The sequence below is a fragment of the Snuella lapsa genome, assembly GCF_039539345.1.
Taxonomy (GTDB): domain Bacteria; phylum Bacteroidota; class Bacteroidia; order Flavobacteriales; family Flavobacteriaceae; genus Snuella; species Snuella lapsa.
Window position 1 is genome coordinate 1 of record NZ_BAABCY010000012.1, and the last position, 57,671, is coordinate 57,671.

Below are 57,671 nucleotides of genomic sequence, written 5' to 3' on the forward strand. Positions count from 1 at the left end.
AGAAAACTTAGACTTGGGAAAGATAATTATTATCTAAATCAATTCCCTAATTTTTTAAATGAAATTGCCCTGAGCTGCAATGGATATGTTTACATGTTAGCAAAAGTTATCTATTAGATATTATATAAGAAAAATTGAAATTAATATACGTGTTCCTTATGTTTAATTTTTTGCCTCCATATGTGTTTTCTGCTTTTAAAACATCAATAATCGATTGATAAATAGCTAATTCAAGTCTAAAATCGTTAAAAGCATATCCAGTTCCAAAGTTTCCTCCAAAATCAAACGAACTATTCGGTTTCCCTATATCCATTGACTCTGCTTTATATGAAACGAGAAGTCCTAATTGAGGTCCAATAAATAAATAAGGTTTATTAAAAAATTTAAAATTTAATGGAATAGAAATATAGTCTAACTTGTAATCCACTGAGTCAAGAACTAAATAATCAATATCGCTTTTATCCCTATCACCCATTTGATTGAATAGTAGTTTTGGATAAAAAGATATTTTGTCAGATAAAGGAATTTCGGCAAATATTCCGATGCTTAATCCAAGGGAAGAAGTATTAAGATATTCACCTCCTATGGTATTAAATTTATTTGAAAACCTAGAAGAATTAATTCCTAGGTTTGCTCCATAGTCGATTTGTGAAAAGCTTACTAATGTGATTAAAATCATCAAAATTGAAAGTGCGTGTCGTTTTTTCATAATTTTTGCTAACGGGAGACCTCACAAAAAGTCTCATTTTTGAATAAAAGTAAGATAATTAATTCAATTGCTTAGATGTAGGTTAAAATTTATCGACTGTAGTTTTAACTAAGTATGGTATATTTCGAAAAGGTGCTATTCTCTATACAAGGCAATCCCCAGAGTAGGATAATCGACCAAACCCTGTTCAGTCAACCCTTCGATTGCGCCTGTATCGAGCTTGTCGAGATGTTCAGGACAGGCTCGGTACTCATATTTGGCCGTATCTATCACACGGCTTAGTTATTGTGGCTAGTTATTTTTTTCACGCAACACCTTTTTTAGTTCCAATATATCTTCTCTTACTGCTGGTTCTTTTACTATGCCCAATGCTTTATTACAAAAATCCATTGAGGTTTTATAATCCTTTTTTTTATAATACGAATTGGCTAAATTGTAATAAAAATACCCCCTAATTTCTCTATCATTTTCATATTCCAATCCTTTTAATAGCACTTCGATTGATTTATCAAATTTTAAAAGCTTGTTATAGGCCGTTCCTAAATTTATATATGTTGCAGAATTAGTACTATCGATTTTAAGCGATTTTTCGAAGTACTCTATACTTGCGTTTGATTCGTTTAAATTAGCAGAAACATAACCTAAAGCGTTTAGAATAATTATATTGTTCGGTTCAATTTGGTTTGCTTTTTCATATAGCTTTTTTGCTTTTTGATAGTTTCCTTTTGAATTTTGGTCAGATGCAAGGTCAAAGGTCACAGATGCAATAGAATCTTTCATCCAGCCTCTTTTAAAATGGTTTCTATAAATAATCTCTGCATCTTTTGATGTTTTGGAAATAACTCTGTCAGAATCATTTTTACAATTCGGAAATGTCAGAATTAATATTGTCAAGAGTACTTTTCTCATAATGCAACACAACAGAAGACCTCGCAAAAAGCCTCTTTTTTAAATAAAAGTAAGATAATTAATTCAATTGCTTAAATATAGCCTTTAAAATTTATGGCCTACAATCTTAAAGAGCACCTGAAATTCATAGAAAAACACAGTAAAAGTGGGGCGGCAAGCTTGTCCAATGTTCGTTTTGCTCTTAAAGCTATCCCACAATACGTTTTACGTCTTTTTAAGCCTTATAATTTTAGGGTGCAAGCAATTTACACGGTAAAATAAAAGCCCTTAAAAGGGCTTATTTGTGTCTTGTTTTTAGAAAATTAAGGGCTTGCGCAACGGTTACCGGTGTTAGCAAACGTTTTTAATTGGGGTTTACTATTCCGTCGTAATGTCCTATTACAGTCCTGTCATCCCAAACAAATTTATAATCTAAATTGATTTTAGTTATTTGATTTCCGTCGTTTATAATTGAATGAACTGTGACAACACCAGATTTTATTCCATTACCCCCATAAATTGAATAAGCCAGACCCCAATTTTCCAATGTAGTATCGTAAAATTCTACAGGATTATGGTCATATATGCCTTTATTTTCAAATGTATATGTTCCAGGTGTAAGAGGAAGATCTGTTGGTGAAATCAAATCAAATCTTCCAATTTGGCCAATGTCTTGGTTTTCATGGGATGAAAAAATTAAGACATAACGAAAGCAACAGCTAGATGTCGCAAAGTCAGTCCGATAAAATTTCCCATTAACCTTGAATCCGTTATCAGTTATAGTGTCGTCATCATTTGATGAACAGCTGAGAAATATAAAAACGATCAGAAAATAAATGGTTTTTTTCAGAATTTTCATTTTTAGTTTGGTTTAAATATTTGTTAAACAAGGTGTTGGCAAAGTTTTTTATTCATAGTATTCAATATCATATATTACACTATTTCCATTAACATTTGTCGGATAATTTTCACTATCATATATGTAAGAGAATGTTGTTGTTGTTCCAACGCTTACTTCGTTTATTGATATAATATTGTTTTTTAGAAATGGGAAACCGTAACCTTCAAATCCACCAATGTAAATTCCATCAAATTCCCAAAAGAATTCAATAAATCTTTCAATATAAATGGATTCTAATTGTCCATAAAATGGATTTATTTTGTCATCGTATTCTATTGTGAATTCTGACAGCAGATTGTCTGTGTTGTCATATGATTTAGCAGAAACCAAATTTCCATTAGAATCATAACCAAAGTTTGTGTATTGGTTACTTTCGGTAAATTTGATTATTAATCCATTATTGCCAAGTTCCATTTCTGCTTGGGAATTTGCATTTCCCTCAATTTGTCCTGTCAATGTAATGATACTACCATTGTATGTTATTGTTACATCTTCACTATTTGCAGAATAACCTGATAGAAGTCCATTTGAATTATATGTATAAGTATATGTGTCACTATATGATGACGAACCTGTTTCTTGGTAACTCCATTCAGTTAATCTATTTTCTGAATCGTAAGTGAAACCAGAGACATATCCAAAATTGTTGTAGGTTCCATTCAAACTTGAAATCAGGTCTTTACTGTTATAGGTATAATCTACTTTTCTGGTTTCAGAGATTTTTTCGGTTTTCACTAATTTATTCGTTGGTAAAGGTTCTGGGTTGTCAGAAGTGTCATTAGACGAACAAGAAAATAGGATTACGTCAAGTAAAATTAGGGTCAGAATTAATTTTGTTTTTTTCATAAAGTTTGTTTTCAAATGTTTGCTAACGGCAGTCTGTCTCAAAACTACCAATTAAAGTTTAAAGATAGATTAAAAAGAAAAGATCAACAAAGAATAATCGTACAATAAGGTTTTGGGCAAAAAAATAGAATATAACGGCACTATCTCCGTCTTTAATGCCATAATATGCTTTTTTATATGCGGATGCTCGTATCTTCATGATCATTCAAGTCACCCCCAAACTATATATGTGTAATGCATCCTTTGCCCTGATAACTAAAAAGTTCAGTTTCTTCATCTTTCTTCAATATTTGAAGCTCCTTACCCATGGTTACGAAAGTCTTTAGTGTATTGACATCAATAGACTGTAAATCATTTGATTCCTCTTTTTCTCTTTACAGTTCCAAAACCCCATTAAAAAGATCATAAAACAACTCTATGGATTTTAATAATTTGATGTTTTAAACAGCATCACATATATATTAATTCATTTTTATTTCCAATTCATCCGCTTTACTCAAGGAAACGTTTTCTTTGAATGCTACTATAACCTGACCATCCCTAAACACATATCCACTTTTAATCATATTTCCATTAATACTTACATCCAATTTCTTGGGTTTAACATTGGCTGCCAAAGTAAATGTACTAAGTTTAAGTGTTCCAAAATCTAAGGACAAGGAAGAAGCATGTGTATCGCCCTGCTTGGTTTGCGTAAACGTTCCCCAACTATTTCCTGTTATGAAAGCCGACTTAAAATTATTGGGTTCTATTTTGGGAGCAAATCCAATCTGTCCATTTGGTTCGTTTAAAGTAAAACCAGAAGCGGCTATAAATGCACCATAGCTTGACATGGCTCTAGTATAATGATTGCCATATTCGACCTCGTTATACGGGTTTCGCTTTTTGGGCGCATATCTGCCATGTATGGCTTTAATCATTTCCATGCCTTTATCGACCAATCCTTCAGCAATCATATGCGCTGCTGCCTGATAGGTAAAGCCTGTCATACTTTCACTAAAGTATCCTATTACCAGTTTGTCCCAGTCTCCTGATTGACTTCCCGGTGCTTCTTCGGCCCCTCCTTTTGGAAAAGAGCACATAACAGTCCCTGGTTCCCCAGGAAGTGCATAAAACCTAACATTTTTAATAGCGGCGGTATCCAGATAAGGTCCAACATCTTCATAGTAATTATACTTATGGATAGACTTAAGAGCACTTACCGTTTCTTTTTTTGGAATCACCCTGGGTAATCCAACCTGGCTTGCCCATGATTGCCCAAGCACCTGATCGATATGACAACCAATGTATGAATTAGGAGTTTTACGATTTTCAGGGTCTAAAATATTAATGAAATATTCGCCATTGAATAGTTCATCCGTCATGTTCTTTTTTCCCATAGTAGCTATACTCGCACATTTCTTGGCAAATGCTATGTCTTTAATATCTCTGGCCATAGATGCACCTGCCAATAGTGCGGCATTATACATACTACTGGTCCAGGCAATCTTGCCATACCACATTTTGTCCAGTGTATTGTATTGAATACCCTCTAAAACACCATCTGGTTTTCCCGTCTTCTCAGCGTCATGATCAATCATGTATTGAATACTTTTTTTAATCTTCGGCCAATAGGTTTTTAGCATATTCATATTGGGAGCTGTTGTATGTTCACGATACATACGTAAAACCGTGCCGGCATGTCCATCAACGGCATAACCGCGCCCATCATGACTCCCCATGTTGCTAAGCTCTCCTCTATATTTAATAATACCTTCTTCAGCAAAAGATAACCCATAGTCTATCTGTGTTCTAAGCTGGCGTGCCAATGACGGAAAAACACGCCCTAAGGCTTGCTCATAATGAAAAACATGGGTGCAAGTACCATGTCCTAAATAAACCCCTTCCATGGCATAAAACCGTCCTTCATTGTCAACGTCATCGGTCAAATCGTCCAAACGATAACAAGACGTTGTTGCCAGTGTACTCGTATTTATAAATGTGCGATCTAAAAACCAAGTTGGAAGTGAAGCATCGTACCAGGTCTTGTTCCATTGTTTGGTCGTAGCCAAATATTTATCGGCATTACCTAAAATAGTCTCAGCAACATGGGTAGACGATGTGAACTTCTTACTATAGTAATGCCTAAGGTTTTTTTTGTTTTTTAAATGATGAAACCCACTTTCAGGTCGATGAACATTGGGGAAGTACCAAGACAGTACAAATGTTAATGTTTTGCTACCACCAGGTTGCAATGTCACTTCTTTCCCAACTAGACCTGTTATAACCTCACCAACCTCAGCTTCAGCTGATGTACTGTTGGACGGACGCAATTCTTCTGCTAAATTGTAATCAATATTGCGTGGCGCTTTCGGCATAAACCAGCTTTGACCTTCACCAACCAAAGTCAATGTCATATTTCCATAATCGGGTAAATCCTTATGTTCTTCGGTCACTTCTGAAGTACATACAAGCTGTAGTTTATTGTCCGAGGAGATTATGGTGTTTTTATGTTTGCCATCGGCATTATTAGCGGTCTTAAAATTGGACATATTTTGTAGCCAACCTATCAATTCAGCAGATACAGGTTTGTCGGAATCATTAGTCAGTTTATATTCCAATACTACTGCCGGAAAATCTGAGGATTCATGGTCGGTAGGAATAAATGGGGTATAAGCTTGCAGTGCTACGCTAACTGGAAAATCGGAATCAACATAAGTGACTTTAGCCAGGGGATACTCTCCCCTAAACGTAATATCTTTGAAACCTCCTTCACGGAGTAATTTTACACTTGGAGTAATAGTGCTTGGCAACAGTTTTTTCACTCGAACAGCGAACCCTTGTTCAAACTGTTTATCTTGCACCATAGGGTTCAAATAAAATTTATCTCCTGGTCCTCCCGGATTAATGCGTTGTATATTAAAAATGTCCCAATACCACAATTGACCATCTCCTCCCATATATACCTGACCAGAGGTAATGCCTCCAATTGGCATTCCAATATATTTTAATTGATCTTTAGTGTAATATTCTGAATTTTGGCTCAGTATAGGCCCTGAAAAAGTAAGTATGCAAAAAATACTTAGTAGTACTTTAACCATCATTTTTGTTTATTTACTTAATAACTCTTTTATAAATTGAACTTCTTCCGTTTTATAGGGGCTTCCATCTTCTCTGTATATGTCATGAAACCAAAGCTCTGGTTCTTGATTATAGGCTTTGTCCCATGAATCCCATGGATAAATAGTTTGTGATTTCCCAGATACAAACCCCCAGTTATAACTTGCTACATTATACCTCTTAAATACCGGTAATATATCCTGAAATGTTGAACCAACACTCCTAGCCATATACTCGGTACATATTAAAGGACGATTGGATGACGCTAAACGTTCAACCATGCTTCTTGTGGTTTCGGCGTTGGCATAGCAATGAAAATTAATAATATCAGAATTTTTATAGGCATAGGTATCTATGGCACTCATTTGATTTAAAGGTTTATTAATTGAAGTCCATACGCCAACACACAATGGTTGGGATGGATTCACTTCCCTAGCCCATGTAAAAACCTTCTTCATTAAGTTCAAAGAGTGAACTTCTTTATTTTTAGGTTCTAATTCTCCATAACTATTACTGTTAAGGTTACCTGGTTCGTTATACAAATCCCAGATAATAACCCTTTTATCTTCTTTGTAATGTGATATGACACCTTTTACATAGCCCTTTAATCGATTCCATTGTAACGAATCTGTTAACACTTCTTTTCCTGGGCTTTGTACCCATCCCGAATTGTGAACTCCTGGATCAGGTGCTTTCTGTAAACCCATTCTTGGATTAGGATCCCAAACATCGTCCAATAAGACAAACATGGTCTTGATACCGTGGCCATTAGCTATATCGAGATAAGTATCTATTCGCTCCAGATAAGCATTAGCATCTTGCTTCCATACCAGATCATGGAGAAATACACGCATGGTATTGAACCCTAAATCTTTCGCCCATTGGAGTTCTAGATCAATGCGATCTGGGTCGAACGTTTCTTTCTGCCACATTTCAAGTTGATTAATCGCTGAAGCCGGTGCATAATTGGCGCCTACCAACCAACCTTGCGTTGCATACCATTTATTCGCCCTATCTTCCGACCAACGTTGCAGGAGAGTTACCTCACTGGCTTCATCCTTTACTACACCTTCTTTTTTGGAATTCTTGGAATTACAAGAAACGAGTGTAATAAAAACTACTAGAATTATTAAAGTGTTTATTTTCATAATTAAATTGTTTTGTAATATCTGTATTAGCTAACAGAAATCTTTGTTTATTATAGTAGAGCGTTTGCGATAGCTTCCAATGAAACACTGAGCAGTTTCTTTGATATACCATTCAATACCATTTGATTTCCCTTAAAATGATATATCCGTTGGACATGTTCAAAATGCGCACCTGCTTTTAAGAAGAGGGCTGGTGACGAGGATTCCAACTCATAGAACGGTCCTAATTGACCACCATTCTCCAGAGGCCCGTCATTATAGGAATTAAATACATCTCCCGAAAAAGGATCTTCCTGAATCTCCCATGCTGAATTAACATACTTGTCATCAACCTGTGGTTGCGCTATTTCCAAAACTGTTAAAATTCCATTCTCTGCATCGTAACTACCTATGTATTTTGTAGCACGCTTTGGAGAGATGCCTATCTTGCCCCTGCTTTTGCCATCAGCCTTAAAAAACACCGCATCGTTGGTAGTTTTTAAACGCTCTTCGCTTATCTTGCCAAAATAGTTGTCATTAACCCGGGTTCCTAATTTAGACACTTCTCCTCCTCTTATCGGCGCAACTACCGTTACTTTAGGTGATGGATTAAGCATACAGAGCAACCATATCGATACAGTACCCGTGTTTTCAGTCCAATCAAAATTTCCAGTGTTCTTTACCTCATTCAAAGTCTCATAAGCAACTACCGAAAATGCGTTATTATCCAAACCTAAATGAGAAGTAATCGCATCCTTAGAAAGTAGGTTTACTGTCCTTTTGATGTTTATATCGAAGGTAGTTCCCGAATAGTTTGTCAGAGAGGCTTTCTTATTAAAAACAACTGATGTCTTGTTACGGGAAACTGTTTGAAATGGCTCTGAATCTATTGCTGCAGGCACTTTCCAATCTGAAAAATCAAATCCCTTGCCTTTTGGGAAAAACAGGGAAAACTGTCCTCCTTCGGGTCCCAACCAAAAACGCTCTTCGCCTCCAAAAGCATTGAATTGGGAATTAATCTTTCCTGAAACAATCAGATCATGGTTAATCCAACCAAAGCTCATCCCTTCATCGCCATCTAATGTGCTAGTCATAACACGACCTTGCAACTCAGGCACAACCACAATCCCCGATTTTTCTAAGGGGTTTTCCATAACCGTCGCATCTTGATAATACTGTTGCAACAGTTTTCTATCATACCCATAACTTCCTTTGAGGGGTGCTTTTTCTTCACTTTTTATTGTTACCTCAAAACGCCTCAAATAACAATCATTACCATTATGTACCATACTAATCCCCCATTCCAATGCATTCGATTCATTCCCTGTTAAATCCGGTCGATAAGCACCAGGGGCATTGGGCCTATTAATTGCTTTAACCGAATGCGCGTTAGACATAAAGTCGAATCCGGTTTCTGAATAGGCAATTGTAGATGAAATCGATGCTAATGCGGCAACTCCCAAACCTTGCTTCCAGATCATCACTTCATGGCTTTTATCAAGTATTGGATTATTTGGACGCTTCACATAGGGGCCTTCTGGCTGATCTGAAACCGCAACGCCCATTTGTGTGTGAGCGGGTCCAGCCGATCCATGGGACCTACTTCTTCCTTTGTAATACAAAAGGTATTGCCCTTCCCTATAAATCAAAGCGGCATCATCAATGCGATAGCTGTCAAAGTCTTCAGGGGTATCACTAATTTTCAATACTGGGTTGGCATCTACACGGGTAAAAGGTCCTTCAGGTGCATCGGCTATCGCTAATCCCAACGCTGTGATATCTGTGGCTGCATTGTTTTCAAAAACACCATCGTTTCTTTCTGGCGTTGGTTTTACACCTGTATAAAATAGATAATACTTTCCATGAGCCATCATGATATTAGGGGTAAACACGGCGTGGGAATCAAAATGCCCTTGTATACCAACCCCTAAGGCTTCCCCTTGTTCCTGCCAGGTGTATCCCTCATCATTAGAAGTCGCATACCAAATGGTTCCCCAATATCCAGGTGCTTGACCCAAAACTTTCGTATAGTACACATAATAGGTATCATCCACTTTTATGACATCACTAGGATCCCTTCGCGTTATTCCCGCTTCATAGCCTATACCTTTAATGTTTGTATAACCATAAACGACAGGAGCATCAGTATTGTTTTCGGTAACCTGCTCTGGCTTATTATTTTTACAGCTGAAAAAAATAAGTGATCCCAAAAGCAAAATTGCAAATTGTTTTTTCATCTTCTATTCTTTAATATTATGGTTTGTTAATATTTTATGTCAACCATTATCTGATCTCCTAATTTAAGTATTTGTTCCTCAAACTCCACATGGCAGGTATTTCCAAAAGTAGTTTTCTCTGCTTTTACGCGTTTACCATTAAGAAATAGTCTAACTTTCACTACGCTGCTTTTCACTCCAAGTGAAAGCTTATTAAGCTTCAACTGACCATTAAGCATTGTTAAACTATTTATTTGTGCTTTCTGGGTTCTCTTTTGTTCAAAAGTTCCCCACCCTTCTGCGACGGTAAACGGTGCTTTAAAATCCTCTGGATTCAACTTTGGATTGAATGCCAAATGCCCTTTGGGGCCATGATAGTCGAACCCACAAACAGCGAGAAACACCCCATAACTTGCCATGGAACGACTGTAATGATCACTGCATTCAATTTCATTAAAAGGATTTCTGGCTATAGGGTGGTATCTGTCATGTACGGCTCTCATAGTAGCCAAACCCTCAAGTAACAATCCTTCATATACCATGTGCGCCGCCACTTGGTATTCAAAACCATTCATCGCTTCATCGAAATAGCCACCGGGTCCTAACCAAGTCTCTGACTCGTCGGGTCGTTTATCCATTCCTGGAACGGCTTTTTCTACTCCGCCTTTGGGCCAGGTACACATAATGGTTCCTGCTTCGCCTTCGGTAGCATAAATACGTGCTCCTTTAATGGGTTTGTTTTGCTTTTGATATAAAAAAGCATCCGGTGCAAAATTGTATTTCCATATGGATTTTAGGGCAGATCGCGTTTCGGATTCGGGGATAACCCTTTCTGGAAGACCTATTTGCCAACCAAAACTCTGTCCTAAAACCTGATCGATATGACATCCTATATTAGTATTTATAGCATTTGGATGATTCGGGTCGGGCTTATGAATAAAATACTCGCCGTTATATAGTTTCTCTACAATATTCTTCTGTCCTCGCTTTAATAGTGTATCGCAAGCACTTGCAAAATCGTAATCTCCAACTTCCAATGCCATTTCCTTTCCTACCGCCAACGCCCCTAAATACAGTGAACTGATCCAACCCATCGGACCGTACCATGATGCATCTAATGTATTATGTTGACCTCCTTCCAATAAACCATCTTGGTCTTTGTCTTCACTGATAATGAAAGCCACAGACTTCTTTATTTTTGAATAATTTCTTTTTAAAAAGGCATCATCTTTACTCATTTTATGTTCCCTGTACGCTCTCATGATGGTGCCACAATGGCCATCGTGGGCTACTTGTGAACCGTATCTTCCAGCCGTCTCATCCCGATGGCCTAAAGAGCCATCTTCATTGAACATGCGTCCATAATCGGTTTCTTCACGTAGTTTACGCTCCAATTTTGGAAACACATGCGCCATCCCTTGAGCATATTGCCAAACGTGTTGGCAAGTTCCCGGACAACATTCAACACCTTCCCACCCCCAAAAACGGCCATTATCAAACCATAATACGGTGTTGGTAGCCAAACAATCAAGGGAAATAAAACTTCTATCCAACAACCAATAAGGTAACGTAGAATCGTACCATGTTTTATTCCATAGGTGCGTTGTTTCTGTTAATCTTTTGAAATGATCTCCTATGTACTCCGATACTGCACTGGCTGATTTAAACTTATTATAATAATGGCGTTTTAAGTTTTTGACACCCTCTAATGCCAACAATTGTCCGGTCTCATGTTCCTGTTGATTTAAATGGGGAAAACACCATGAGATTACAAAAGAAATCTCTTTGGTTTCTCCGGGTTCCAAACTTAATATCTTTCCTAAAAGACCTATGGCTTTCTTGCTTAAACTACTTGTTTTAGCTCCACTAGGTGCCTCATCTTTCATGTTACCAAAAAGGTTTTCAATATCACTTACAGAATCTGTTGCTAAGTTTAGAATTGTTTTATTGGTATCTTTTAAAACAGACAATGCCATCGATCCATATCCGTGCTTTTCTTTAAGGCTATCTGAAACGGTATAGTTTAAACTTTCTAAATTATTAGATCCGATATATGTACTTTTCCTTTCACCTTTTTCATCCGAATCCTCGAAAGGACAAACCGCATTCTCCAACCAGGAAATCAGTTCCAATTCAACCATAGAATTACTGTTGTTGGACACTTTATAATTCATTATTGTGGCCGGTAGAGCTGAATCTTCTTCATTCAAAGGTATGAACGGGGAAAACGCTTCCAATCTAATATCTACAGGCAAATCTTCGTCATGGTAAGTTACTTTGCCAATAGGATATTCACCCCTAAAGGATACTTCTGGAAAGCCTTTAGCATCTAAGGCCCTTATTAAGTGACCTTCATCCGTTTTTATTCTTATAGCGGCACCTTGTTCCAATGGTCTTTTTTCCCTTGCAAACACTTTATCAGGATCTTTGTAGTGCCCCCCTAAGGTCATGGCATCAAATCGCTGTCCGTGATCCTTTTCCCTACTGTATTCTGTTTTAAAAATATTCCATAGCCATAGTTTCCCATCACCTCCAAGATACAATTGACCACAAGCGATACCGCCAATAGGCATTCCCACATACTTTAATTGTTCCTTTGTATAAATTTCTGGTTGTCCACGTTCAAACAAAGATTTTACCCACGCCGGGGATAGTTTCTTATCCTCTGGAATAAGATGCGATTCTTGGTCGAAATTAAATGGTCCTGCAAAAATTGAGGGGTTTGGAAAGGCTAAGAAACCAAACCCCAAAGCGCTTTGTTTTATAAAATTCCTGCGAGCCAAGTGGTGCTCATCGGTATTGGGACTACAACATCCGGTGTTGGGATTGCAACATGATGTTTTATTTTTTTTCATAATCTATGTAATTGACTTGTACGTATTTTTAAGACAGTATTGAAAGTCCTTTACTTATTAGTAATTTATAACGGCCACTAAGTCCTGATCTTCAATAATTGTGAAATCTTTAAAAGTAATGATAACAGACTCTTTTTGCTGCTGATAACTATTTTTAATGCGTTTACCATTTAGCTTCAAAACAACCGATCCAACCTTTTTATTTTTTGGTATGACCACTGATAGCTGTTTTAATTGTATACTACCTGAAGCCATATGTATGGTCATCGCTTGCTTACCATCCGATTGGAACTGGGCGTAACTCCCCCAGCCTTCGGAGGCAATAAACGCTGCTTTAAAATTTTCAGGGGTAAGCTTTGGTGCAAACGCGATTTGTTTTTTTGGACCATGGTATTTGAAGCCACAAACAGCCAGATACACCCCATAACTTGCCATAGCACGCGCATAATGATCACTACATTCTACTTCGTTATAAGGATTACGTTTTGTCGCATGATAGCGGTCATGAATCGCTCTGGTAATAGCCAATCCTTCCATGAGTTTACCTTCCCAGATCATGTGCCCAGCAACTTCGTACTCAAATCCCGTCATACACTCATTAAAGTAACCAAACTGCCAATGTTTTTCCCAATCGTCCCGTTTCCCTCCTTTTGGCCAGGTACACATCACCAATCCCATATCGTTGTCTATAGCATACGGTCTTCCGGCTAATTTTTCAGGAAGTGAAGCCCTGAATTTTCCCATATGGGGAACAAAATTGTACTTCCATAGTGATTCCAGTGATTTTTGGATCATTTCCTCATTGTACAATCGTCCTAACCCCAACTGAAATGCCCAACTTTGTCCAAATACCTGATCGATATAGCAACCTATACCAATGCCAATAGCATCCTTATGTTTGGGGTCTTCGTTCTGAACAAAGAACGCTCCGTTAAACAAGGTTTCAATATTTTTTTGCCCTTTTTTGAAAATGGTTTTGCATTGCTTAGCGAATGACTTATCATTCACTTCTTCAGCCATTACGCTTCCTGCCGACAATGCCGCCAGATACAAAGAGGTGATTACAGGAATGTTACCATACCATTCGGCATCTAAGGTATTATGCTGTTCACCATAGATCATTCCATTGGCTTCACCGTCTTCTTCATCCATAGCTATTAAATACTGTAAAGCCAATTTAATATGCTTCCAATTCGTATTCAAAAAACTAGTATCCGGCATCATTTGGTGTTCCCTGTACGATCGCAGTACAATACCTGCCTGACCGTCGGCCGCATCGCGGTTGGCCCTTCCTCCCCTGAAATCGATTTTACCCTGTTCGTCCATAACGGCAAAATCGGTACGCTCCCTAAGGTTGCGCTCCAATTCTGGAAATACACGTCCAACGGCTTGCGCATAATGCCATACATGGGTACAGGTACCGGGACAACAACCAATGCCTTCCCAAGCCCAAAAGCGCCCGTCTTCCAATAGGTAACATGTTTCTGTAGCCAAAATAGAGGTATTTGCAAAGGTCCTGTTCAACAACCAGTAAGGCAAAGTAGATTGGTTATAAAAGGTATCACTGAATGTCAACGTTTGCTTGTGTAACTTTTCAAAATTATTAGTGATCTCCTGTGCTACTTCCAATGCATTATTAAAACGATTGCTATAGGAACGCCCTTTAAAACGGTCGCCGTCTACACTCAAATTTGGGAAATACCAACTAATCACAAAGGCTATATCCTTTTGGGCTCCGGGTTGTAGAGTTACTGTTTTACTAAGTCCCCCACGTAAACTATTTCCAAAAGCCTCTATTGCCGATGCTTTGGAATCATGTTCACTTGGAAATAACATCTCTGAATAATAATCCTCTTGTGCAGTAGACTCAACATTTACACCATCATTTAGTAGCATTAAGCTCATATTTCCATAGTCGCGTTGCTGTTTATGCTGAAAGTCCAATTCTGAACCGTTTTCATCTATAAGCGCTTCGCAAAACAATGCTGAAGACTTATCATCCTTTGTAATTGTATTTTTTAAACGCACCTCAGTAGCCACACCATTCATATAAAGTACCGGATTTTCTAACCATCCTGACAATTCACAATGCACCTCAGTATTACTGGTATTAACCACAGTAAAATTCATGACGGTTGCCGGATAACTGGATGATGCCACATCAAGAGGTATAAAAGGAGAATATCCTTTTAGGGTAATAGTTACAGGCAAATCCTGCTCTTTATAGGTCACTTCTGCAACAGGGTATTGACCTTTAAACGTAATGTCCTTAAAGCCTTTGTAATCCAATTGTTTTGTCCATGAGGTACTACCTTGCTTTATTTTGATTGCAAATCCCTGATCGAACGGATACTCGGGTGTTACGGGTACTATATAATTCGCTCCATCACGAGGTCTTACGGCTCTTCCCTTTAACTGATGTGTTTTTCCTATAATGCCTTCTTTGGTATCATTAAAAATATCCCACAGCCAAAGTTTCCCATCACCTCCCAGATATACTTGACCAGCACAAATGCCACCAACTGGCATCCCTATATATACCAACTCGCTTCCGGTATAAACTTCTGCTTTTCCTCTTTTGTATAGCGCTTTAATCCAATCGGGATCCAGATTTTTATTGATTGGTATTTTATAGGAATCCTGAAATATTTCGGAGGCTCTTAAAGGATGAGTCAATCCCAGGGTCAAACCTGCCATACTAAGTCCCATGACTTTCATAAAATCCCTACGCTGTACATCGGTATTTAAAAATTCATCAGGCTTGTCACAACACGTTTCAGTTGCACAACAAGTCTCTACATCTTCATTTTGTATTGTACATTCTTCAGATAGTGCTTCTTTTAAACTATCAGGTGAGCAACATCCTGTAGCGGGATCACAACTATTTTTATTATCGGCCATATTTTAAAGTATTTACTATTGACTTTAAAATTACAAAGGCAGATCAATTTCACTTTATATTGTAAGGGTGAACTTGTCCCAAAATTGATGTTGGGATATCCCAAGGCTTTAAAAACAAGGGATGAGAAGCTCTGGTATTTTTATTTTAACGTGAACCCCATTTAGGAGTTCAAGATGTCGCTTCTGTAAAATTCTGGAAACTTTTTATGTCATAAAACATCAAAAAAATGTCTCCTTATTTGCTTTTTAACACAGCAACTTAGGTTCTTACTTTTTTGCATTGCCCAAAAAAGTAAGCAAAAAAGTCTAGGCTCACGATAAAAACCTAAAAATGCTACGGTATCCGCTCCCACGGATAAAAATACCTCCCCCTCATTACTTCGGGGTCAAACAAGATTTTCATCCTCTTGCCCGACCTGCTACCTTGATTTTTAAGATTTTTATAGATATGCCATGGCTCGCTTCTCTTTAATTTTATTATGCAAACTATGTCATCCCATGCTTGTATGAGGAAGAATCTCATCATTATGAGATTTCTCACTTCCACTTCGCTCAGTACAGGCTTAGTTCGTCCCTCTCTCTGTCGAAATAATAAACATCTAAAAAAAACAGTTATTTATGATTATTATTAAACACTTGGATGATAATTGAAGCTCAGGTTAGTATAAAATTTACTTGTCTTCGATTCGATTTTTGTAAAAATCACTCAAACTGACGTAAATATTCTTATGCAAAATTCGCTTTATTTCAAACTGTTTTTATATTCTGAAGGTGTTATGTTGGTAATGGCCTTAAAGGTGCGATAAAAGGAGGTTTTAGAACTAAAACCACATCGTTCAGCAATCGATATCATGGTATAGGCTTCATTTTTCGGATCTTGTAGTTGTTGCTTAAAAGCTTCAACTCTTAAATAGTTAAGGTAATTAATAAGTGATCCGTATTCGCTTTTTGAAAATAAGTCATCTATATCCCCTTCGGAATAGTTTGAAACCGTGGTTATATCTTGAATGGAACATTCGTTGTTTAAGTAAATTTCTGAAGTACTAACAATGGATTTTAATTTTTCCAATGCTTCATCATCTTCTGGTGATATTTTGATGTTTGATTTCGGTTTTAAGGCTAATCTGCGAATTACATATATTCCAACGAAGCCTAACAGAAAGATTATAGCCCATACCCAAATTTTCATATACCATTGCGTTTCATCCATAAAAATAATATCATCTACCATGATATGTCCCCATCCGTCTGAATAGTGATCGACAATTTCGATAGTCCCCGTCATGCCCTTTAATTCTTTTACATTCCATTGATGGGGCCTTAAATTGCCGTCGTTATTTCCTGTTACTGAATAAACGATGCTATCATTAACCAATAAATTAACACAGGTTCGTTTTGGATGGTTTCCTCCTCCTACCAATAAGGTTATGTAATCGTGATTTATCTTAAATGGTTTGGATGTTAATTTACCCTGCTTTTTATCATGGGTTCTCCCAAAGGAAAAGGCAAAATACTCACCGTTAAATCCATTGGCTGAAATGGGATAGTAAACATTTATTCTGTTTCTCGGCACTTCAAAGGCTTCTCCTTCTACTTGCCAGTTGCTATAGGTACCATTTTCAAAGTCTTCAAAAACAACTTCCCGGTGGTGAATTTTATCACTAAAGGTAAAATTATCGGCTAATATAAATCCTAAAGCGCTCCTTTCAAAAGGGGACGCCATGGCATCTACAACCTCAATAATAGCCTCTTGACCTTGAAAAGCCCGAACATCCCAAACGGTTTCTCGCAAAACCATGTCATTTCGTCCGGTAGCTGTTTTTACAATTTTATTATCAATGATTAAATTAACACATTCGCGAACATCGTGTTCTCCTCCTGCTATAAAAAAAGAGATATAGTTTCTATTGATCTTAAATTTATGGGATATTAATTTTCCTTGTGCCCTGCTTTCTCCTTGTCCATCAACATTAGAAAAAGCCAAGTATTTTCCATGTACTCCTTTGATGGGTTCTCTTATGGAATCAATGTTAACAGGGGTTACGAAAGATTCTCCTTGTTTATTCCAATTTAAAAACTGCCCCTTTTCGAAGTCATCGAACACAATATCGGGGCGTTCCGTTTTGGCACATCCTAACAATAAAAGAATGAAAATACCGATACAACGAAAAGACATACGGAATTTAGTCAAAAGTTCATTTTGCCAGTAAATATACAACGGTCGTCCTAAAGAAAAAAACGGCTATACTTCATTCCTGATTTCCTACTTATTCAACAAGTAAGCTTCAATAAGAGGTGCTATTTTATTATACCCTCTAGCATTGGGATGCAACCCGTCTCTAAACAGTTTCTCATTTATTACCCCTTTACTATTCAACAGTGGCTCTACTACCGATAGGTAACCAATCTGGAGTTCCTTAGTTATGATTTCAATATTATAATTCAATGCTTTTATACGGTCTTCCTGAGCCCTCCTGGGAAGGAGTCCCAACAAAGTAATTTTAGCTTTCGGTTGGCGGTCCTTAATTGCCCTAATTAAGAAGCGAAGCCCTTCAACAATCTCCTTATCGGAATTTAAATGTAAATTATTGGTCCCTATTTTCAACAAAACCTGTTCTGCTTCAAAGCCATCCAATTCATCATGATAGACACGCCATAATACATTTTCGATACGATCCCAGCCATATCCAAAATTCTTAACTCCTAGTTTTTCAAGGTAACGCTCCCATGAATCTGCTCCATTAACCACCGGCATATTAGGAACACCTCCCCATTGATGGACTATAGAATTACCTATAAAACAAACCTTTGGAGATGTAATTTTATTGGTCTCCAGTATATTTTGGTGTCTCATATTCCAATTGTAAACCGTTGCATCCCTATTTTGTGTTACGGGTATAGTCGTTGCAGTATTTCCAACAGATTCCTTTATTATGTCCCGGATACGCACCTCGTAAGCTTGGGCATATTGCTGCATTCCTAAATCATTGGGATGTGTTCCGTCCACATAACTATCTAATCCTAAACTTAATTCCTCCCTGGTTAGTACATGAATATCACTAACGCCTTCGGAAACTAATTGTTTATACGCTTTTTGTAAGGTATTATTTAATTCGGAATAAATTTCATAGCGTTCTTTATTTGTACTTCCATCGGAATACCCAGAATGTTCTACCAATAAAATTGGTGTCGAAGGATGTGTGCTTTTAAGACGTTTCACTGAAGCTATAATACGTTGAAAAACAAAATCGAGTGTTCTTTCTTTGGTTGGTGATAAATTGGGCAAGCAATCTAAAACATACAGTTTTGCATCGATTGCCTCAATATAATCTAATACCTCCTCTTCGAGTCTTCCATTACCAGAGAAACCTAAATTAATGATAGGTCTGTCCAAACTTCGCTCTAGTATGGAAGTCCATGCCATACCTGGACGTGAAGCACAAGCGCCTTGCATTATAGAGGTTCCATAAACGACAACAGGCTTTTCTTTTCGCTTGGGTAAAGGGTTAAATATAGAATTGGTTTCTTTTCCTATCTCTAGCCATTCCACTTCATTATACAGGGGCAAATACAACATATACTCCTGACCTTTGTTATGATGCGATGGTTCTTTTAATTTAAGATTTGCATAATTATAAGTTATAGTATCTCCAAAAGCATATAGTCCCCTATTCCATAGCCACTCACCATCATTCGTTTTGGTATACAAATCTACACCACTCACCCCCGTCGCAGGCATATGGTTAAAAGCCCTACCGCCTTTAACCTTGTACCTCACCACAATGTTTTGCGAATTACTTATAAAGCGAATGGATAACCCTGCCGATTGTTTTGATAAATTCCACAGAGGCTCTCTAACTTCTCCTTCGGCAGATTTTGGTAATCTACCATAACCCTCTATATCTGGTCTATCCCATCCTCGTCCTTCTATTACTTTAGAGGAATCCGACATAGGGTTCCACCAATGCAAATTGGTTGTTTTTTGAGAAAACCCCAAAGTACTTGTAAAGGCTAAAAACAATACAATGTATGCTTCTTTTTTCATCGTTTTCTATTTAAAACAAAATAAGCTCCAATTCCAACTATTATGAAAAAGAAAACCAAGGAATACCAAATAACCGCATTGGTATTGCCCTTTTCATTTTCTTCTGGAACCTTAAATTGCTCGGCATGTATTATCTCTGGAATGTCATCAAACTCATCATCCAAATCGACAACAACGGGTTCGTAAGACACGCCATCGGGGTCAACCGGTGCTCTATTCTCTATAGCCAAAATACGGCTCATTTCTGTTAATACCATGGGATTGTCTACATCAAAACCCAACCGATCACTCAAAGCCTGTCTCGTTTCCTTTGGCCAATCTAACGGAATTTGGTAGCCTAACATCCATTTTCGATCCAATCCGCATTCACAATCTGCCCCAATGATAGATAAGAGTTTATATATGGTACCATTTCCAATAGCATTATAATCGACTTTCTCTCCCATAATACGCCCTTTTCCATAGACTACAAAGGCCAAGGGTTGCTCGGGTATAGTGGTTACTCCCAAACTCCACAATACCACCTCTTCTTGTTTAAACTGACTAGCCTGTATTGTAATCATATCTGGGCCAACGGCTACTTGTTTAGGCATATTGGGCATTATATTGGTAATACGACCACAGGCTTCTAATATGGTTTGACGTGCTTTTTCATTGGCCTCTTTATTTAACCCCTCTATTAAAATTACCGACGCATAGTTTACGGGCAAATTTTTAAGAAGCTGACTTTGTACGGGTGAGTTTAACACATGTTCCCTTAAATTATTTCTACCCTTGGTTTCGGACAAAGCCAACATACGACCGTTTTTATCGACCAAGACATAGGCTGGCAACGCTAGTTTACGGGCTTTTGCAAAGGCAACAACAGGGTTTGTTTCTGCATCGAAACCAATGGTACTTGTTTTGATATTTGATTCTAGGAAAGCTTGCTCCTGCTGCTTCGGGAAGTCGGTTTGGTTTTCATCTATACGATACAAAACATAGGTTACTTTGGATAAGGTAGAAAACCCAATTTCCCTAATGGTATATCTACAGGCTTCAGCCGATGAGACATACATAATTCCACACAAAGCAAAAACAAGTTTTAACAATCTCATTTTAAATATGTTATATTAATGAAACAACATGCCTTCAGACACTAGTTGCTTATCTAATTTTGGTCCTTCTATGTATAGTCCATAATCTGAAGGTCCTTCACCAACAAAATGATCTATCATTATGGGATGCAATCCCTTTTTTAAAGGCATTACCTTACTTACTTCTGCATTGCCCTTACTTTGTAATTCTACCACATCATGGAAGGAAACAAAATCGTAACTTCTTGTGGATTTACTACTAAAGGTATACATACCATCTACCGGGATATTAACATACCCTTTAAACCTTAGGGCAAACTTATTTTGATTTTCAAAGTCTGCCGTATCCAGATTACCAACAATCTTCGTCTTTTTTGCTTTTATGTCATCCAGTTTAGGAAGCTCATTGGTTTTTCCGTTTCCTTTATAATATGCCCTGGAAACCCCTTGCGAAGCCTTAGTTTCAATACTGGTTATTAAATTGGGAATTTGCATTTCAAAACTTGTCTCCTTGCTTTCTATAAGCTTCCCATTACTTTCCCAGATGGTCTTGGCTTTTATCAAGATTTTTTCTGTAAATGGTACTGAACCATCAAATTTTGGTGAATTAAGGGAAGGTGACGTACCATCTACTGTATAGTGCACTGTACCCGATTGTCCGATACGTTCGATATAAAAAACCCAATTTCCATCAATGAGCTGAGGGGTTTCTACTATTTTGGGTTCTGGATAAACTCTTGTAAAGGTCTTTGTTCTTGTAAAAGCTACTTTATCATCATTTTTATCAACATAAACTACGGCCTTTACATCTGTTGTTTCTGTAATAACAATAGGTTGGGTATATAAATTTGAGGCCATCGTAGGTTCGCTGCCATCCAAGGTATAATATACGGCTCCATTAGCACTGCTTTTAGTTTTTATTTCAAGCTTTAAAGTGTCTATAAATTTTTCATCTTCATATATAAACGTAATAGGCGCCCTTGACTTAGGTGTGAATACCATAGATGTTTCCAACCAGTTACCACAGCTACAACCACCTCCGGCTTCTGGTGACAATACCAAGCCTTGTGCCGGGATTGTACTAATCCAACAATCAGGACGCAAACGCTCCCATTGTGAAAACTTATTGGTTTCAAAGTTAAACTGGGTAACGCTACCTCCTCTATAGAATGCCGATTGCTCCGATAAGGCATAAGAAGCACAGCCATGTCCGGCTTTAGGCACTTCTTCTTTTAACAAGTCGCCAGTATCCAATTGATACATAGCTGGCTTTACAATTAAACGGTTATTTACAATGGCTGGTTTAGAAAGGTGTCCTCCATGATCTCCAGAAAACCAATTTTGCTCTTTATGCCATACCAGGTCTCCTGTTGCTGTACTATAGTTATAAATATAATATTTGCCTGCTGCTGATGCCACTAAAACATTAAAATGACTGCCTCCGGCCATAAAATAGGTCGTAACACCTGAAGCGGTATTGATAGGTTTTTCCCAGTTAATTTTACCAGAGACTACATTTAGGGATACCATGTATAGATCCTTGAAAATGGTTGGATCTGCCCTATTGTCTTTGGACAGTTTAAAACGTTTGTTTCTGGACTCTACAAAACTCATGGTGTTGCCGCTAATTGTTATTGTTGCGTTTATAATAAATGTAGACGGCTTCTCGTAGATCCAAACTGGTTTTAGTGTATTCTTATCTTTAGCAAAGATGTTGTAACTCACTACCTTATCTGATAATGGACCTGATTGACTATCGTACCAACCATCTCCGCCGTAGTAGTTTGTATAAGCACTTCCTTGCGGTGTTGCAGACCCTATTACCATATTGTTCTTAACACTAACATACCCCCAATCGTTTGCTATATTGGCCTTATTACTTTGTTCTACGGGTATAATAGCATCTATAGCTCCCGTGTTATTATTAATTTTAATAAGGTTTTGCTTTATTGCCGCGTATACAAAATCATCATCGGCTACCCAATTACTACAATCGCGATGTACGTTCATTCTGTTTAACCCTGGCAATTCTTTGGACCATAATACATTTCCGTTATAGGCATCAACAGCTACTATACGCTCTCTTCCCTGAACAAACATTTTTCCGTCTACAGCCAACGGAGATGGCTTTCGTCCGCTTCTATCGGTTTGAAAGCGTGGTCCCGGGCGTCCCATCCATTGGATTTCAAAGTCATCGGTTCCTGTCGATCCCCAAAGACTTTCTCCACCAAAAGCACTATTATCTGCCAAGCCATATTGGTGCGTCCACTTACCAGCCGTTTCGTAGGGTGCTTTCTTTAATTTACTATAATTATTTTCATCTATATAAGTTACTTGCCACATATTGGTTGCCTCACTCAACCAGTCATCAAAATTGGATGACACATTATCAAGAAGCGCATAGCCTTCTGGTTTTACTATTCTAATAACCTCATCGGCTTCACAACCAGATGTTTTATTTACCAGTACAATATTTGCAATATCACTGGTTATTGGTAAATTGGATAGATCGTGTACATGATGTACAGCTATTTTACCACCATATACACCTGTAGCTTGTAACGCTTCTCTTAATGCCTGCACATCGGACTCCGAAGTATCAAACAGCATAACTTTAATACCGGGAATGGAAGCGATCTCTAATGCTTTATCTTTATTGTTCGTTCCAAATACAACGGCTATTCCTTTTTTGAAATCTTTTAGGTTTTCAATTTCTTTTACCAGGGCGCTTTTTTCCGGACTAACATTCGTTGGATCGTCATGGGCTTCATAGTTAAAGAAATTATCGAACTCATAGCGTTTGCTTTTATGCTCCCCAGAAACGATCTGATACCCATAAATAAAGTCCTTTCTAAGGTCTGTAATTACCACACGATGCTCTTTCGCTGGTGCTTCTTCTTTAAATTGCTTTCCGCCAAAATCATCGCCCCAGTAAGTGGTACAAGTAATAGCATCTTTTGTAACATAGGTTATCTCCACAGAGTCAGGTCCTACAGTAGTTACAAAAGGACCCGCCTCAAGTTCTAAATCAGCTACCTCAGATTCTTCAGCAGCTTTAATTACCTCATCAACACGAGCTGGCTTATCTGCGTTTTCGGCTAATAAACTATTTTGTCCTTTACCACTTCTAAAGCAGTATATATGGCCTTCGCCTGTTGATGCAAACAACGCATTATCGGCTATGGTCAATGCATAAACAGCACCTTTTACAGGGGCTTCCCAAAGCGGAAATCCATTTTTGGTACTTACAGCATATACTTTATCTGTCGCGCCAACATAGAGTACATCTCCTGATATAACAATACGATGTGCTTTATAATCACGTTTTAACCAAACAACTTTCTTGGTTTTTCGGTCATAGGCCGATATGGAATTATCGGTTAGAATGTAGCTAAAATCTCCACTAACTACCATTTCCTTACCGTCTTTAAAAGACATGTAATCGGCGTTCTTTTTATCCTTTCTTTCAGCTACAGAAGCAAATTCTCCTATTGTTTCAGCAATCCCTTTGGCTCTTGTGTTATTGGGGTGTACTATGTTTTTTTCTGGCGTTACCAGTACGAAGCATCCTCCAGTTCCTGCCAACTGCCCTTTACTCTCTCCTGTATTTTTATCGAAGAAAATAGGAGATATACGGCCTTGTGGCTGAATAATCTTTGAGCCTGTTGAAGCCATCGCGCCTTCTAAGGTTAAATTCTCATAAGTTTTAATATACGTCCCAGTACCTTCAGGTTTTCCTGTTTTAACATTCACGGCACAGAAGTAGGAATCTTTCCAAGGCAATAGTGATGCTCCAAAATAGGCTATATCGTCTTCTATTAAAATCCCCGTTCTTATAGGCCAAAAGGAAATAAGGGCATTATTGTTAATTACTTTTTTAGGTTGTTCTGCTACAGGTGAATACTTCCATACTAATTTACCACTGGTTGCTTTAATACAGTAAGCATAGCCATCATCCGATCCAAAGAATAATTTCCCCTGGTAAAATACCGGAGCCACACGAATGGGACCGCCTGTTGTAAAAGTCCATAGTTCCTTACCTGTTTTACTGTCTAAACAGTGAATGGCATTATCGGCAGTCGATCCATAATACAATTTATTGCCCACAACAACAGGATAATATGATAGGTCGTAATCCCGCATGGATGGTAAAGGCCCACTTCGAGCATAAGTATCTTCTTTTGCAGGTCCATACCAAGCAGGTACAGGCATTTGTGGTGCAATATACTGCCAATCCTCTCCCAAACTCGCCAAATCTAGCTGTATAGCTGCGTTGGCACTGCGGTAATTATCCTTTTTAAATTGCGGCCAATCATTAGCTATATCCAGCTTCATTTCTTCTTCGCAATTGTAGCACAAAGCCATAAGTACCCCTAGAAGGAGCGCTTTCATTGTAACATGCTTTAATATCTTTTTCATCTGTTAGGTATTTATTTGTTTTTTAATGGTCAGATGCAATGCCCTAATTATCATTTTCGGTTGGTTAGCAACTTTTGTTAATGGGCATTTCATACGTCTAAATTTTAGTGATCATGTTATTAGTTGTCCTTTGTCCAATCGAATGGTTCGGGTAGCATAAGCATCTGCTAAATGTCCGTGTGTAACCATAATGACCGTTCCTCCGTTTTCTTGATAAGCTTTAAGATAATTCATAACATCTATGGTATTTTTCTCATCCAGATTTCCTGTAGGTTCATCTGCCAAAATCAAAGAAGGGTTGATTATAAGGGCTCTTGCCAATGCTACGCGCTGCTTCTCCCCTGCGCTTAACTGTGAAGGTTTGTGATACAGCCTATCTTTAATCCTCAGTTCCTCTACAATACGAAAAACATCTGCTTCGTTAATTTGCGCATTGGTAAGTGTGTTTGGAAGCATGATATTTTCAAAAACATTTAAATAGGGCAACAGGTGATACGATTGGAATACAAAGCCAATTTCATTAGCTCTATAATTACCGCGCTCCTTTTCAGACAGTTTGCATAAATCCTTATCCTTAACAATTACAGTTCCCGAGGACGGCTGTAACATGCCTCCCAAAATAAATAGAAGGGTTGATTTACCACTTCCACTTTCTCCTTTAATTAATAAAAACTCTGATGTTTCAACTTTTAAATTGATACTGTTTAAAGCTGTAACCTTACTTTTCCCAGAATTAAACTGTTTACTTATGTCTTGTATCTCTAACATATTCTATTCTTTAAGTAATTCTGCTGAATCCCTATTAACAGCCCATAGCACAGGCAATAATGATGATAATGCTGCGAAAAAAGGCCCTATAATTACCGCTCCAAGTAACAATAAGTAATTTGGGGCAATGGCTATTTTAGTGACATTGAATACATTAGGCCCTAATTGATAGGAGCCTATCGTACCAATTACAAACCCAATAATGGCTCCAATAAACCCAATGAGCAATGCCCGTAAAAAAAACTGTTTACTTATATTCCAACTGGTAACTCCTATAGCACGCATAATACCTATTTCTGGGGTACGTTCTTTTACATTTGTCATTGTCACCGACCCAAGCCATAAAGCACAAATAATGAGTATAATCGGAAATAAGAAGAAAAAATACCTGTCGGCCATTTTACGTTGCTTTTCTCTAGCATCGGCCACACTGGATTTCATAATGACTTTCGCTTCGGGTGCTATTTTTTTCAACTCTGCCCTAAGTTCTCCCAGAGGATCTCCATTTTTAGTGGAACACATGCAATTAATGGCCATTACTTCATTAACACGTCCTTTCATTTTCACTAAGGACTGAAGTGTCGCTAAATCGAAATACATCCTAACATCGTCTTCACTTCCCGATTCTGTTAAGGTTTTAGAAACTTCAAATGGCTTATTAAAAACGGTAATCGTATCACCTTCTTTTATATTGAACTGGTTTGCTATCTCGTACCCCAAATACACTTTATCTTTTTCTATGGCAAAAATCATTTTTGACTTTTTTGCTCCTGAGGGTTCTCTTTCCTGGCTTGAAATTCCGGTAAGCACTACATGTTTGTCTTGCCACTCTACACGTTTATGAAGCGTAGCTGTTAAATGTGCATAGTTAACGGACTTTTGATTTACCAATTTATCGACTACTTCTTCAGACATACTCAAATTGGAATAGCCTTCTACCCAAAACTGGTTAATATCGGTACCTCCCGGAATGATGCGGACATTAAATCCCATATCCCTGGTTAATCGAATGGTTTCCTTTTGAGTTGCCCGTGTCATGGTATAAAAAAACACTACCAGCGTTACAATGGTGACCATTCCTAAAAGTCCCATTAAAAAATTGAACTTTCTATGTATTATTTCTTTTAAAATCAGTTTCATCCGTTACTTATTTTAACTACCACAAACTGCGCACCCCTTACGTTGCTTAATTCCTATGGTTTGTATATCCATAGTTCGCATATTCATCGTTAACAACTTGTTTTTTAGTGGCTCTCCAAATCCTGATATTAATTTAATGGCTTCCATAGCACCTAGGCAAGCAATGGTTCCTGAAACGGCTCCAAAAACAGGAAATCTACGTTTCCATGCTATGGGCTGTTCTGGATACAAACAGGATAAACAAGCGGTTTCGCCAGGTACGACAGTGGTTATTTGAGCCTCTAACTCGTACATAGCACAATCTACTAGTGGTTTTCCTTGTTTTACGGCCTCCCTATTCATTAAAAAACGTTCTTCAAAAAGTGGCGCAGCATCTACGATTACATCGGCCATACCCACCAATTTTTCCGCATTTGCCTCATTAATATTCTCTGGAACGCTAATTATATTTAATCTTGGGTTTAATTCTTTTAAACGACGCTCGGCCGACTCAACTCTAGGTTTTCCCAACCAATCGTGTGTCATTAACAGTTGCCTGTTCAAATCGCTTGGCTTTACATTGCCTGCATGGGCCAAAATAAGTGTTCCAATACCGGCTGCGGCTAATTCATAAGCTACAACACTACCTAAACCACCACAACGTGATACTAAAACGGTACTGTTCTTTAACCGCTCTTGTCCTTCAACACCATGGTCTGGTACGTCCAACTGCCATTCGTAAGTTGCTAATTCCTCTGCTGTTAACTGTTTCATTTTATCCGCCTGATATTGGTGACATTAATGTAATTTCCATACCATCTGCTAATGTTACATCATCGTCGTAATTTACTTGTGATTGATCGATCACTATTAAATTGGAATGCCGATAGGCTCCTTGTTCGTCAAACAGAATGGTTTTAAACCGATCTCCATACGTCATTCCCAAATTAGTTAGCAACTCCTGTAAATTGGTACCGTTACTCACTGTAACTGTATCGCTAGCTTTACCAACAACATCTTTTATTTGAGCCGTAAATTTTAATGTTATATCCATTTTCTTTTATAATTCTGCAGGCATTAATTCTTTAACATGGCCACCTTCAAATTTCAGTATATGGTCTGCCAATTGAATAGCTTCTTCTTTTGAATGTGTAACATGTAATATTGTAATATTTAAATTCTTTTTCAAGGTTTTTAACAGGTCTAGCATATCGTCTTTAGTATGCTCATCCAACGCACTTAATGGCTCATCTAAACACAATACATCTGGATAAAAACTCAAAGCCCTTGCCAAAGCCACACGCTGTCTTTCTCCTCCGCTCAAATCGTGTGCTTCGCGTTTTAACAAATAGGTAATCCCCAAATCGGTTGCCAGTTGCGCTACGCGTTCTTTAATATGCTGCTTAGGCCATTTCCTAAGCTTCAAAGCAAATCCTATGTTTTCGGCAATGGTCATATTTTTAAACAAAGCACCATCTTGTGGCACATAGCCAATTTCCCTTTTGGCAGGCATTAAGGTTGTAATCTCCTTACCATTTAACCAAATTGCTCCCGACTTTATTTTTCGTAAGCCGCAAATGGACTCCATGATTGTAGTCTTTCCACAACCAGTCTTACCCATGAGCACCATATAACTCCCTTTCTCAACTTTAAAATTGATATCGGCTAAAGTAAACTCACCTTGTTTTATGTTTATATCTACACATGTTATCATTACAAAGCTGTGTTTTTATCACCAAACAGCCTTACAATAAGCAAGACTGCAAAACCTGAAAGTATCATAATTAAAGAAACCGCTACGGCTGCTTCTATATTTCCTACCGACATCTCTAAAAATACGGTTGTGGGCAATACTTCGGTACGCATACGTGTTGCTCCCGAAAAAATAAGAATAGGACCAAATTCTCCCAATGCCCTTGCCCATGCCAATGAAGCTGCCGTTAAAATTCCGTTTTTAGCTTGTGGTAACAAAATGTAAAAAAACGATTGCCGTTGGTTACATCCCAATGTCAAAGCCACTTGTTCTTGTCTGTTATTAATTTGAATAAAGGTAACATACATGGTTCGAACAGCAAAGGCACAAGCAACCATAAACTGCGCTATAATAACACTATACACGGTATAAGTTATACGCACATGACTCTCTATAAATTGCCCTGGTGCTGTTTGAAATAAAATAAGCAAACTCAACCCAATTACTAATGGTGGCAATACAATGGGTATATCGAGTATGGCATCGATAACCTTTTTAAAACGGAATTCAAAGCGCGCCATAAAATACCCCAAAGGGATAGCAACCAACACACTTAAAATCATAGTAATTGTACAGGTAATTAAACTTAATTTAATCGCGTACTGTATCTCTTTACTTTGTAAGGCCTCCAATATATGTCCTGACGTGGTATAAGATAAATCTGCCAGCATCATTGCCAATATTAAAACGATATAGGTCGAAGCTACGACACCCATCATTAAAAAAAATGGCAAATTAGACTTTACTTTTAATAGTCGTTTATGTTCGTTTATGGTTTTTATCTTTATTATTTTTTTTAGGTTATACTATTTATAAACCATTTGGTCTCTCCTTCATAACGTCCTTAAAGCCTTATCTAAAATGTTTATGGCCTTCTGCAAATCGTTTCTTTGAATAGTTAATGCCGGCGACAATTGTAAAACATGTCCCTGGGAGACCTTAAAGCTCAATCCTTGGGACAGACAGCTATACATTATCTTTTCTGCTTCGGTATAGGCGGCTTTATTGGTTTCTGGATACCTTAACTCTACCCCCCATAAGAGGCCTAGTCCGCGTACCTCACTAATTAAGGGGTACTTACGCTTTAATGCTTCTAAGGCCGTTGCCATGAATACGGCATCATCATTTACTTTTTGCAACAAGTTATTAGAATCTATATAATCAATTACCGCCTGTGCTGCAGCACACCCAACAGGGCTTTTTTCGTGCGTGAAGTGTCCTAACGAAATATCTTGTGCTATGTTATGCTCCTCCCTACACACCATGGCTGCAAAGGGAATTATACCGCCACCAAGACCTTTTCCCAAACATAGGATATCTGGTTCTATATCAAAATTCTCAAAAGCAAACATCTTACCTGTACGTCCCAAGGCTATAGGAATTTCGTCCAAAATTAATAAGACATCGTGCTTAGTACAAATTTCCCTAATGCGTTTCCAATAGTTTTTAGAAGGAATTTGAACATCGGTATTTCTTACTGTTTCGGCTATAAAAGCACCTATTTCTCCTTCTTTTTCGATAACGTACTCCAAATAGTCGGCCGATTTCATTTCATCTTCAAAAAAACCACCACTACTCATTGGTGGTGGAATTCGTATGGCACCGGGCATCATTGGTCCCATATGCTGACGAAAAACAGCCTCTCCTCCTGCACTTATGGCATCTAGTGATGCACCGTGAAAAGAATCCCAATAGGAAACCACTTTATGCTTACCTGTAACAACACGTGCTAACTTTAATGCCATACTCACCACCGAAGTTCCTCCAGGGGCAAACAGTACCCTATCGAGCCCATTGGGAAGCAAGGCCGTTAGATTACCCGCAAAGTTAACTGCTGTTCTATTGGTATAACGCCTTGTTGAAAATGATAATTCGTCTAATTGCTTCTTAACCTGATCTACTACAAATGGATTGGAAAAGCCTATTTGATGTACGTTGTTGCCATGAAAATCAAGATATTCTTTTCCTTCTAAATTTTCGATTGTGGCATCAGAACACGTACTTAAAACATCCAAACAAGGTGTCGACATAGCCTGGTGTACAAACAAGCGTTCATCGTCTTTTAATACTTGTAAAGTTTCAGCATCTAAAATATTTTCTTGTTGCCATTGTCCTCTTTCTTTCGAAAGGTTTACATCGCCTTCTGTTTTTAGAACCTCTTTATTCATGATTAATTAGCTGTATTATATTTCCATTCAAAGCCATTTTCAAGATAATTTTTTTTCGAACTATCGGCTGTCAATGCTTTTAGCAAACGTTTCATTAAGTTTTGGTAGTTTGAATTGTTCGAAATTCCAAAATTCTGAAGGGCATTTGCCTGATCTTCGGTTAAATGCACTATATCTATTTTATCCTTTACCTGGGCTACATTGGCAGCATAAACCACAACGGCATCTAATGACCCCGTTCTAATCTGGTTTACCAATAAATCGGCTGTTGGTGTTTGTGAACGCACATTTTTATATACGGATTCCCATATATGCTGACTTTCGAGTAACCGTTTAGTCAGCGCTCCCAAAGCACTCTGATTGTGATTACAGACACCCAATTTCAAATTATCTGCCGTTAAATCCTTTAAGTTTTTAATGTTTTTCGGATTGCCTTTCTTCACCGCTATAACAATATCGGTTTTGGAAATATCTACTATGGAACCAAACTGGTCCTCTACTTGAACCATGAAGGAAATATCACAAGAGAGGTAGCCATCAGGTCGCTGCCCCGCTTTAATTTGAGACACTAAAATGCCACAGCCGTTATACACACGATCTACCTGAACACCTTCGCGTTTCTCAAAATCTTCAATGGTATTATCAATCGCAACACGATTAACCCCCCCACTGTAAAAAAGCAATCTGGGTTTCTCACTCCACTCATCACCGTTAATAATTTGATACGCATAGTCCTTAAACACGGATAAACCCTTATTTTTAGCCGATAAATACCTAACAAACTTAAGTGCTTCGGTTGGTTGTGATGAATAGTTAAGCACCCCAATGGTTACATTTTTAACATATTTGTTAAACATAGGGATTTCAACAATTTCCAAATCTTCATATTGTTTGACTGTTGCATCCCAAATTATCCCAGCATCCATACTCCCTAGCTTAATGGTATTGGCAACTTCATTTACGGTTGGCATTAAAACAGATACATGCGGCTCAAAGGCTTCCCAAAGCTGGGCTTTTACAAACATTTTTTTGGTCAACCTACCCACTGAAGCAGCGTCTGGATTAGCGATTACAACTTTAACATCTTCTTTATAGAGGTCTTCAATGGTAGTTATCCCCTTGGGATTTCCTTTGGCTACTGCAATTACAGGTTTTATATAGGCTAGTGGTTGTGTCTCCGCAATCAATCCGTGTGATTGCGCTTCTTGGATATAACTTTTATCTGCCGCCAAATATAGATCCCCTTGCTTAGCTACACGCAGATTGGACAAAAGTGTTCCAGATCCTCCATACTGCAAATCTACACGAACACCATAATCTTCATAATACTGTTTAGCCACTTTTTCTACAACGGGTTTTATTCCTGCTGCACAATATAATAAAAGGCTCTTCTCTTCTTTGTTTTGCTTACAACTGCTACAAAACACAATTAAAATCACACAAAAAGACAAAATCTGCATTTGCTTTACAAACATGAAAAATCGTATTATTTATTTAACAAAAATGCAAATATTTTTACTAATAGTAAAATATATTTGTGTTAAATTTCTAAAATTCACTAAACATATTTTACAAAAAATGCCTTAGCAATATATGCAAACTAACTAAAACACCTGCACTGATTTCTCTATACTTTAGACATATAAAAATTAAGCGGCCGACTCTTCAATAACGAAGAGTATCCGACCGCTAGTTTTTATTGTTAATCCAAAGCAAACCCCATCCTTTTATGCTATAGGGCAGCATACAGAAAAATTCATTCTATTTTACAGCTAATTTGTTGAGAACAGCTTTAGCTTCCTGTAATAAACCTTCTAAATCTTCAGGCTTTTCTGTGATATTGAATTGGGCAACTATTTCGTTTAAATAACCTAAGGTATCCAAATCGTTTTTAGCTGTAAGCTCTTCTCTAAGAATTCTAATCTTTTCAGCATCTTGAATCCCTTCTCTTAAAGTTTCAAAACGAATGGAGCTGCGATTATCAGGGTACACAATGTAAGTGTCTCCCGCAGGCCATGCTCTAAAACGGGAGTCTTGCAAAGGATTTTCTACCCAGCTGTTATACGCCCAACGTAAGAAACCGTCAAAATCGGCTGCAATCGTATACCATCCTATAAAGACACCTTCTGCTGGTTCTGAAAACGTAAAGGTATTTGGAAATTTATCTGAACAACACACATAATGGGTACTTACATAACCATTAGCACGTCTTTCAACCAGGTCTTCTTCATCTACGGGGTGCCCAAAAGCGGCAGACATGTCCTTTAGCTCATTAGGATAAAGCTTATAGCTCTTATGATTATCGGCGAAAGACACCCCAAATTCCGGCGCATGCTCATTAAGCAATTCCAACATGGCCTTCATCTCTTCAGGACCTCGCTCATCCATCGCTATTCTTGTGATGCCATCCCATCCTTTTTCTTGGACATGCGCTTTAAATTGCTTTAAAAACGGAATCCATAAGGCCTCGTATTCTGGTGTTCCCGGAGGGGCTTTTATCTTGATTTCTTTATTCTCGGCCTCATCGAAATAATAAAACTCATTACCCCAAGGCACCATGGAGTAACAACTTATCTGTTTTTTAATACCAAGATCCATCATGAACTGCACCCAATTATCAAAAACAGTAAAATCGTATTCCCAAGTACCGTCTTTTTTCTTTTTCCATCCTATCATAGCATCGAACGGATCGAAGGTTTGTCCGCCCCAGGGGCGCTTATTCAGCGATACGGTGATTACTTTTTGACCGGCATCGGCAAGACGTTTCATCAACGGCTTTAACAAATCCCAGTGTGCTTGCGACCAAGGCTCAACATTGTGAAACCGTGATACTGCATAAGGATTTTGCCATAAATCTAAATGAAACTTCCAATCGGAAGCTGACGGCAATACTTTATCAACAACATTTAAGGTCATTTCGAATTCCTTTGCTTCTTGTCCTTCTATATTTAAAGTAATCTTGCTTTTATATGCTCCCGCTTCAGTACTTGCAGGCACGTTCACGGTAATCCATAACGGACGTGTTTCTTTTGCTTTTACAGCATAGGAGGCCACCGTATCCAATGCATCTGCTGCAAGAGAGGCAGCAAAGTCTTCGGGTTTTCTATAACCACAACCACCTGCAAACTCATCGGTAATAACATATTTAACAAAACGCAACTGAGCGGCATCAGAAGGAATGGTTGCACCACTTTCAGATTTAAAATCTGAAATTTCCGCACTAACCTTTGTTATTGAATCCTTAGTCCATAACACCAATTGTCCTGAAACTCGCTCACCTTTCCAGGCCTCGGCACTTAGAGAGCCAACCTCTTTTACATCAGGAATAATGCTTTTTACAAAACGCTTATTTACAGATACAGCTGACGCCTGTAATCCGCTTGGAAGCTCCTCCCAATTTTGGGATTCACTTGGAGATGGGTCTTGTGGTTCTTCATAGGTCTGACTTACAACAACTTCTTTTTGTTGATGGCAACTTACCAAAAAGCACAACAACACGATTGAAAAAATAGTCCTCATATGTTTTATATTTACTTAACGTTTAATTATTTTATCTGGTTAATTACTATTTCTGCATCCGGCCAAGGCACCTGTTTATCGGTTTCTTTATTGGATGGCATTTGGGCATCTACACTTCGCAAATAACTCCCCAACTCCTCAGCCAAAGCTTTAAGTCTTTCCTTTTCACTCCTAGCCAAATTAGTGGTTTCCCCTATATCTTCAGCGATATTAAATAGCTCGAAGCGACTATCAAGATGATAATAAATTAATTTCCAATCACCTTTACGAATAGTACTGGAAGCCCCTATACCCGGTCCTGATGGCCCCCATTCGTTTGGATAGTGCCAAAATAAGGCTCTATCTGTATTTTTTACACTTTCACCTTTTAATACATCCTTAAAACTTAGTCCGTCTATTTTTTGAACGGCATTATAATTTTCAACACCTGCCAAATCTAAAATGGTCGGATAAAAGTCTTCAATAATGACCTGCTTATCGGTAACCGTATTTGGTTTTACCTTATTTGGCCATTTTACCAGCATTGGCTCTCGAATACCACCTTCGTAGGCCGAACCTTTACCACTATTTAAAGGTTTATTATGGGTATTAGGTTCACCGCCTCTTGCATGTACGCTCAAACCACCGTTATCCGACATAAATAAAATAACTGTATTCTCGTCCAGATTATTCTTTTCAAGATAATCCATAATATCGCCTAAACTCTTGTCCATACCTTCTACCATAGAGGCATATTTAGCTTCCTTTGGGTCTAACCCTGCATCCAAATATTTTTTCTCAAATCTATTGTCAGCATAAAGCGGCGTATGTACTGCATAATGAGCCATATACAAAAAGAAAGGTTTTTTAGCTACTACTGCACTATCCACAGCCAGTATAGCTTCCTTAGTTAGCGCTTCAGTTAAAAATATATCTTTACCGTGATATTTTTCCAAACCTGGCACAGCCCATACTTCCTTTCCTTTTTTACCATTTCCAAAATTTTCTATTCCCAGATAACTTTCTGGAGCACCAGCGGCATGTCCCGCTATATTTACATCAAATCCAATATTCTTAGGGTCTTCTGCAGGCGTTCCAATAGCGCCAAAATGCGCTTTACCAGTATGAATTGTAAAATAACCTGCGTCTTGTAATAATTTTGGCAATGGGGTAACATATACCGCATTTTCAATATCTGGTGTCGGACTCATACCATTAACATTCCATCTTGGGAATTTCAATTTTTTATGGTTTGCTTCCATTGGCTGCAGCATATCTTTCTTAAGCGTCCAATTGGTTACTCTATGCCTGGCAGCATTCATGCCTGTCATTAAACTAACCCGCGTTGGTGAGCACACAGACGTGGCATAGGCCTGCGTAAACTTCATGCCTTCACGAGCAAGACGCTCCATGTTAGGTGTTATATAACGCTCATTAAAGGGTGTTTTCTCCGTCCAAAACGGTACTGAGGTATCTTGCCAGCCCATATCATCAACCAAAAACAAAACGATGTTTGGTTGTTCATTAACTACTGTATTTCCTTGTTCCTCTGCCTTAGTCTCTTTCTGTTTACAGGAGAAAATGGTGAAGCAAATAACAACAACACTTATTACTTTATATATAGTATTCATAACTTACATTATTTGCAGTTACATGCTTACTCTAACACTTTCGCATAGTTAATTCCTAAATCGTCCCAACGGGTTTGTAATTTTTTCAAAGCCACTTTAAAACTCTCAAAGTCTTTATTTTCTGAGGTTGTCCAACCTACTTCCGCATAAGCAGCAATTCTCGGGAATGTTTGACGTTCTACATCTTTATTGGTAGGTGTCCATTCACTCCACATTTGACATCCCAACCCATAAATATTTTTATGGTACTGAGATTCCAATCCTTTTGGTATGGGATCAAAACTATAAGCCTTTTCTAAACTTATATTCTTATAACCATAATCCAAATATGTATTACTATGTAATGAATTTACAATATCGTATCCTTTTTTGGCTGCTTCTGTAGCAAGTTCTAAGTTTCCTTTCCAGAAATGAACAACTACATTCTTGGCCAACTCGGTTTCCGCCTCTTTATCGTCCTTCTTTTCTTCAAATCCTTTATGAATGTTGATTCCCATAATCTCATTCCATCCCATCATTCTTCTTCCATTTTCTTCTATGAACTTTGAAATCTTATTGGTAAAGGCAATCTGTAGATCGGCAGGCGTGTTAATACCATTATCCTTCATGTATTGTTGTACATGTTTTGATTCTTCCCAGACTTTATAACCAACTTCGTCTCCACCAATATGAATAACTTTGGAAGGGAACAACTCGAACAACTCCTTTAGAACATCCTTTACAAACTGCTCTACTTCTGGTTTTGTTACATCGTAATTATCATAATGTCTTCCAAATTTCACAGGAACATCAATATCTACACCAGCTGTTCCCAACCAAGTATAAGCCGCGATAGCTGCACTGGAGTGCCCAGGCATTTCAAATTCTGGAACAACAGTAATGTTTCTTTCTGCCGCATAAGCGACAATATCCTTAACTTGCTCTTGTGTATAAAAGCCTCCATGGGCTTCACCAGATGTTTTTCCACTTCCCCATGTTTCAATTTCACTATCAGTTCTAAAACCACCTACTTTTGTTAGTAAAGGATACTTTTTAATCTCTATACGCCAACCTGCATCGTCTGTTAAATGCCAATGAAACACATTCATCTTTAACAAGGCCATCTGATCTAAAATCTGTTTAACAAATGCTTCACCGTGAAAATAACGTGATTCATCCAACATATAAGCGCGCCATTTAAAACGCGGTGCATCTTCTACACTAACACAAGGTACTAACCATTTTTTATCTCCTTCTCCAGATTCCTTGACTTCAGGTGTTAGCATTTGTTGTACAGATTGTACGCCATAGAAGTAACCCGCCGGATCACTGGCACTTATTGTAATTTGATTTGGTGTTATGTCCAATCGGTATGCTTCCGATTGCAAGCCATCAACCTTCTTAAACACTACATTAGCAGATTCTCCCTCAACTAATTTCAACGTATTACCAGTCTCTCCTCCAATTACATTAATTAAATGATTTGCTGCAATTTGCTGCTCTGCAGTTCCAACAGAAACAGTCGTTCCGTCCTTGAAAGCAAAAGAGAACTCACCCAGAATTAAGTTTGCAGGCTTAGGGATTATAGTCACTTCAGACTGTTGAAATGTCCTGTTTTTTTCTGCACAGCTACTTATGGATATAACCAGCAAAAAAATGAAAAAAGAATAATAGCGCATAGTTTGTTTTTTTAGAAATTTATGTTTTGTGCTCGAACACAAACTTATTGGTTAATTAGTTAGAATACAAATTAATTTTATAAATAATTAAATTATAATGTAAAAAACAAAGGAGAAGAATACATATCCCCTCCTTTATAAATTACAACCTATATGATTATTTAAATTTATGTTTCTGGAAATACGATGGCTTTATTTCCATCTACAATAACCTGATTGTTCAAATGGAATTTAACTGCCTTGGACAAAACCATGGTTTCTATATCGGCACCTATACTCTTTAAAGCACCAACTGTAGACTCATGGGTTACGCGCTCTACATCTTGTTCAATAATTGGCCCTTCATCTAAATCTTCTGTCGCATAATGTGCTGTAGCCCCTATTAGTTTCACCCCTCGCTCATAAGCTCGCATGTAGGGGTTGGCTCCCTGAAACGCGGGTAAAAATGAATGGTGTATATTAATGATCTTAAACGGGTAATGCTCAATAAAATTAGACGTTAATATTTGCATATATCTGGCCATAACAATTAAATCAATCTTATTTTTATCAAACAAATCGATTAAATCCTTTTCTTGTTGAAGTCTAGTCTCATTAGAAACAGGTGCATAATAAAAAGGTATACCGAACATTTCAGCTACTGGCCTGAGCTTTTCATGATTACTCACTACCATAACAACCTCACAAGGTAACATTCCTTCTTTGTATTTAGACAACAAATCGTAAAGATTATGACTGGTATGTGAAACCATAATAGCAACCTTCTGGATTTTATCTCCATAATCGATTTTCCACTCCATGCTAAAATCTTTAGACAGCTTTTCGAACTTTTCTTCTAAATCCTTAGTTATCTGCCGATTGGTCGCAATACAAATACGCATAAAGAATTTTTTTTCTTTTACGTTTGTATATTGCTGCAAGCTAATGATGTTATAACCTTCACCGAAGAAAAATCCAGTTAACGTAGCTATAATACCTTCTTGATCAGGACACTTTATTAAGAAAGTGACAGTTTTTTGATCCATTTCATTAAATTTTGATTGTTATAGTTTGTTTATTGCTCCTTCTCCTTTGGGGCATCAATTGCTTGTGCCAGTATCTCCGAGATATCCTTGACTTTTACCTCACTTGTCTTTGCTGCAACGCCGTCGGTCATCATGGTGAGACAAAATGGACAGGATACTGCCACCGTTTTTGCCTTTGTGTCCAACAATTCCTTAACACGGCTTCTTCCTATACGTTCGTCGGGTTCATCATCAAACCACATACGACCACCCCCTGCTCCACAACAGGATGATTGACACCCGCTTCTGGCAACTTCCTTCAACGCCTTTTTGCCTGCAGCTGCTTCAATAAGGCCTCGTGGTTCGCTTTCTATGCCATTAACCCGAGCCAAATAACAAGGATCATGGTACGTAATGGATCCATCGTCTTTAATAGCTGCTTTGGCATCAACTTTAAGTTTTCCTTTATCTATAAGTTTAGACAAGAACTGTGTATGATGCAACACTTTATAATCGCCTCCAAACTGAGGATAATCTTTACTTAATGAGTTTAAACAATGTGGACAATGTGTAATGATGGTTTTCACCTTATATTTTTGCAACACGGTTATATTTTGCTCGGCTGATTCCTGGAACAAAAATTCGTCTCCCATTCTGCGGGCAAATTCACCCGTACAACGTTCCTCTGGTCCAAGCGTTGCATAATTCACGCCTGATAAATCCAAAAGCTTTACAACAGCATGTGCCACTTTTTGGATGCGACGATCGTAGGATGCTGAACACCCTATCCAATACAATACTTCAAATTCAGGATTAGATTGTACTGTTGGTACATTAAGGCCTTCAGCCCAATTGAAGCGTTCGCGTACAGGTAGCCCCCAAGGGTTTCCAGATCGCTGCACCTTTTGTAATGATGCCGCCGGTGGACCACTAAGTGCCCCCTCGCCTATTAAAAAACGGCGCATATCGGTAATAATACTGACGGGACTTACATCCAACGGACACACTTCATGACAGGCATTACAGGTCGTACAACTCCAAAGTGTTTCTGCCTTTATGATATCACCATGTAGTTTTGGTGCTGCAAGTAATGCTTGGTCTTCCATTTCATCCCGACCATGCTTTCTGGCATCCAAAACCAATGGTGCAACCGTATTAAAGTGACTTCTGATGTCCTGAACCACATCACGTGGCGAAAGTGGCTTACCGGCCTCCGTTGCCGGACAGGCATCGGTACACCGTCCACAAGCCACGCAGGCGTCAAGTGACAATAATTGTCTTTGGGAGAAATCCTGAATATTTTCAACACCTACTTTTCCAGTCTCTTCAAGTTCTTCCAAGGTAACTGGAACCATATCACCGGGTTCCCGTCTAACCAAACAAAGATTCCAGGCTCCAGCTATAATGTGCAACAAGCGTGTAAATGGCAAGGATGCAATAAAAGTAAACACCATAAGACCATGCAACCACCAGATCGTTAAATGCACAGTATCTACATTAGTTTCATTAACACCTAAAAAACGAAACACATGTGCATGCGCATTACCTACATAAGATAACCAAGGATACGCTGTATTTTCGCGAATTATACGCAATCCTTCAATCCAGTAACCCGACCATCCAATAAAAAATATGGCAGCTACCAGAAAAAAATCCGATTGGCGATAACGCACGCTATCGCCACGCCCTTTTTGAAGCATTCGGACCAAAAACCACAAGGCACCAATGGTATAGATCAATCCAAAGGTATCCATAAAGATTTCATAGACTACAAAATACAGCCCTTTATGGATTAGATTTTCACCTTCAGCTCCAAAAAGTAAATGCCCGTATTCCTCAACCGCTACCAAACACGTTCCAATAAAAAGAACCATAAAGCCAAAGAACATTAAGGCATGAAAGCGTCCTGCTTTCTTTTTACGCACACCACTTCTAACAGTTTTTTGAGTAAATACACGCTTAAAAAGTGCTTTTAAAGAGGCCTTCCAATCTATTTTTTCGCCCGTATCCTTACCAATGTCCCAGAGCTTTCTGCGTTTTAGAATACCATAAATCAAAATGCCCATAGCGGCAAAAGCACACAGATAAAAAAGCGCCTTTGAAATACTGTCTATATTACCATAAATTTCCCTTGATAACTCATTCATCGTAAATCCGTAATTAATTTTGACACAAAACTTTATTATGTAATGGCATGTCCACTTAGATGTAACCTAAAGCTTTTCGATCATTTCAGGAATGGCCTCATAAGCATCTGCTATCAATGCAAAATCTGCATAATCTAAAAGTGGTGCTTCTTCGTCGGTATTAATAGCGGCAATCACCTTCGAATTTTTCATTCCAGCCAGATGCTGAACAGCGCCCGAAATACCAATCCCTAGATATAAATCCGGTGCAACTATCTTTCCTGTTTGTCCTACCTGATTTTCATTGGGCGCAATTCCGGCATCTACTGCCGCTCTTGAACTTCCTGTACCACCGCCTACTTTATCGGCTAAACCACCTATGAGGCGTTCGTAATCTTCTGCGGTTTTAAAGGCACGACCACCTGATATAACAATAGCCGCTTCTGTAACATCCGGACGTGTACTTTGTTTGATGGAAACCGATTCGAATTGAATGGCCGACGGTAGTATGGAAACATCAATATCTAAAGCAGTGACCGTTGTTTCTTCAGAAGGTACGGCAGGCTCAAATGCCGATTGTAATGCCGTTACTATTACGGGTGCTCCATTAACAGCTACCCATGCCGCAACACCTCCTGCGTGCATGGTGCGCTTCCAGACCAATTTGCCATTGCGATTCTCACAGGCTATGGCATCGGTTACCATTGCGCCTCCTAATTGTGCTGCTGCACGTGCCACGCAATCCTTTCCCTGTGTCGTAGATGCCGCAACAACAAGATCTGCTTCGCGCTGTTGCGCTATTAAAGCGATAGCTGCTCCGTAACGATCAGCTGTTGCATGCGCCAGAGTAGCATCGCTTAGCGTAAATGTTGGCGCATATGCTGACGCCGCCACTGCAGCGGCTTCAATATCATTACCAAGTATAGCGATTTCTATTTCTCCGTTTGCGGCTTCGGCTGCATTTTTAGCAAGCGTAATGGCACTTCGGCTGGCATGCCTTACATCATTTTCCTGAACTTCTGCTATAACTAAAATTTTCATACGTTTAAATTTTGATAATTCATTGATTTTATATTAATTATAAAATTGAGAACGTATGCAATCGCTACGCTCTCACATTAAAAATTTTAAACATTCCCTTTTGTGAAAAAATGCTTAAATTTTGTTAATGTTCGTTTCATCTATTCTGTATTATTATTTATATATCAATTAAAGGACACCAACACCTTTTAGTTTATCAATAAGCTCGTCCACACTGTTTACACGTACACAATTGCGTTTGGCGCTAAGCGTTTCCATTGAAAGTACTTCTACCTTAGCATCAATAGAGACTCCCAATTCATCTGGTGTTTTTGAATCCAATGGTCTGCGCTTGGCTTTCATTATTGCCGGAAGTGAGGCATATCGTGGCTCATTAAGCCGAAGATCGGTCGTTATTACTGTCGGCAATTCCATGGATACATTTTCGATACCTGAATCTGTTTCGCGTGCCACTTTCACGCGGTTGCCCTCAAAACTAATATTAGAGGCAAAAGTGGCCTGGGGCCAGCCTAGGTGACAGGCCAAAAATTGACCTGCCTGATTATTGTCCCCGTCAATGGCTTGTTTTCCCATAATGATAAGATCGGGCTGCTCTTCATCGGCAACTGCTTTAAGCAGATTGGACACGACCCAAGAATCCAGTACCTCATCTGTAACGATATGTATCGCACGATCTGCTCCCATGGCAAGTGCGATACGTATTTCTTTTTCACAATCCTGGGAACCTATGCCTACAGCGACAATTTCAATATCGCCTCCTGCTTCACTGCGTTCTTCCTCCCTAATTCGTAAAGCTTCTTCTAGGGCTATGGCATCAAAAGGGTTTATTACACAGGGTATTCCATCCAGATTAACAGCTGTTTTTGCATCGTTTAAATGGATGGGCTGGTCCGGATCGGGAACCCGTTTTGTTGGAACTAAAATTTTCATCTGTTTAAATTTTATTGTTTTTATAGGTCAGATGTAATTCGCCAATATCATTTAGGTTGGTATCAACTTCCTGTTATGGCTCATTTCATATTCTATAATTCTTATTTATTTTTTTACCTTAAAAACTCGAGACCTATACATAAGCAAGATCTTGATTTCGCAAACTATTTAACAAAGAATCCTTTCCCTGTTCGGATCATACACACACACGTCGTGGCGTTTACACTTAATCCGTTTTCCAAAAGACTCTATTTCATATTCTTTGGTATCCAAATAAGCCTTGGGTACATAGGCATAAGCAATTGTTTTACCAAAGGTATGGGAGTATGCTCCCGATGTCACGATCTCAACAACTTTACCGTCGCAGTATAACGGCTCCGATCCGTAGATCTCGGTTTCTTCTTCCAGCTCAAAGAAGCACATTTTAAAGCGCGGTCCTTCTGCTTTGATTTTAGCAAGTGCGTCTTTACCAATAAAATCTACTTGCTTTTTAAGGTGTACATTAAACCCTAATCCAGCACAATAGGGGTCGTAATCGGCTGTGAGGTCTCCACTCCAATAGAAATAACCTTTTTCTACCCTACAACATTCCAAAGCACGATAACCAACATTGGTTATTCCAAATTCTTTTCCTGCTTCCATAAGTTTTTCATACACATAAGCGGTATATTCTACTGGTATATGCAGCTCCCATCCCAATTCGCCGTGATAACTTACACGTAATGCCTGAACCGGAGCGGAGCCTATGTGTATTTGTTTGCAAGTACCAAACGGGAAGTCTTCATGCGATACATCATCAAACTTTGTTATTAATGTTTTCTCAAGCACCTTACGGGCATTGGGTCCACAAAGATTAAGTACGCCACGTGACGATGTACAATCATAGGCTACACAGGCTTCACCATCTTTTATATTCGTGTTGATCCAATCCAAATCGTGGGCGGCAAACGAGGTACCAGTTATCATGTAGAAATGATCTTCGCCTAATCGAGCAATCGTAACATCACACTCAATACCGCCATCTTTATTGCACATTTGAGTATAGGACAAGCTTCCTACCGGTTTATTCATATTACGGGTACATAAACGTTGTAACACCTGCAAGGCATCTTTACCCCGAATTTCTATTTTACCAAATGAGGTCTGATCCAAAATAGCTACGTTCTCACGAATGGCTTTCACCTCGCGACCTACATGTTCATGCCAATGGGGTCTGCCCCACGCCATCTCTTCTTTGGGTTCAACGCCTTCGGGTGCAAACCATAATGCACGTTCCCAACCTGTTTTCTCACCAAAACAAGCCCCTTGTGCTTTCAGTTTATCATAAAGCGGACTGCGACGCAGGTTACGCTCCTGCTTATCTTGTTCATGAGGCCAAGCCAAAGTATAATGTTTAGGATAGTGCTCCCAGGTACGTGCTCCTACATATTTATCGGCGGTATAGTGAGGCGCTCCAAAACGTCGGATGTCCTCTGAATAAATATATAATTTGGGTCGACCATCCAATATCCACTCAGAAACGGCTTTACCTACTCCTCCTGCTCCAGCGATACCAAAACAGTTCATACCTGTAGCCAAAAAGAAGTTTGACACTTCAGGAGATGGCCCTAACAAATAATGTGAATCCGGGGTATATCCATCCGGTCCATTAATCATTTGGCGTACTTCGGCATTTTCAAGGATTGGTGTTCTTTCCAAACCAGGAATAAAAAGCTGTTCGAACTGATCGTAATTAGGCTCAAAAAGCTGAGATACGAAATCCCAAGGCATATCGCCATGGTTATACAATATTGGAGCCAGCTCGAATCCTCCAAAAATTAACCCACCGACTTCTGAACGGTAATATACGGCTTTGTCCGGATCGCGTGTAACAGGCAGATTACGTGGCACGCCTTCCATTTCTTTAGTCACCATATATTGGTGTTCCATAATGGCGATAGGCACATTAACTCCGGCCATTTGCCCAACACGTCGTGCCCACATACCAGCACAGTTCACAACGGTATCACATTTTACAATGCCTTTATTAGTAATAACGCCCGTGACTTTTCCATTTTCCTTTTCAAATCCTTCCACCATAGTGTTTCGGAATATACGTCCGCCATTGGCACGTGCTCCCCGAGCCAATGCCTGGGTTAGCATGGAGGGATCGGCATAGCCATCGGTCGCACAGTATACACCACCTACACATCCATCAAGTTGCATAATCGGAAACTTTTCCTGGCATTGTTCGGGTGTAAGTATTTCAACTTCCAAACCAAAGGATTTTCCTTGTGTGGCAATCTTGCGAAGTTCCATCATGCGTTCTTCTGAAGATGCCAAGCGGAGTGACCCTACTTCATTCCAACCAGCGGGTTGACCTGTAATTTCTTCCAGGCGGCGATACAGATCGGCAGAATATTGCACCAATCGTGTTACATTACGTGATGAACGGAGTTGGCCAACCAAACCAGCCGCATGCCATGTGGCTCCATTGGTTAAATCATTTTTCTCAATTAATATCGCTTCAACACCACGCTCTGCAAGATGATAAAGCACACTCGTACCCACTACGCCACCGCCAACAATAACGATAGGTGCATAGTCGGGCAAATTAGATTTCGATGTAGTTTCTGTGCTCATTAGTTAATTATTGTAATAGGATTTTGTTTGTCACTGAAACAACCATTATGTTTAATATAGGTATAACAGTGTTTAATATAAGTCAAATATATAAAAGTACTTTTACATAAAAAACTTTTTTTAGTGCCTGAGTATAATTTTTTTTAGGGATATAAATTGACACCCAACTAATTGAAGTTTTCACTGACGTTTTAAAGTTGTACCTTGTGCGCATAAAATTTATGCAATAACATTTTAAAAAAAATAATGGAAGACGTATTAATAAACCTTGGCAACCAAATTAAGAGGGTTCGCAAAGAAAAAAACATGAGCTTAAGAGAAGTTGCAAAAAGATCTGGAGTGAGTATTGGCTTAATATCTAAGATAGAAAACTACAGAACAACACCATCGCTTCCTGTATTGCTAAAAATAATGCAATCTTTAGAAATAAACCTGTTAGAGCTCAATTTAAAACAATCTAAAGCAAAAAAATACATTCTTATCAGAAAAGGTAAAGGTAAAATTGAAGAGCGTGATGATTCAGAAGGTTTGGAATACACTTTTTTATTTTCAAATCATATACCCGAAAGCACCTTAAGAACATATCTCATTAAAATAAATGATGGCGTATACAGAAAACCGGTTGCCGGGGATACTTATGAAATGGCTCATGTACTGCATGGCAAACTAGACTATATTCTTAACAAGGAAGTGGTAACCCTTAATGAGGGAGACACTATATTTTACGACGGCTTATTACCTTTGGGATGGAACACCAAATATGACACTAACGCAACTCTATTGAAAATGTACTGGATTAAACGATAATGCTTGGTTTAAGACAACCTGAAAAAATAAGTTTCTACCATACGAGTTGCGCATAACTGCAAGTGAAAGCTTTCGGACTCACCTTACCAAGCTAAAATGTCCTTTATAAATTTTAACATCTCCGTTGGTCTTTACGAGTTCGGCGACGTACCAATAGTCGGAAGCAGGTAGTTTGGCTCCCCTAAACAATCCGTTCCAACTATTTTCCTTTGCATTAATTTGCTTTAGTAGTTTTCCATAGCGATCGTAAATAGACACTTTGGACGCATTGGTATAATCATAGCTTAATCCTAATATTTGCCAGGTATCGTTATAACCATCGTCGTTAGGAGTGAAAAACTTTGGAAACCCTAAGATAAATAGCTCTATTTCTGTGATTCCACAGCCTTCTTTACTTCTAACATACACTGTATGTGCTCCTGCTAATACATTATTGAAATATGGTTCGTCTTGATAAGGGCCAAATTCATCATCTAAAGCAAAATCATATCCTTTGCTCTCTACATTATTAATGGTTATACTGTTATTATTTGTATTCTCAACAATATCAATATCGTCTAGACTAGTTGTTGGTAATGTAGACTCTGAAACATGTACTACTCTAGGCAATGAGGAACATCCCAAATTTGAAGTTGCGATTACCGTATAATCGTCTGGCACGGCTACAACAATTTGAGCTTGGACGCCTATCTCTTCTCCTGCACTGTTAGTCCACCTATAACTATAATCATTGGATTGTGCACTGTAAGTTTCTAATACAATTGATTGTACCAAATTGGTACAAACCACCCTGTCTTCATCTACTTCAAATTGAGGCAGTGGATTTACAACAAAATCCAGTTCAACCGAGGCATAACAATCTGAATTCAAAGGGTTAATTACGGTAGCGGTAATGATCTGCGTAGGCGAAACAAAGGGGTTTGGCAATGGTGTCGGCAATACACTACCATCGGCACTGGTATAAACCACATCCATTCCTGATTGACCTCCTAAAATGGCTGATTGAATTGTAGAAGTATCAAATTCACCTAGCCCATCTGTTGTATCTACTCCATTATCACATAGTGGCGGTATAATAACAGGAAAAGCTTGTGGTTGTTGATCTACCGAAAAAGTTATTTGTGTTTCATCATAACAAGAAATGTTGTTATTGGTATTTGTAGCGGTGTTGGTTACCCTTGCTGTTATGGTCTGTGTTTCTGTTCGAAATATACTTGGAAAAGGACTTGAAATTGGATTGCCATTAAAATCCTGTAACGGATTGCCTGAAGTGTCAAAATACTCAACCAAAACATTAGTCTGTCCTTGCAATAAATCGGATTCTAAATTAGAGGTATCGAAGGGATAAGATATACTATCGTCTGTTGGATCGTCCTCGCATTGCACCGCAAAAACCACAGGATGGGCAATTGGCAATGCTTCTACCGTTAACGTTACGTGATTCCCCAGCCCCAAACAAGCGTTTAAAACATTACTGTCTACACGCACATAAATATCTTGTTGATTAGGGTAATCTTCATTTCTGTGGTTACTAATATCCGATATAGGGTTTATTTCCGTTAAAGCATCTACTTCATTGTTATAAAAACTAACGGTAATATCCCCTCCGGAAAACAGAGCTTCTATTTGGGCTTTTGCATCACTAAAATCAAAAGTTACTATTCCATTGCGCTTATCACCATCAACTTGCTCATCATCACAAACCACATATTGTAAGGCTTGAAAACTTGAAGGGATTTGCGACACGCCCACTACCAATTGTATCCTAGCTGCTTTGTAGCAACCAAAACTATTTTCCAACCGCGCAAAAATTTCATTATCTGGGGAACTTAGATTTGGATTATTGGGATAATCCAAAAAATTTGTTATTCTATCTGTCAGCAATCCCGTTTGTACCTCGGCCAAAGTTTGATAATAGGTGATTTCCAATCCTGTTTCATTAGTTATAAGGATATTGGCCTCGGTTAAATTAAACAAAGTTTCTCCATCGGTATCGTCATCACATTGCTCAAGGGTAACACCTGTTGCTAACAGTACTGGCGTAGGTAGTATCACTATATTAAATGATACATCGGTATAGCAATTTGTATTTGCATTGTTACTTATCCTCACAAATATCTCCTGCTGATTTAAAACGCTATTGCTATAGGTTCCTGGACTGACTATGGATATAGTTCTGGAGCTATCTTCAAAATAGGCAAATGTATAATCTGATGCTAATCTACCATTCAATAATAGCGCTTCATGTTGCATGAGATTAAATGTAAAAACCCCATCATTATCATCGTCACATCCTTCTAAATCAGGAATATCAGTTTGTGCCAATGGCGCAACTGTTTCGCTAACGGTTACATTTACGGGAGTTCGTACATCACTTTCACACCCCAATAAAGTTTGTGTCGCATAGTAAGTAGCGTTAACTAATGAATTTGTAGTATTTAAAGATACCCCGCCAATTGCATTTGCGTACCACTTAATGTCTGTTCCTGTTACACTAATATCGGCTATTGTTGCATTATCTATATCGCAAAAAAACTGATTTGGAATAGCTGTAGGTGATGCTGTGTTTTGTACTGTAGCGACAACGGGGGTTCGGGCATCTGAAACTCTCCAGCTACCATCAAAAGCTTCTGCATAAAAAGTTGTTGTAGCAGTTATTATAGGCGTGACAAAGGTTGTCCCAGTACCTAAAAAGTTGCCTCCACTTGGCGCATCGTACCAATTGATACTTCCTGTTGATGGCGTAGCTGTTAAAGTACCCGATCCATTAAAACATACAATATCTTCTGTAACATTTAACACTTCAGGTGTTGGCAAAACAGAAACCGTAACGGTTCCTTGATCGCATATATTAGGAAACTGCTTGTCGCATAACTCGTATACAATGGTATAATCCCCAACTGGTGTGTTAGCTGTTAAATCTACAGTGCCATCATTGTTAAGCGTTATACTTCCGGTTGCATCTGGATTAACAATAGTCATTGATACATCATTTAAAGTTACTGGGGTAGCATCTTTTGTATCGTTGTCCAATACATTTAAAAGGACTACTTCTCCTGTATCACCGTGAGCATCGGGCGCTTCATCATTATTAGCTTGAATATCTGGTGGTATAAGGCTACAGATATTGTCGTAGGTATCTTTTACATCTGCTGCTGTAGACCTGTTATCCGTAACATGGATATAGGCTATCTGCCCGTTAGTATCCTCATTTGGTGCTGGCGTACCTGGTAAATTGTCTCGTGCAAAAATGAGGCTGCTACTAAACTCATAATAATTACTTGAATCATTATAGGTTGTCACCAAATTATCATTTACGTAAACATCAATAACATTTGTAGCGGCATTCCGTGTTAAGGTCAAGAATGTAAATTGCGAACTGCTGAAGACATTGGAAGCTATATTTCCTGTTGGATAAAAATTTAGGTTGGAACCATAGGCATATATACCATTGTCTGATTGTCCGTTGGAAAAATCAATTATCCGGTAATATGTATTATTTACAACTTGATTAAACTTTATTATAATTGTAATGGTATAGTTACTAAAGTCATCTCCACTATGCCTTGTATATTTTAAGCCCGTTTTTTGTCTAAAATTATAGACACTTTTTCTTGCCGATGTACAAAAGGGCGACATGGCCACATTAGATGTATAAAAGTTTGAAGAAGCACTGGGATACCCAGAGTTTCCATTTTCATTATAATCTACTTCAGACAGGTATTTTGAACCGGGCATATAATTAGCAGGATCGGAATTAACCAATTCTTCGTTTAAAAAGAAAAAATGATGATCTGTTTGAGCATAAAGCAAACACCCTAAGAAAAAGACAAATACCACCAAGAATCTTTTTAAAACCATAATCCGAAAATTGCTTTATACAATATCTTTTCTAAACCTAACTATATCTATTGGCAGATTTTTTAAATTGTAATTTCAACAGACCAGTTCGCTTTTTTATAAATATCTAAAACAACTCTTCCATTAAAACCTTCGTCTGTTCTAAATGTAACTTCAATTTGTTTATTTGGAAATTGTACATTCTTCATAATCATGTATGCGCCATCCCTTTCTACCAAACTTTTCCCAGAATCTGATATATTTACTATACTTGGCATTATTTGCCTGCCGTTATATTTAAAGGATATTCTAATAACATTTATTTCTGGTGCTGTAATAATGCTAGGATTCTCTCTGGCAAATACATTTTTAATTTCCCTTTTCGATATGACGGCATAAGAATATTTGTATTCCCCTATATAACCCCCATTCTCAAAATAGCTATTTTGTATAGTAACTTCTCCTGAGACTTTATCCCTTAGGATTAACTTTCCTTTGCCATCCATTTTCCCTTTACTAAACTCTCCGGTATAAGTATTTCCATTTCCCCATTTGTAAGTACCGTCACCATGTGGCACCCCTTTTTTAAACATTCCTGTATAAGAATCTTCAATGCCATGAGCTTCACCCTTTCCGCTTGCTAAACCTTTTTTGCATTCTCCTGTATAACTTTTATTAATAGCTTCTAGTTTTACTACACAAGTTGATTGCGACAAACTGAATTGCATAAAAAGCAGGTTCAAAACAATTATTGGAAAAAGCGTTTTCATAAGTCTTAATATATTTTTATACCTCATTTTCGAAATTAATTAGGGCAATTTGTGTCGATTACAGAATTTCCCTCTAAGTTCCAACCAGAGTCAATGTCTATGCACAAATGATTTAAAGCTGTAACCGCTACATCTACTGTTCTTGGGGTATTATCGTAATTCTTTATAGTTTCTACAGTACTAACCTTAGCATCTTTCCATACTGTATTTGTCAATGTACCATCATATCCATTAGGACTTGAATCTATGATATCTGTTCCCGATCCTTCATTAAGTTTCCAATGCAACAAAACATTGGCATATTTTGGATGGGTATTATCTAAAACTTTGCATTTCCATTCCTGAATTTCAGACTCTTCTAACAAACTATTGTATAGTCTAACTTCTGCGACATATCCTTTGTACTTCCAATTAAAATTCCCATCTGCTCCTATGGTAAATGGTAAGTTGTTATCTATATTACCGATAGAAGCCATTGAGGCACTGCCCTTTATTACACCGTCTACATAAACTTTAAGCAAACCATCCCTATCAAATGTCGCACTTAGTGTATGCCATTCATTGTCTGTTATTTCACCTGCATTGACATCTACTCTATTTGTACCGTCCCCAACGTTCACTTTAAAATTTCCATTACTTGGCAAAAATGAAAATACAAAGCCTTTATTGTAACCACTAGCCCAGTTCTTTTTACCCAAAACACCAACATCTCCAGGTAAAGACGACCTTAGCCTACACTCAATAGAAAAGTCTTGATTTTCTCCAAAATTAAAATCCGTATTGTGAGGGACTTCGGCATAGGCATTATCAAACCATAACTCGGTATCACTATTTAAGCAGTTGTTTGCTGGTGGAATAGTTACTTGCTCTTCTGTCGCCTTAATTTCCTTATTCGGAATAGTATCGCCACTTGCTATAACAAAAATGGTTCGTTCTTCGTCTGATGGCCCGCTATGTGATGTCCCTAAACCTCCATGATCTGTACTCAACAGGATTAACCAATTTTCATTGTGGTAGTTATCTCTATTCTTTAAAACTGAAATCATAGTTCCTATTTGGGTATCTACCGTTTCAATCGCACTTATGTAATTTGGGTTGTCTGGTGTAAAACCTGTGCTATGACCCGCAAAATCCACATTAGACAACTGAACGAACAATACTGTTGGATCATTATTGGTCAACTCATTTGCTACTGCATTTTTTACATCATCATCGGTATCTGAATTTATTACCACATCTGCTTGTAAGGATGCCATATAATCGTTTATGGGATTCCACTGAACAATGGATACCGTTCTGTACCCTGGATTAGCTTGTTCTACATGTTTAAAAAAATGCGGGTACGCACCAAAGTTTGGGTCGGAATAGGAATTATTGGTTACGTTGTGCTTATCTTGCCACACACCACTTAACATTGAGGTCCATCCTGGACCACTACTTGTTGTAAATAAACAACGTGCGTCTAAAGAATAAGTAGCATTCGAAATTAGTGCATCTACATTTGGCGTATTAGCAACCATTAAACCATCTGGACGACAGCCATCAATGCCAATTATAAGCACTTTATTCTTAACCACTTCTGGTTCTGGATCCGGATCAGTGATTTCTTCGCTATTGGTCGATCCAGAACAACAAACAGTTATAAGGCAAACTGAGCTAATTAAAATAATATAGCCTATTTTTTTAATATTCATGATTGCATATATTATGGTAGAACACCCACCTTTAATAAGTAATTATTTAAAGATGGGTGTCATTGATTCAAAATTAACTACTACTTCAAAAAGTATTTTTAAGGTACTGGCTGTCCTACGGGAGGTAAATCTTCGGTTACCCAGTTATTGTCAAAAGTTCTATTAAACAACATTACCTCGGTTACCTTAATTGGTACATCTTCACTACCATTATCTATAAAAAGTAAGACTTTAGATAAATCAAACGTATGGTTAGGGTCATCCAAACCAGAACTACCAACTAAAATTCTTTGTCCATCAATATACGCCCTGTAATCGGCCTCACCAACCGTTACAACAATTCTATGCCAGGTATCTGCTTGAATGGCTCCTCCTCCGGAACTTCCTACACCTCTACCCCATAACCCTCCTGAAGGACTTATATAAGTAGAACCATCTCCTGAAATATCGAGTCTCGTATGGAATAGGTTTGAATATGCTCCATAAGATGATGCAGGTACGCTAACATCGAAAACAAGGGTATAGTTATTCACCTTGCTCCCTCCTAAGGTAGCAGGTAAATTATGTATCAACTCAAAGTAGCTTCCACTTGCTGTAAGCACAGCTCCATCTCCTGAAGCCATTCCTGAAGTAGCACTATGCGAACCCGATCCTCCATCTTTGTCCTTTGGCACTAAATCTGTACCAATTGTTGCCTTGCCTAAATTTGAAGTATCGTCGAACTCCCATTGCCCAACAAGTATATCTGCTGCCGGAGGTAATGGTAGTACAGATGCCACTATAAAGAATGCTGTTCCAATAGAATCATCTGCATATACAATATTGAACTTTAAGGCTTTTGATGAGCCTGGCCCAATCTCAAGTTCAGCAAGAGAAGTAGTCATCGATAATTTAAACTTATCTCCTGAGGCCTCAGCAGAGGTAAAGTTTAAAAGAATGTCTCCAGTTGAACCATCCATAATCTCAACACTATTAATCTGCTTTGAAAGAAACAAATTTAGAACAACTGGCTGCTCACCTTTAAATCGTTCTTCTTTTGTACGATCATATTTTAACTCATCTATTTCTGCTTGAGTATACGACAACCCCGTTTTAGGGTTTGGGTTATCGAAATAATGCTCAAAATTGGACAAATACCTTTCATCGGCCCAACCTTGACCGTCATTACTATCGCAATTGGAGAGTACAACTGTACAAACAATTACAAAAAGTGGCACAAATAATCTTCTATGTATATTTAAATATTTCTTCATCATTTTAAATAGTTTAATCTTTAACTTCCCAAATTTCAAAGTCAATATCATCTGAATCTACACCGAATTGCCTATTTAAGGCTTCTATATAATTATCTGTGTTATCGGAGTTTTCAGAACCAGGATAAGACCAGCGAATTGGATAACCGGGATCGGCTCCAACATTAAAACCAGAAAATGATAGGTCTGGCACTCCTGTCCTCCTAAAGTTAAAGAATGATTCATCGCCAGAGTTCTCTGCAAAGGCTATATACTTTTGCTCTAACAATCTTGTTAATCCAGCATCTCCAGCAATATATTCAGAATCTGAATCGCTCAAAAAACTATTGATGTCCCCACTATCTACACCGTACCAATTCATAGAACCAGCAACGGCATTATCGTAATGTTCTTTTGCACTAACAGAAATCCAACCGCGATGTGCTGCTTCTGCTATGCAAAACTCTTGTTCCCAATAACTTATCCATACCCCAGGCTGTCCTACATAATTCCAGTACTTCTCTTCATTTGGTAAAGAAAGTTCCCCATCTAATCTTAGTGTAATGTTATCGGCTGGGCTTATGGTAGGGTCTGCACCAGTATAAGAATCTGGATTAGTGAAAACATCTGGATTACCTGGATCTGCATCAATAGATGCTTGTGTAGGATCTGCAACTACAAACAACCTTGGGTCTTCATATTCTTTTAACAAGTTGACATAGGTTGACGCATACACTACCGATTGTCTATAAACAGCTATATCTGGGTTATACGTTTGCTTAAAGTTGTCTTCATTTCTATAGGTTAACTCAGCATTATCTGCAATACTTTCCATTAAAGGATACTGGCTTGGATTATTAACTATTCTAGCAAAACGCCCTTTAACATCTAATTGGCTATCATTAGCCTTTTTGCTAAGAGAAATTAAAATTCGTAAGGTATAAGCATTGATAAGTTTTTGCCAATTACTTAATTGTCCATTAAAGTATGCATCTCCAGCCAAATTATAACCTTGATTGTCTGCAATATAATCTCCCAATTCTAAGCTGGCTTCATCTAACATATCCAGCGCCCCTATGTATACCTGTTTTTGGGTATCGTAAACTGGTCTAGGCACTTGTTGCCCCAACAAAGCTTGAGAAAAAGGAACATCTCCCATTCTTCTGGTCATTTCAATGTAAGCTCTTGCTGCATAAAACTTACCTAAAATTTTGTATATAGGTGCATTATTAGCATCTGCTGCTTCATTCATTTTTTCAATATTCCTTAAATCTGAGTAACCTCCAAAACTACCTCCAAATCCACTACGGAAGTTGATATTGTATTCACTATCTGTAGACACCCATATGTGATACTGCATACGAATATAACTATCTGTAAAAGATGTTGTAACTCCAGGAGTCAAACCAGTGAATAAAAGTGAGGGGGGAACTGATGTAGGGTTGTTTGGGTTTTCCCTTAACTCTTCATAATCCAAACAGCTATGTAAACTGCTTAATACAAATATTAGCAGTAATACCTTTATATATTTTATAGTTTTCATATCCTCTTTTTTTAGAATTGTAAGTTTACGTTAAAACCAAATGACCTTTGCGATGGCTGCTGTAAATTGGTATCTCCTGTGCTAAGTGTATATGTATCTAAATCTCCATAGGTATCATCCTTAGTCCAGTAAAGTAAGTTTCTTCCAACTACTGATATTGAGGCTGCCTTAATAAACGTATTTTCTAACATCTTTCTTGGGAAGGTATAAGTAACACTAGCCTCTCTTAATTTCGCAAATGTTTTTTCGATAATATTACTTCTCCAATCTCCCATATAACCTTGTGCCCATTGTTGGTAATTTACTTTTGTTTCATTAGGAACAAATTCTCTGGTATCTTCAATTACATTGCCATCTGGATCCCATGTTACATCTCCCGAAACTACTTGCATACCCGGTATTAGCATGGTTCGAGCATCACCACCAGTTGCAAAGGCAATATTTGATAAATCTCTTTCTGGATGCACAGATTCTGGGTGTGAACCTGAACGCCATAAATCACGCTCGTAACGATCAAAAGTGATACCTCCAAAACGTCCATCAATTAGAAAATTCATAGACCAATTTTTGTAACGAATGGTGTTATTAAAACTTGCCGTAAAATCAGGCTGGGTGTTTCCTAAGTCAATAGCTGGGGTACTTACTGGCAATCCATTTGGCCCAATAATTAACTGGCCATCTGCTGTACGATCCCATGTGTTCCACCAATAATGATTTAATTCTCCTCCTACAAAAGTCCTTCCTTCTCTTTCGGGTATGGTTCCATCTTCAAGTGGTGGTAAAGAAATTAAATAACGTGTATATTTATCCACATTGAATAGCATAGACCATTCAAAATCATCTGTCCTTACGGGCACAACACTAATAGAGGCATCAAAACCACGTGTTTCGGTTTTTCTTCCATTTTGTAAAATCCCTGAATACCCTGAAGCGCTTGAAAAACTTTGTGTAAATATTTGAGGTCCAAAGGTGTTTTCGTAATAAGAGAAATCAATACCAAAACGTCCATTAAACAACTTTAATTCGGCACCATATTCAACAGAAGCGTTAAACTCAGGTCTTAGGTCTGGGTTCTCCAATCTACTTGGATACGAGGCCGTAGGTATGTTTCTCCATCGACCAGTACCAAATTCATTTGTAGCTTCGAATATGCCAAAATCGTCACCTACACTAGCATAGGCTGTTCTCACTTTTAAGAAACTTATAAAATCTGGCATTTCGAACGCATCACTTAATACCGCACTCATATAAACTGAAGGGTAAAAGAAACTATCGTTGCCTTTTATTAAAGTTGAACTTTTATCTATTCTTGCCGTAGCTCCAACAAAAAGTAAATTTTTATACGATAAATCAAAAGAGGCATAACCACTATATACTCCTTTATAAGCCGTCGAACTATTAGGCGTTACTGGATCTACAGAATTTTGCAACGTAAATATCTCTGGAACAATTAATTGAGTTGTACTAGCGCTTTCGCTAACTGTTTTTAAATAGCGTTGGTTAGCACCTAAAGTAGCATCTATACCAAAATCACCATTAAAAAATTTCTGGTTATAGGATAATAAGAAATCGGTATTGTTCTCAAAATATCTAGTATGGTTATATCTAAAGCGTCCTCCACGATCTGGAATATCATAATTATAAATATCTTTAGATATTTCCTCATTATTAGTAAGATCATAAGAATTTAATGTGGATCTTACATGTATATTTAAGTTATCTGAAAACTTATAATTAAACTTTAAATAGGTAAGGATATCGTTTTTTATCCAAGGCCGTTTCCATGCATGCGCCAAAGCATACGGGTTATTGAAACGCCATTTTTCAACGAAGTTTTGCGCTATCCCTTCTTTACCTTCTTGCCATACTTGTCTAAAGTTTCGAACATCATAATGTGCTCCACCCCATATCGTCAAGTTATATAGTGGCGATGTTGGCCCATAAACACCTCTAATTCTGTTATCTGAATTTTGATGGTTAAATTGTAAAGAGCCATCTACCGAAGCTTTGTCTGATATATCTAAATGACCTGCTAAACGAATGGTATTAATATCCAACCGTTGTCCTGGAGTTGAAGCTTTTGAATACCTGTATGTATCAGAAATAGCGAAGTACCCACGCTCAAAATTACTTTGTACGGTAACATTATGTGTAGACACAACACCTACATCCATAAAATTCTTTAGGTTATCCTCTCCCCTAGATATCCAAGGTGTAGGAATTCTATATCCGGTTTCGGGATCTATAGGTGAGTCGAATTGTTCTATTAAACGTCCATCAAATTTAGGTCCCCAAATAGAGTGGTCTACATCATTTTGACCTCCCCCTAAGGTTAAGCCATCACCTCCAGCAATACCACCACCGTAACGGTATATCCCATTATTT

General features: G+C 38.2%; 36 protein-coding genes (1 of these 36 running past the window's edge). 1 reads left to right on the top strand and 35 read right to left on the bottom strand.

Annotation, left to right across the window (positions count from 1 at the left end):
* Positions 1 to 106: 106 nt before the first annotated feature.
* The 29 genes from ABD792_RS01440 to ABD792_RS01580 form a co-directional block, all read right to left on the bottom strand.
* Positions 107 to 709, bottom strand: a complete 603-nt coding sequence (locus ABD792_RS01440; protein WP_345003934.1) for a porin family protein — start codon at positions 707 to 709, stop codon at positions 107 to 109.
* 291 nt (positions 710 to 1,000) lie between these two features.
* Positions 1,001 to 1,489 carry a tetratricopeptide repeat protein gene (locus ABD792_RS01445; protein ID WP_345003935.1) on the bottom strand — a complete coding sequence of 163 codons (489 nt, stop codon included), beginning with the start codon at positions 1,487 to 1,489 and terminating at the stop codon, positions 1,001 to 1,003.
* A 472-nt stretch (positions 1,490 to 1,961) separates the two neighbouring features.
* On the bottom strand, positions 1,962 to 2,243 hold the full coding sequence (locus tag ABD792_RS01450; protein ID WP_345003936.1) for a hypothetical protein: 282 nt from the start codon (positions 2,241 to 2,243) through the stop codon (positions 1,962 to 1,964).
* Between the two features lie 261 nt (positions 2,244 to 2,504).
* Positions 2,505 to 3,344, bottom strand: a complete 840-nt coding sequence (locus ABD792_RS01455; RefSeq protein ID WP_345003937.1) for a hypothetical protein — start codon at positions 3,342 to 3,344, stop codon at positions 2,505 to 2,507.
* Positions 3,345 to 3,805: 461 nt separating this feature from the next.
* The gene (locus ABD792_RS01460) at positions 3,806 to 6,427 is read right to left on the bottom strand and encodes a GH116 family glycosyl-hydrolase (protein WP_345003938.1); all 2,622 of its coding nucleotides are present in this window, start codon (positions 6,425 to 6,427) and stop codon (positions 3,806 to 3,808) included.
* A 6-nt stretch (positions 6,428 to 6,433) separates the two neighbouring features.
* Positions 6,434 to 7,591, bottom strand: coding sequence for a glycoside hydrolase 5 family protein (locus tag ABD792_RS01465; RefSeq protein ID WP_345003939.1), 1,158 nt, complete (start codon positions 7,589 to 7,591; stop codon positions 6,434 to 6,436).
* A 50-nt stretch (positions 7,592 to 7,641) separates the two neighbouring features.
* Positions 7,642 to 9,807 (bottom strand): DUF6786 family protein, encoded by a 2,166-nt coding sequence (locus ABD792_RS01470; RefSeq protein WP_345003940.1) that lies wholly within the window; start codon positions 9,805 to 9,807, stop codon positions 7,642 to 7,644.
* Between the two features lie 26 nt (positions 9,808 to 9,833).
* The gene (locus ABD792_RS01475; RefSeq protein ID WP_345003941.1) at positions 9,834 to 12,641 is read right to left on the bottom strand and encodes a GH116 family glycosyl-hydrolase; all 2,808 of its coding nucleotides are present in this window, start codon (positions 12,639 to 12,641) and stop codon (positions 9,834 to 9,836) included.
* A gap of 57 nt (positions 12,642 to 12,698) precedes the next feature.
* A complete protein-coding gene (locus ABD792_RS01480) occupies positions 12,699 to 15,542 on the bottom strand; it encodes a GH116 family glycosyl-hydrolase (protein WP_345003942.1) in 2,844 nt (947 codons plus the stop codon).
* A gap of 742 nt (positions 15,543 to 16,284) precedes the next feature.
* A complete protein-coding gene (locus tag ABD792_RS01485) occupies positions 16,285 to 17,718 on the bottom strand; it encodes a helix-turn-helix domain-containing protein (protein WP_345003943.1) in 1,434 nt (477 codons plus the stop codon).
* Positions 17,719 to 17,805: 87 nt separating this feature from the next.
* Complete coding sequence (locus ABD792_RS01490; RefSeq protein WP_345003944.1) at positions 17,806 to 19,587, bottom strand: SGNH/GDSL hydrolase family protein; 1,782 nt, start codon at positions 19,585 to 19,587, stop codon at positions 17,806 to 17,808.
* The gene (locus ABD792_RS01495) at positions 19,584 to 20,684 is read right to left on the bottom strand and encodes a hypothetical protein (protein WP_345003945.1); all 1,101 of its coding nucleotides are present in this window, start codon (positions 20,682 to 20,684) and stop codon (positions 19,584 to 19,586) included. Before ABD792_RS01495 ends, ABD792_RS01490 begins: the two co-directional genes overlap by 4 nt.
* A gap of 15 nt (positions 20,685 to 20,699) precedes the next feature.
* Positions 20,700 to 25,082, bottom strand: a complete 4,383-nt coding sequence (locus ABD792_RS01500) for an outer membrane protein assembly factor BamB family protein (RefSeq protein WP_345003946.1) — start codon at positions 25,080 to 25,082, stop codon at positions 20,700 to 20,702.
* A gap of 111 nt (positions 25,083 to 25,193) precedes the next feature.
* Positions 25,194 to 25,850 (bottom strand): ABC transporter ATP-binding protein, encoded by a 657-nt coding sequence (locus ABD792_RS01505; protein ID WP_345003947.1) that lies wholly within the window; start codon positions 25,848 to 25,850, stop codon positions 25,194 to 25,196.
* Between the two features lie 3 nt (positions 25,851 to 25,853).
* Positions 25,854 to 26,990 carry an ABC transporter permease gene (locus tag ABD792_RS01510; protein ID WP_345003948.1) on the bottom strand — a complete coding sequence of 379 codons (1,137 nt, stop codon included), beginning with the start codon at positions 26,988 to 26,990 and terminating at the stop codon, positions 25,854 to 25,856.
* A gap of 12 nt (positions 26,991 to 27,002) precedes the next feature.
* Complete coding sequence (locus ABD792_RS01515) at positions 27,003 to 27,743, bottom strand: HesA/MoeB/ThiF family protein (RefSeq protein ID WP_345003949.1); 741 nt, start codon at positions 27,741 to 27,743, stop codon at positions 27,003 to 27,005.
* 1 nt (position 27,744) lies between these two features.
* Positions 27,745 to 28,023, bottom strand: coding sequence for a MoaD/ThiS family protein (locus ABD792_RS01520; protein WP_345003950.1), 279 nt, complete (start codon positions 28,021 to 28,023; stop codon positions 27,745 to 27,747).
* A 6-nt stretch (positions 28,024 to 28,029) separates the two neighbouring features.
* Positions 28,030 to 28,683, bottom strand: coding sequence for an ABC transporter ATP-binding protein (locus tag ABD792_RS01525; RefSeq protein ID WP_345003951.1), 654 nt, complete (start codon positions 28,681 to 28,683; stop codon positions 28,030 to 28,032).
* Positions 28,683 to 29,456: an ABC transporter permease gene (locus ABD792_RS01530; RefSeq protein WP_345003952.1), complete on the bottom strand. Its 774-nt coding sequence runs from the start codon at positions 29,454 to 29,456 to the stop codon at positions 28,683 to 28,685. The genes ABD792_RS01525 and ABD792_RS01530 overlap by 1 nt, the downstream gene beginning before the upstream one ends.
* A gap of 99 nt (positions 29,457 to 29,555) precedes the next feature.
* Positions 29,556 to 30,890 carry an aspartate aminotransferase family protein gene (locus ABD792_RS01535; RefSeq protein WP_345003953.1) on the bottom strand — a complete coding sequence of 445 codons (1,335 nt, stop codon included), beginning with the start codon at positions 30,888 to 30,890 and terminating at the stop codon, positions 29,556 to 29,558.
* A gap of 2 nt (positions 30,891 to 30,892) precedes the next feature.
* Positions 30,893 to 32,365, bottom strand: a complete 1,473-nt coding sequence (modA, locus tag ABD792_RS01540; protein WP_345003954.1) for a molybdate ABC transporter substrate-binding protein — start codon at positions 32,363 to 32,365, stop codon at positions 30,893 to 30,895.
* A gap of 286 nt (positions 32,366 to 32,651) precedes the next feature.
* A complete protein-coding gene (locus ABD792_RS01545) occupies positions 32,652 to 34,409 on the bottom strand; it encodes a DUF4091 domain-containing protein (RefSeq protein ID WP_345003955.1) in 1,758 nt (585 codons plus the stop codon).
* A gap of 26 nt (positions 34,410 to 34,435) precedes the next feature.
* Positions 34,436 to 36,019 carry a sulfatase gene (locus ABD792_RS01550; protein ID WP_345003956.1) on the bottom strand — a complete coding sequence of 528 codons (1,584 nt, stop codon included), beginning with the start codon at positions 36,017 to 36,019 and terminating at the stop codon, positions 34,436 to 34,438.
* 26 nt (positions 36,020 to 36,045) lie between these two features.
* Positions 36,046 to 37,677 carry a beta-N-acetylhexosaminidase gene (locus ABD792_RS01555; RefSeq protein WP_345003957.1) on the bottom strand — a complete coding sequence of 544 codons (1,632 nt, stop codon included), beginning with the start codon at positions 37,675 to 37,677 and terminating at the stop codon, positions 36,046 to 36,048.
* A 167-nt stretch (positions 37,678 to 37,844) separates the two neighbouring features.
* Positions 37,845 to 38,702, bottom strand: coding sequence for a formyltetrahydrofolate deformylase (gene purU, locus ABD792_RS01560; protein WP_345003958.1), 858 nt, complete (start codon positions 38,700 to 38,702; stop codon positions 37,845 to 37,847).
* A 29-nt stretch (positions 38,703 to 38,731) separates the two neighbouring features.
* Positions 38,732 to 40,828, bottom strand: a complete 2,097-nt coding sequence (locus tag ABD792_RS01565) for a heterodisulfide reductase-related iron-sulfur binding cluster (RefSeq protein ID WP_345003959.1) — start codon at positions 40,826 to 40,828, stop codon at positions 38,732 to 38,734.
* Positions 40,829 to 40,894: 66 nt separating this feature from the next.
* Entirely contained in the window at positions 40,895 to 41,848 is a 954-nt protein-coding gene (locus ABD792_RS01570) for an electron transfer flavoprotein subunit alpha/FixB family protein (protein WP_345003960.1), read from the bottom strand.
* A gap of 168 nt (positions 41,849 to 42,016) precedes the next feature.
* Positions 42,017 to 42,778 (bottom strand): electron transfer flavoprotein subunit beta/FixA family protein, encoded by a 762-nt coding sequence (locus tag ABD792_RS01575; RefSeq protein WP_345003961.1) that lies wholly within the window; start codon positions 42,776 to 42,778, stop codon positions 42,017 to 42,019.
* A 168-nt stretch (positions 42,779 to 42,946) separates the two neighbouring features.
* Positions 42,947 to 45,400, bottom strand: coding sequence for a GcvT family protein (locus tag ABD792_RS01580; RefSeq protein ID WP_345003962.1), 2,454 nt, complete (start codon positions 45,398 to 45,400; stop codon positions 42,947 to 42,949).
* A 246-nt stretch (positions 45,401 to 45,646) separates the two neighbouring features.
* On the opposite strand from ABD792_RS01580, the gene ABD792_RS01585 reads away from it, so the two are divergent.
* Positions 45,647 to 46,207 carry a helix-turn-helix domain-containing protein gene (locus ABD792_RS01585; RefSeq protein WP_345003963.1) on the top strand — a complete coding sequence of 187 codons (561 nt, stop codon included), beginning with the start codon at positions 45,647 to 45,649 and terminating at the stop codon, positions 46,205 to 46,207.
* A gap of 78 nt (positions 46,208 to 46,285) precedes the next feature.
* Here the strand turns inward: ABD792_RS01585 and ABD792_RS01590 are convergent, their stop codons facing one another.
* The 6 genes from ABD792_RS01590 to ABD792_RS01615 form a co-directional block, all read right to left on the bottom strand.
* A complete protein-coding gene (locus ABD792_RS01590) occupies positions 46,286 to 50,068 on the bottom strand; it encodes a T9SS type B sorting domain-containing protein (RefSeq protein ID WP_345003964.1) in 3,783 nt (1,260 codons plus the stop codon).
* Between the two features lie 62 nt (positions 50,069 to 50,130).
* Positions 50,131 to 50,817: an MORN repeat-containing protein gene (locus ABD792_RS01595; protein ID WP_345003965.1), complete on the bottom strand. Its 687-nt coding sequence runs from the start codon at positions 50,815 to 50,817 to the stop codon at positions 50,131 to 50,133.
* Between the two features lie 35 nt (positions 50,818 to 50,852).
* Complete coding sequence (locus tag ABD792_RS01600) at positions 50,853 to 52,511, bottom strand: alkaline phosphatase family protein (RefSeq protein ID WP_345003966.1); 1,659 nt, start codon at positions 52,509 to 52,511, stop codon at positions 50,853 to 50,855.
* A 98-nt stretch (positions 52,512 to 52,609) separates the two neighbouring features.
* Entirely contained in the window at positions 52,610 to 53,767 is a 1,158-nt protein-coding gene (locus ABD792_RS01605) for a hypothetical protein (RefSeq protein ID WP_345003967.1), read from the bottom strand.
* A 10-nt stretch (positions 53,768 to 53,777) separates the two neighbouring features.
* Complete coding sequence (locus ABD792_RS01610) at positions 53,778 to 55,286, bottom strand: SusD/RagB family nutrient-binding outer membrane lipoprotein (RefSeq protein ID WP_345003968.1); 1,509 nt, start codon at positions 55,284 to 55,286, stop codon at positions 53,778 to 53,780.
* An 11-nt stretch (positions 55,287 to 55,297) separates the two neighbouring features.
* A protein-coding gene (locus tag ABD792_RS01615; RefSeq protein WP_345003969.1) for a SusC/RagA family TonB-linked outer membrane protein crosses the window boundary here: on the bottom strand, positions 55,298 to 57,671 show its 3' portion. 1,109 nt of this gene lie beyond the right edge of the window; only the last 2,374 of its 3,483 coding nucleotides appear in the window; its start codon lies off the right edge, out of view; its stop codon occupies positions 55,298 to 55,300.

Excerpts from the sequence above, each read along its gene's own strand:
- ABD792_RS01440 (WP_345003934.1), bottom strand. The coding sequence starts at position 709 with ATGAAAAAACGACACGCACTTTCAATTTTGATGATTTTAATCACATTA.
- ABD792_RS01445 (WP_345003935.1), bottom strand. The coding sequence starts at position 1,489 with ATGAAAGATTCTATTGCATCTGTGACCTTTGACCTTGCATCTGACCAA.
- ABD792_RS01455 (WP_345003937.1), bottom strand. The coding sequence starts at position 3,344 with ATGAAAAAAACAAAATTAATTCTGACCCTAATTTTACTTGACGTAATC.
- ABD792_RS01460 (WP_345003938.1), bottom strand. The coding sequence starts at position 6,427 with ATGATGGTTAAAGTACTACTAAGTATTTTTTGCATACTTACTTTTTCA.
- ABD792_RS01465 (WP_345003939.1), bottom strand. The coding sequence starts at position 7,591 with ATGAAAATAAACACTTTAATAATTCTAGTAGTTTTTATTACACTCGTT.
- ABD792_RS01470 (WP_345003940.1), bottom strand. The coding sequence starts at position 9,807 with ATGAAAAAACAATTTGCAATTTTGCTTTTGGGATCACTTATTTTTTTC.
- ABD792_RS01475 (WP_345003941.1), bottom strand. The coding sequence starts at position 12,641 with ATGAAAAAAAATAAAACATCATGTTGCAATCCCAACACCGGATGTTGT.
- ABD792_RS01480 (WP_345003942.1), bottom strand. The coding sequence starts at position 15,542 with ATGGCCGATAATAAAAATAGTTGTGATCCCGCTACAGGATGTTGCTCA.
- ABD792_RS01485 (WP_345003943.1), bottom strand. The coding sequence starts at position 17,718 with ATGTCTTTTCGTTGTATCGGTATTTTCATTCTTTTATTGTTAGGATGT.
- ABD792_RS01490 (WP_345003944.1), bottom strand. The coding sequence starts at position 19,587 with ATGAAAAAAGAAGCATACATTGTATTGTTTTTAGCCTTTACAAGTACT.
- ABD792_RS01495 (WP_345003945.1), bottom strand. The coding sequence starts at position 20,684 with ATGAGATTGTTAAAACTTGTTTTTGCTTTGTGTGGAATTATGTATGTC.
- ABD792_RS01500 (WP_345003946.1), bottom strand. The coding sequence starts at position 25,082 with ATGAAAAAGATATTAAAGCATGTTACAATGAAAGCGCTCCTTCTAGGG.
- ABD792_RS01505 (WP_345003947.1), bottom strand. The coding sequence starts at position 25,850 with ATGTTAGAGATACAAGACATAAGTAAACAGTTTAATTCTGGGAAAAGT.
- ABD792_RS01510 (WP_345003948.1), bottom strand. The coding sequence starts at position 26,990 with ATGAAACTGATTTTAAAAGAAATAATACATAGAAAGTTCAATTTTTTA.
- ABD792_RS01515 (WP_345003949.1), bottom strand. The coding sequence starts at position 27,743 with ATGAAACAGTTAACAGCAGAGGAATTAGCAACTTACGAATGGCAGTTG.
- ABD792_RS01520 (WP_345003950.1), bottom strand. The coding sequence starts at position 28,023 with ATGGATATAACATTAAAATTTACGGCTCAAATAAAAGATGTTGTTGGT.
- ABD792_RS01525 (WP_345003951.1), bottom strand. The coding sequence starts at position 28,683 with ATGATAACATGTGTAGATATAAACATAAAACAAGGTGAGTTTACTTTA.
- ABD792_RS01535 (WP_345003953.1), bottom strand. The coding sequence starts at position 30,890 with ATGAATAAAGAGGTTCTAAAAACAGAAGGCGATGTAAACCTTTCGAAA.
- modA (WP_345003954.1), bottom strand. The coding sequence starts at position 32,365 with ATGTTTGTAAAGCAAATGCAGATTTTGTCTTTTTGTGTGATTTTAATT.
- ABD792_RS01545 (WP_345003955.1), bottom strand. The coding sequence starts at position 34,409 with ATGAGGACTATTTTTTCAATCGTGTTGTTGTGCTTTTTGGTAAGTTGC.
- ABD792_RS01550 (WP_345003956.1), bottom strand. The coding sequence starts at position 36,019 with ATGAATACTATATATAAAGTAATAAGTGTTGTTGTTATTTGCTTCACC.
- ABD792_RS01555 (WP_345003957.1), bottom strand. The coding sequence starts at position 37,677 with ATGCGCTATTATTCTTTTTTCATTTTTTTGCTGGTTATATCCATAAGT.
- purU (WP_345003958.1), bottom strand. The coding sequence starts at position 38,702 with ATGGATCAAAAAACTGTCACTTTCTTAATAAAGTGTCCTGATCAAGAA.
- ABD792_RS01565 (WP_345003959.1), bottom strand. The coding sequence starts at position 40,828 with ATGAATGAGTTATCAAGGGAAATTTATGGTAATATAGACAGTATTTCA.
- ABD792_RS01570 (WP_345003960.1), bottom strand. The coding sequence starts at position 41,848 with ATGAAAATTTTAGTTATAGCAGAAGTTCAGGAAAATGATGTAAGGCAT.
- ABD792_RS01575 (WP_345003961.1), bottom strand. The coding sequence starts at position 42,778 with ATGAAAATTTTAGTTCCAACAAAACGGGTTCCCGATCCGGACCAGCCC.
- ABD792_RS01580 (WP_345003962.1), bottom strand. The coding sequence starts at position 45,400 with ATGAGCACAGAAACTACATCGAAATCTAATTTGCCCGACTATGCACCT.
- ABD792_RS01585 (WP_345003963.1), top strand. The coding sequence starts at position 45,647 with ATGGAAGACGTATTAATAAACCTTGGCAACCAAATTAAGAGGGTTCGC.
- ABD792_RS01590 (WP_345003964.1), bottom strand. The coding sequence starts at position 50,068 with ATGGTTTTAAAAAGATTCTTGGTGGTATTTGTCTTTTTCTTAGGGTGT.
- ABD792_RS01595 (WP_345003965.1), bottom strand. The coding sequence starts at position 50,817 with ATGAAAACGCTTTTTCCAATAATTGTTTTGAACCTGCTTTTTATGCAA.
- ABD792_RS01600 (WP_345003966.1), bottom strand. The coding sequence starts at position 52,511 with ATGAATATTAAAAAAATAGGCTATATTATTTTAATTAGCTCAGTTTGC.
- ABD792_RS01605 (WP_345003967.1), bottom strand. The coding sequence starts at position 53,767 with ATGATGAAGAAATATTTAAATATACATAGAAGATTATTTGTGCCACTT.
- ABD792_RS01610 (WP_345003968.1), bottom strand. The coding sequence starts at position 55,286 with ATGAAAACTATAAAATATATAAAGGTATTACTGCTAATATTTGTATTA.